The 55785-nt window shown below is 70.8% G+C and carries 53 protein-coding genes (1 of these 53 only partly in view); 16 read left to right on the forward strand and 37 right to left on the reverse strand.

Features of this window, described 5'->3' with window-relative positions; translation table 11 throughout:
• The 4 genes from ABWO84_RS12100 to ABWO84_RS12115 all read right to left on the reverse strand — a co-directional run.
• On the reverse strand, window positions 1-878 hold an 878-nt coding region (locus ABWO84_RS12100; RefSeq protein WP_353114846.1), incomplete at its 3' end, for a carbohydrate ABC transporter permease.
• Window positions 879-881: 3 nt separating this feature from the next.
• Window positions 882-2177: an extracellular solute-binding protein gene (locus ABWO84_RS12105; protein WP_353114848.1), complete on the reverse strand. Its 1296-nt coding sequence runs from the start codon at window positions 2175-2177 to the stop codon at window positions 882-884.
• A gap of 22 nt (window positions 2178-2199) precedes the next feature.
• A complete protein-coding gene (locus ABWO84_RS12110; RefSeq protein ID WP_353114850.1) occupies window positions 2200-3216 on the reverse strand; it encodes a Gfo/Idh/MocA family protein in 1017 nt (338 codons plus the stop codon).
• A complete protein-coding gene (locus ABWO84_RS12115) occupies window positions 3213-4244 on the reverse strand; it encodes a Gfo/Idh/MocA family protein (protein WP_353114852.1) in 1032 nt (343 codons plus the stop codon). Before ABWO84_RS12115 ends, ABWO84_RS12110 begins: the two co-directional genes overlap by 4 nt.
• Window positions 4245-4371: 127 nt before the next feature.
• Here ABWO84_RS12115 and ABWO84_RS12120 point away from each other — a divergent pair, with 127 nt between their 5' ends.
• Genes ABWO84_RS12120 through ABWO84_RS12130 form a run of 3 tightly spaced genes read left to right on the forward strand, consistent with a single transcriptional unit; the run spans window position 4372 to window position 10390 of the window.
• Window positions 4372-6729 carry an alpha-L-rhamnosidase-related protein gene (locus ABWO84_RS12120; protein ID WP_353114854.1) on the forward strand — a complete coding sequence of 786 codons (2358 nt, stop codon included), beginning with the start codon at window positions 4372-4374 and terminating at the stop codon, window positions 6727-6729.
• 44 nt (window positions 6730-6773) lie between these two features.
• Window positions 6774-9392, forward strand: coding sequence for a family 78 glycoside hydrolase catalytic domain (locus ABWO84_RS12125; protein WP_353114856.1), 2619 nt, complete (start codon window positions 6774-6776; stop codon window positions 9390-9392).
• Complete coding sequence (locus ABWO84_RS12130) at window positions 9389-10390, forward strand: LacI family DNA-binding transcriptional regulator (RefSeq protein ID WP_353114858.1); 1002 nt, start codon at window positions 9389-9391, stop codon at window positions 10388-10390. The genes ABWO84_RS12125 and ABWO84_RS12130 overlap by 4 nt, the downstream gene beginning before the upstream one ends.
• A 178-nt stretch (window positions 10391-10568) precedes the next feature.
• Here ABWO84_RS12130 and ABWO84_RS12135 read toward each other — a convergent pair whose 3' ends face one another.
• Together ABWO84_RS12135 and ABWO84_RS12140 are read right to left on the reverse strand one after the other, a co-directional pair.
• The gene (locus ABWO84_RS12135; protein ID WP_353114860.1) at window positions 10569-10898 is read right to left on the reverse strand and encodes a nuclear transport factor 2 family protein; all 330 of its coding nucleotides are present in this window, start codon (window positions 10896-10898) and stop codon (window positions 10569-10571) included.
• 23 nt (window positions 10899-10921) lie between these two features.
• On the reverse strand, window positions 10922-11677 hold the full coding sequence (locus ABWO84_RS12140) for an SDR family oxidoreductase (RefSeq protein WP_353114862.1): 756 nt from the start codon (window positions 11675-11677) through the stop codon (window positions 10922-10924).
• A 67-nt stretch (window positions 11678-11744) separates the two neighbouring features.
• Here ABWO84_RS12140 and ABWO84_RS12145 point away from each other — a divergent pair, with 67 nt between their 5' ends.
• Window positions 11745-12431: a TetR/AcrR family transcriptional regulator gene (locus tag ABWO84_RS12145; RefSeq protein WP_353114864.1), complete on the forward strand. Its 687-nt coding sequence runs from the start codon at window positions 11745-11747 to the stop codon at window positions 12429-12431.
• 15 nt (window positions 12432-12446) lie between these two features.
• Window positions 12447-13667, forward strand: coding sequence for a S8 family serine peptidase (locus tag ABWO84_RS12150; protein WP_353114866.1), 1221 nt, complete (start codon window positions 12447-12449; stop codon window positions 13665-13667).
• A 120-nt stretch (window positions 13668-13787) separates the two neighbouring features.
• Here ABWO84_RS12150 and ABWO84_RS12155 read toward each other — a convergent pair whose 3' ends face one another.
• The 6 genes from ABWO84_RS12155 to ABWO84_RS12180 form a co-directional block, all read right to left on the reverse strand.
• Window positions 13788-14699, reverse strand: coding sequence for a glycine betaine ABC transporter substrate-binding protein (locus tag ABWO84_RS12155; RefSeq protein WP_353114868.1), 912 nt, complete (start codon window positions 14697-14699; stop codon window positions 13788-13790).
• A 68-nt stretch (window positions 14700-14767) separates the two neighbouring features.
• On the reverse strand, window positions 14768-15715 hold the full coding sequence (locus ABWO84_RS12160) for an ABC transporter permease (protein ID WP_353114870.1): 948 nt from the start codon (window positions 15713-15715) through the stop codon (window positions 14768-14770).
• Entirely contained in the window at window positions 15715-17010 is a 1296-nt protein-coding gene (locus ABWO84_RS12165) for a quaternary amine ABC transporter ATP-binding protein (RefSeq protein WP_353114872.1), read from the reverse strand. Before ABWO84_RS12165 ends, ABWO84_RS12160 begins: the two co-directional genes overlap by 1 nt.
• Window positions 17011-17284: 274 nt before the next feature.
• Window positions 17285-18403 carry a class I SAM-dependent methyltransferase gene (locus tag ABWO84_RS12170; RefSeq protein ID WP_353114874.1) on the reverse strand — a complete coding sequence of 373 codons (1119 nt, stop codon included), beginning with the start codon at window positions 18401-18403 and terminating at the stop codon, window positions 17285-17287.
• A gap of 295 nt (window positions 18404-18698) precedes the next feature.
• The gene (locus ABWO84_RS12175) at window positions 18699-19835 is read right to left on the reverse strand and encodes a glycoside hydrolase family protein (protein WP_353114875.1); all 1137 of its coding nucleotides are present in this window, start codon (window positions 19833-19835) and stop codon (window positions 18699-18701) included.
• Window positions 19832-20977 (reverse strand): nucleoside hydrolase, encoded by a 1146-nt coding sequence (locus tag ABWO84_RS12180; protein WP_353114877.1) that lies wholly within the window; start codon window positions 20975-20977, stop codon window positions 19832-19834. The genes ABWO84_RS12175 and ABWO84_RS12180 overlap by 4 nt, the downstream gene beginning before the upstream one ends.
• Window positions 20978-21023: 46 nt before the next feature.
• Here ABWO84_RS12180 and ABWO84_RS12185 point away from each other — a divergent pair, with 46 nt between their 5' ends.
• Window positions 21024-22049: a LacI family DNA-binding transcriptional regulator gene (locus tag ABWO84_RS12185; RefSeq protein WP_353114879.1), complete on the forward strand. Its 1026-nt coding sequence runs from the start codon at window positions 21024-21026 to the stop codon at window positions 22047-22049.
• 330 nt (window positions 22050-22379) lie between these two features.
• Here ABWO84_RS12185 and ABWO84_RS12190 read toward each other — a convergent pair whose 3' ends face one another.
• The 5 genes from ABWO84_RS12190 to ABWO84_RS12210 are packed head-to-tail and all read right to left on the reverse strand — an operon-like array spanning window position 22380 to window position 27266.
• Entirely contained in the window at window positions 22380-23279 is a 900-nt protein-coding gene (locus tag ABWO84_RS12190) for a ribokinase (RefSeq protein WP_353114881.1), read from the reverse strand.
• Window positions 23276-24112: a carbohydrate ABC transporter permease gene (locus ABWO84_RS12195; RefSeq protein WP_353114883.1), complete on the reverse strand. Its 837-nt coding sequence runs from the start codon at window positions 24110-24112 to the stop codon at window positions 23276-23278. Before ABWO84_RS12195 ends, ABWO84_RS12190 begins: the two co-directional genes overlap by 4 nt.
• A complete protein-coding gene (locus ABWO84_RS12200; protein WP_353114885.1) occupies window positions 24109-25053 on the reverse strand; it encodes a carbohydrate ABC transporter permease in 945 nt (314 codons plus the stop codon). Before ABWO84_RS12200 ends, ABWO84_RS12195 begins: the two co-directional genes overlap by 4 nt.
• 1 nt (window position 25054) lies before the next feature.
• Window positions 25055-26359: a sugar ABC transporter substrate-binding protein gene (locus ABWO84_RS12205; RefSeq protein ID WP_353114887.1), complete on the reverse strand. Its 1305-nt coding sequence runs from the start codon at window positions 26357-26359 to the stop codon at window positions 25055-25057.
• A 40-nt stretch (window positions 26360-26399) separates the two neighbouring features.
• Window positions 26400-27266, reverse strand: a complete 867-nt coding sequence (locus ABWO84_RS12210) for a nucleoside hydrolase (RefSeq protein WP_353114889.1) — start codon at window positions 27264-27266, stop codon at window positions 26400-26402.
• Between the two features lie 158 nt (window positions 27267-27424).
• Between ABWO84_RS12210 and ABWO84_RS12215 the strand changes: the two genes are divergently transcribed.
• Entirely contained in the window at window positions 27425-29524 is a 2100-nt protein-coding gene (locus ABWO84_RS12215; protein ID WP_353114891.1) for a DUF5107 domain-containing protein, read from the forward strand.
• Window positions 29525-29683: 159 nt separating this feature from the next.
• Here ABWO84_RS12215 and ABWO84_RS12220 read toward each other — a convergent pair whose 3' ends face one another.
• Window positions 29684-30262, reverse strand: a complete 579-nt coding sequence (locus ABWO84_RS12220; RefSeq protein ID WP_353114893.1) for a winged helix-turn-helix domain-containing protein — start codon at window positions 30260-30262, stop codon at window positions 29684-29686.
• A 73-nt stretch (window positions 30263-30335) separates the two neighbouring features.
• Between ABWO84_RS12220 and ABWO84_RS12225 the strand changes: the two genes are divergently transcribed.
• Window positions 30336-31646 (forward strand): MFS transporter, encoded by a 1311-nt coding sequence (locus ABWO84_RS12225; protein ID WP_353114895.1) that lies wholly within the window; start codon window positions 30336-30338, stop codon window positions 31644-31646.
• 119 nt (window positions 31647-31765) lie between these two features.
• Here ABWO84_RS12225 and ABWO84_RS12230 read toward each other — a convergent pair whose 3' ends face one another.
• Window positions 31766-32230 carry a hypothetical protein gene (locus ABWO84_RS12230; RefSeq protein WP_353114897.1) on the reverse strand — a complete coding sequence of 155 codons (465 nt, stop codon included), beginning with the start codon at window positions 32228-32230 and terminating at the stop codon, window positions 31766-31768.
• 284 nt (window positions 32231-32514) lie between these two features.
• Window positions 32515-32829 carry an ArsR/SmtB family transcription factor gene (locus ABWO84_RS12235; protein ID WP_353114899.1) on the reverse strand — a complete coding sequence of 105 codons (315 nt, stop codon included), beginning with the start codon at window positions 32827-32829 and terminating at the stop codon, window positions 32515-32517.
• 16 nt (window positions 32830-32845) lie between these two features.
• Between ABWO84_RS12235 and ABWO84_RS12240 the strand changes: the two genes are divergently transcribed.
• Window positions 32846-33325: an SRPBCC domain-containing protein gene (locus tag ABWO84_RS12240; protein ID WP_353114901.1), complete on the forward strand. Its 480-nt coding sequence runs from the start codon at window positions 32846-32848 to the stop codon at window positions 33323-33325.
• Here ABWO84_RS12240 and ABWO84_RS12245 read toward each other — a convergent pair.
• Window positions 33316-34347 (reverse strand): D-alanine--D-alanine ligase family protein, encoded by a 1032-nt coding sequence (locus ABWO84_RS12245; RefSeq protein WP_353114903.1) that lies wholly within the window; start codon window positions 34345-34347, stop codon window positions 33316-33318. The genes ABWO84_RS12240 and ABWO84_RS12245 overlap by 10 nt on opposite strands.
• Window positions 34344-35597 (reverse strand): alanine racemase, encoded by a 1254-nt coding sequence (gene alr, locus ABWO84_RS12250; protein ID WP_353114905.1) that lies wholly within the window; start codon window positions 35595-35597, stop codon window positions 34344-34346. The genes ABWO84_RS12245 and alr overlap by 4 nt, the downstream gene beginning before the upstream one ends.
• A gap of 134 nt (window positions 35598-35731) precedes the next feature.
• Between alr and ABWO84_RS12255 the strand changes: the two genes are divergently transcribed.
• The 4 genes from ABWO84_RS12255 to ABWO84_RS12270 are packed head-to-tail and all read left to right on the forward strand — an operon-like array spanning window position 35732 to window position 38561.
• Window positions 35732-36118 carry a GntR family transcriptional regulator gene (locus ABWO84_RS12255; RefSeq protein WP_353114907.1) on the forward strand — a complete coding sequence of 129 codons (387 nt, stop codon included), beginning with the start codon at window positions 35732-35734 and terminating at the stop codon, window positions 36116-36118.
• A complete protein-coding gene (locus ABWO84_RS12260) occupies window positions 36115-37008 on the forward strand; it encodes an ABC transporter ATP-binding protein (RefSeq protein WP_353114909.1) in 894 nt (297 codons plus the stop codon). The genes ABWO84_RS12255 and ABWO84_RS12260 overlap by 4 nt, the downstream gene beginning before the upstream one ends.
• Entirely contained in the window at window positions 37008-37694 is a 687-nt protein-coding gene (locus ABWO84_RS12265; protein WP_353114911.1) for a hypothetical protein, read from the forward strand. Before ABWO84_RS12260 ends, ABWO84_RS12265 begins: the two co-directional genes overlap by 1 nt.
• Window positions 37695-37754: 60 nt before the next feature.
• Window positions 37755-38561: a MerR family transcriptional regulator gene (locus ABWO84_RS12270; protein WP_353114913.1), complete on the forward strand. Its 807-nt coding sequence runs from the start codon at window positions 37755-37757 to the stop codon at window positions 38559-38561.
• A 139-nt stretch (window positions 38562-38700) separates the two neighbouring features.
• On the opposite strand, the gene ABWO84_RS12275 is transcribed toward ABWO84_RS12270, so the two are convergent.
• Window positions 38701-39924 carry an NAD(P)/FAD-dependent oxidoreductase gene (locus ABWO84_RS12275; RefSeq protein ID WP_353114915.1) on the reverse strand — a complete coding sequence of 408 codons (1224 nt, stop codon included), beginning with the start codon at window positions 39922-39924 and terminating at the stop codon, window positions 38701-38703.
• A gap of 145 nt (window positions 39925-40069) precedes the next feature.
• On the opposite strand from ABWO84_RS12275, the gene ABWO84_RS12280 reads away from it, so the two are divergent.
• Window positions 40070-40567: an Lrp/AsnC family transcriptional regulator gene (locus ABWO84_RS12280; RefSeq protein ID WP_353114917.1), complete on the forward strand. Its 498-nt coding sequence runs from the start codon at window positions 40070-40072 to the stop codon at window positions 40565-40567.
• A 152-nt stretch (window positions 40568-40719) separates the two neighbouring features.
• On the opposite strand, the gene ABWO84_RS12285 is transcribed toward ABWO84_RS12280, so the two are convergent.
• The 6 genes from ABWO84_RS12285 to ABWO84_RS12310 all read right to left on the reverse strand — a co-directional run bounded on the left by ABWO84_RS12285 (window position 40720) and on the right by ABWO84_RS12310 (window position 46595).
• Window positions 40720-41511: a DeoR/GlpR family DNA-binding transcription regulator gene (locus ABWO84_RS12285; protein WP_353114919.1), complete on the reverse strand. Its 792-nt coding sequence runs from the start codon at window positions 41509-41511 to the stop codon at window positions 40720-40722.
• The gene (locus tag ABWO84_RS12290) at window positions 41508-42356 is read right to left on the reverse strand and encodes a class II fructose-bisphosphate aldolase (RefSeq protein WP_353114921.1); all 849 of its coding nucleotides are present in this window, start codon (window positions 42354-42356) and stop codon (window positions 41508-41510) included. The genes ABWO84_RS12285 and ABWO84_RS12290 overlap by 4 nt, the downstream gene beginning before the upstream one ends.
• Window positions 42356-43363, reverse strand: a complete 1008-nt coding sequence (locus ABWO84_RS12295) for a 1-phosphofructokinase family hexose kinase (RefSeq protein ID WP_502915415.1) — start codon at window positions 43361-43363, stop codon at window positions 42356-42358. The genes ABWO84_RS12290 and ABWO84_RS12295 overlap by 1 nt, the downstream gene beginning before the upstream one ends.
• Window positions 43360-44361 carry an ROK family protein gene (locus ABWO84_RS12300; protein WP_353114925.1) on the reverse strand — a complete coding sequence of 334 codons (1002 nt, stop codon included), beginning with the start codon at window positions 44359-44361 and terminating at the stop codon, window positions 43360-43362. The genes ABWO84_RS12295 and ABWO84_RS12300 overlap by 4 nt, the downstream gene beginning before the upstream one ends.
• Before the next feature lie 2 nt (window positions 44362-44363).
• Complete coding sequence (locus ABWO84_RS12305) at window positions 44364-45263, reverse strand: SIS domain-containing protein (protein ID WP_353114927.1); 900 nt, start codon at window positions 45261-45263, stop codon at window positions 44364-44366.
• A 192-nt stretch (window positions 45264-45455) separates the two neighbouring features.
• Window positions 45456-46595, reverse strand: coding sequence for an ROK family protein (locus ABWO84_RS12310; protein WP_353114929.1), 1140 nt, complete (start codon window positions 46593-46595; stop codon window positions 45456-45458).
• Window positions 46596-46739: 144 nt separating this feature from the next.
• Between ABWO84_RS12310 and ABWO84_RS12315 the strand changes: the two genes are divergently transcribed.
• Window positions 46740-47801 (forward strand): ROK family protein, encoded by a 1062-nt coding sequence (locus ABWO84_RS12315; RefSeq protein ID WP_353114931.1) that lies wholly within the window; start codon window positions 46740-46742, stop codon window positions 47799-47801.
• A 7-nt stretch (window positions 47802-47808) separates the two neighbouring features.
• On the opposite strand, the gene ABWO84_RS12320 is transcribed toward ABWO84_RS12315, so the two are convergent.
• Window positions 47809-48108, reverse strand: a complete 300-nt coding sequence (locus ABWO84_RS12320) for a chorismate mutase (protein WP_353114933.1) — start codon at window positions 48106-48108, stop codon at window positions 47809-47811.
• Window positions 48109-48227: 119 nt separating this feature from the next.
• Between ABWO84_RS12320 and ABWO84_RS12325 the strand changes: the two genes are divergently transcribed.
• Window positions 48228-49412, forward strand: a complete 1185-nt coding sequence (locus ABWO84_RS12325; protein WP_353114935.1) for an AI-2E family transporter — start codon at window positions 48228-48230, stop codon at window positions 49410-49412.
• A gap of 69 nt (window positions 49413-49481) precedes the next feature.
• Here the strand turns inward: ABWO84_RS12325 and ABWO84_RS12330 are convergent, their stop codons facing one another.
• The 7 genes from ABWO84_RS12330 to ABWO84_RS12360 all read right to left on the reverse strand — a co-directional run.
• Complete coding sequence (locus tag ABWO84_RS12330) at window positions 49482-50396, reverse strand: ABC transporter substrate-binding protein (protein ID WP_353114937.1); 915 nt, start codon at window positions 50394-50396, stop codon at window positions 49482-49484.
• Between the two features lie 53 nt (window positions 50397-50449).
• On the reverse strand, window positions 50450-51169 hold the full coding sequence (locus ABWO84_RS12335; protein WP_353114939.1) for an ABC transporter permease: 720 nt from the start codon (window positions 51167-51169) through the stop codon (window positions 50450-50452).
• Entirely contained in the window at window positions 51166-51843 is a 678-nt protein-coding gene (locus ABWO84_RS12340) for an ABC transporter permease (RefSeq protein WP_353114941.1), read from the reverse strand. Before ABWO84_RS12340 ends, ABWO84_RS12335 begins: the two co-directional genes overlap by 4 nt.
• 1 nt (window position 51844) lies before the next feature.
• Window positions 51845-52696 carry an ABC transporter ATP-binding protein gene (locus ABWO84_RS12345; RefSeq protein ID WP_353114943.1) on the reverse strand — a complete coding sequence of 284 codons (852 nt, stop codon included), beginning with the start codon at window positions 52694-52696 and terminating at the stop codon, window positions 51845-51847.
• A 157-nt stretch (window positions 52697-52853) separates the two neighbouring features.
• Window positions 52854-53333, reverse strand: a complete 480-nt coding sequence (locus ABWO84_RS12350) for a hypothetical protein (RefSeq protein WP_353114945.1) — start codon at window positions 53331-53333, stop codon at window positions 52854-52856.
• Window positions 53334-53352: 19 nt separating this feature from the next.
• Complete coding sequence (locus ABWO84_RS12355) at window positions 53353-54774, reverse strand: dihydrolipoyl dehydrogenase family protein (protein ID WP_353114947.1); 1422 nt, start codon at window positions 54772-54774, stop codon at window positions 53353-53355.
• A gap of 196 nt (window positions 54775-54970) precedes the next feature.
• Window positions 54971-55785 carry the 3' portion of a lactonase family protein gene (locus ABWO84_RS12360; RefSeq protein ID WP_353114949.1) on the reverse strand. Its footprint extends 289 nt past the window's final position, so the window shows 815 of its 1104 coding nt (coding positions 290-1104); its start codon lies off the right edge, out of view; its stop codon occupies window positions 54971-54973.

Genomic DNA, 55785 nt, shown 5'->3' on the forward strand with positions numbered 1-55785 from the left:
TAGCCGACGTCGAGCTTCTGGAACGCCGTCTCATACGCGTAGAGGGCGAGGGAACGCGTGGAGTACAGCGGGCCGCCCTGCGTCATGATCAGCGTGACATCCAGGTTCGCGGACGCGAAGTTCAGCAGCTGCATGACGCTGACGAGCACCGTGGTGGGCATGACGCTCGGCCAGGTGATGCTCCACAGCTGCCGCCATGCGCTGGCGCCGTCGAGGGCCGCCGCACTGTAGAGGTCGTCGGGGATCCGCTGCACGGCGGCGAGGTAGAGCAGGATCACGACCGGGAGGGCGAGCCAGATCATCATCACGCTCAGCGCGGGCACGGACCAGGTCGAGTCGGACAGCCAGGAGGGCGGGGCGATGCCCACCGTGCGCAGCAGAGCGCTCAACGGACCCTGCCGCGGAGAATAGAGGGTCGCCCAGAGCACACCGGAGACGGCGACGGAGACGACGATCGGCACGAAGTAGAGAAACCTCAGTGCGCCCATCCCGGGGAGGTTCGCGCTCACGAGCACCGCGAGTGCGAACCCGAGCACGATCGTCGGCACGATCCCGAAGGCGAGGAACTTCAGCGTGACGAAGAGCGCCGGCAGGACGGCCACGTCACTGCCGAGACGCAGATAGTTCTCCAGTCCGACGAAACGCGGGGCCCCGAAGAAGTCCCAGGAGAAGAGGCTCAGCGCGGCACCCGTGAGTGTCGGCAGCAGGATGAAGACGCCGAACATCACCAGGCTCGGGGTGACGAGGACCGCTGCGGCGCGGGCGTCCTGGTCCGCCGTCGCGGAGCGCCGCCTCCTGCGCCCGGGACGGGGGGCCGGGCCGGCCGGCCGCTGCGGGGAGCTCGGGCCCCCCGCAGCGGATCTGACGATCGTGGTCACGCCTCAGCCTTTCGCAGCGAGGCGCTTGTCGAGCTCGGCCTCCACCGCGCCGTAGGCCTCTTCGACGCTCTTGCCGTTGAGGACGACCTCCTGGAGGGCGTTGTTGAGGAGCTCGTTCATCGAGGTGGACATTGCGACGGGAAGCGTCGGGGCGAGGATGGCGTCCCTGGCCGAGGACTCCGTCGTCGCGATCAGGTGCGCGGGAAGGGGATGATCGTCGTCACGCCACGCCCCGTTCTCGATTCCGTCGACGGTCGGGGGGACGACCCCGTTCTTCTGCGCCGGGACCATTCCGCCGTCCGTCTTGTAGAACCAGCTGAGGAACGCCCACGCGGCGTCCTGCCTCTGCGACTTCTTCGTCACGGAGAGCCCGTAGGATCCGCCGCCGATGACCGGGATGCCGTTCTGGGACGGGACGGACGACACGTCCCAGTTCTTCAGGCTCTCCCGGTAGGTGTTGACCCCCGGCCGGGCCTGGATGACCATCGCCGCCTGCCCTCCGTCGAAGTAGTTGGTGAGGGTGTTCGACACCTCGTACGGGGTGCCGAAGCCCTCGGTGTAGGGAGCGAGGAGCGTCTTCCACGCGTCGAGGGCCTTCCCCGAACCGATGCCGGTCTTCCCGGTGTCCTTGTCGTAGACCTCGGCGCCGTACGCCTGGAGCATCGGGAAGTAGACGAAGCCGGTGCTCCCCTGCCCGGCGGGGCTCTGCAGCCCGTAGTACTGGCCCTTGCCCTTCTCGGTGATCTCCGCGGCCACCCGGTACATGTCGTCCCAGGTCCAGTCGGCGCTCGGCAGCTCGGTCACCCCGGTGGCCGCGAACACGTCCTTGTTGTAGAAGAGCATGCTCGTGTCGGCACTGACCGGAAGACCCGTGACCTCGTCGTCCACGGCGTACTGCTCGAGGAACTGGGGCAGGAAGGTCTTCGACGTGAGGTCCCCCTTCTCCAGTCGTCCGCTGAGGTCGGCGAGCAGATCCTTGCTCGCGAGCGTCGCATTCAACGAGTCGTAGTTGAAGACGATGTCGGGGAGGTCGTTGCTGAGGTTCTTGGTCACCAGCGACTGGACGATGTCGCTCCCCTCCGCGAGGTCGACGACCTTGACCGGGACGGCGGGATCGGTGGCGTTGTACGCGTCGGCGTATGCCGTGAACTGGTCGACGAGCGACGCGGTCATGCCGAGCACGACGGGACCGCCCTCCTTCCCTTGCGAGGCGGGAGCGCAGCCGGCCAGGCCGCCGGTGACGACGACGATCGTCGCCACGGCCGCGATGCCGGCGACTTTCCGTGTGGGTTTCATCATGTGTCCTGCTTTCGTGTTCGGGTCATTCGGGGGAGGATGCGGTCTCCGCGCTCTGAAGGCTCAGCGCGCGATAGGCCGATTCGACGATGGAGAGGCTCCTGATCGCCGAGGCGCCGTCGGAGGCGGGAGCACGCCCCGTGGCGATCGCCGAGAGGAATTCGTCGAGCATCAGCGCGTCGAGGTCGGGGCCGCCGCCGTACCAGCGCCCGACTCCGCTCCCGGCGGCGAGCCCCTCGGCGAGGCGGGGGAAGGCGTCGAGCTCCACGATCCCCTTCTCACCCACCACGGTGAGGGCGAGGCCACCCCAGGTGGGATGCGACCGAGGGTGGCTCCACCCGCACTCGATCGACGCGATCGGCCCGCCCTCGTATCGCACGGTGACCACGCCGGCCGTCTCCACGTCGACGAGTTCCGGGTAGAGGACGTTGTTCACGGCGGCGTGGACGTCCGCGGCGGCACGGCCGTCGAGAAGCACATCGAGGAGGTCGGCGATGTGCACGGTGTGATCGATCAGCGAACCGCCGCCCGAACGCTCCTTCTCACCGAACCAGGCTCGTTCCCCCACGGGGATCTTGCCGTTGTTCGTCCCGTAGACATGGAGGATCCTGCCCAGTCCACCGGCGTCGACCAGGCGCTTCAGCTCCTGGAACATCGGCGAGAACCGCACCGGATATGCGATCATCAGCTGCACTCCGGCCTGTGCGCAGGCGGCGACCATGGCGCGCCCGTCTTCGACGGTCGTGGCGATCGGCTTCTCGCAGAGGACGTGGAACCCCTGCCCGGCCGCCCACTCGACATAGCGTCGATGGTCGGCGTTCTCGCTCGCCACCACCACGGCGTCGGGCGCCCAGGCCGACACCTCGCGCAGGCTCTGCACGAAGGCCACGCCCACCCGCGCGGCGAGTGCGGCGCCCCGGTCGGGGTCGGATCCCCCGTCCGGATCACAGGACAACAGCTCCACATCCGCCCGTCGGGCCAGCGCACGCAGGTACCCCTCGGCGTGGACGTGGGCGAAGGAGATCACTGCGACGCGGATCATGCGCCTTCCTCCTGAACCGCGACGCCCGAGAGCACGATCTCTCGCCCGTCGAGAGCGGATCGTGCGCACGCCTCGGCGACACGAACCGCTTCGGCGCCGTCCGCCGCGGTCACCCGGGGCGCCGGGCCTCCGGCGAATGCCGTGGCGAACTCGTCGATCTCCCGGTGGAACGGCGTCTCGGCGCTGTCGCCGAGCGGAATGCCGCGTGCTTCGCCGCCGCCGGCGACCGCACCGCGCACGACGAGGCCGGAGCTCTCGGCGGAGTCGTGTCGGATCGTCCCGCCGGTCCCGGTCACCTCGTACGTGGTGCGGAAGGGGGTGCCTGTCGGGCCCCACACCCCGATCACGGTGGAGATCGCGCCCGATCGGTGCTCCAACGTCGCAACCGCGCTCGCCGTGCCGTCCCGATCGGACGATGTGCTCTGACGGGCGTGCACCCGGACGACCTCACCGAAGAGGCTCACCGCCTGGTCGATGTCGTGGATCATCTGGTCGATGATGATCCCGCCGGATCGGGCGGGATCGTGAAACCATGCGGCCCAGTCCGGAGCGGCGCCCGTTCGGGTGAACCGCGCACAGGCGATCCGTCCCAGATCATCATCCGCAACTGCGCGGGCGAGCGCCTCGTACGCAGGGAAGTAGCGGACGACGTGTCCCGGGAAGAGCCTGCGGCCCGCCGCGTGTGCGCGGTGGACGAGCATGTCGGCATCCGCGGCGGTGAGCGCCAGCGGTTTCTCGCAGAGCACGTCGCATCCGGCGTCGATCGCGGAAAGAACGAGGTCTGCGTGCGTGTCGCTGGGAGTGCAGACGTCGATCACATCCGCTCCGGTCACGAGGTCCCGCCACGACTCTGCGACGGTCACCGCGGCCCCGTGTGCGGCGGCGACCGCCTCCGCCGTGCCGTCGGTCGAGTACAGGCGGACGGAGACGCCCAGGGAGAGCCAGGCCGGCAGATGCGCTGCCGCGATCCCGCCGGTGCCGGCCATTCCCACGCGTAGCGCGGACACCGCCGCACGGTGACTCGTCATTGATCCTCCTGGGGGCGTCGACGCCTGACGGGCTTTCACGGCGACGCGTCTTGCGCCGTCCGTTGTCGTTGGCGATACTTACATGAAACCTTTCAAAGCACAAGTGACGGATGCCGAGGAGCCGCCCATGACCGCGAAGTGGATCTCGCACCGCGACGCTCTCACCGAGCCCGATGCCTACTTCCTCGCGCGCCGCGGCGTGCGACTGCTCCGCGTGCCACGGGGCCTCTCCCTCGCGATCACCGCCGAGTCGCGATACCAGCTCTGGGTCAACGGCGAGGAGATCGGCGCGGGACCGTCCCGCGGAAGCGTGGCGGCGGCGTATGTCGACGAGATCGACATCAGCCGAAGCCTCCGGGTCGGGGAGAACTGGATCGCCGTGGCGGTGCACTCGCCGGGCCGGCCCACCTTCACCGCCGCGTCGCCGTTCGCCGCGCTGCACATCGAGACACGCGGATGGGAGGGCGCCGAGGAGCTCATGGGCGTCTTCGACACCGACGAGCGCTGGGAGTGCCACCCCGCGCCCGAGTGGCGGAGGAGGAGCGGTGAATACACCTTCCAGATCGGGTGGATGGAGCATCGCGACCTGCGCCTGACGCTCCCCGGCTGGGCCACGGGGGCATCGGACGACCGATGGGAGGACGCGACGGTGCTGCCCGACGCGCAGATCGCCAAGCAGCTGCGGGAACGGGACACCCCGCCGCTCACCGAGCGTCGCATCGATCCGGAGGAGGTCGTGCATCTCGCGGACGTCCGCCCCGCCGACGATCCGGAGCCGGCACCCGCGGAAGACGGGCCGGGACCCCACCCCATCGCCCGCCTGCTCGCGTCGGAGAGGCATCTGCCCGTCCGACGACCGCTCGACACCTCACCGCGGGACCGACTGGTGATCCCCGCCGGCGACGTCGACCCGGTGCTCCTCCTCCGGTTTCCCCAGGAGGTCAACGGAGGCCTCGCCGTGGAGTTCGAGGCCCCCGCCGGCACCATCATGGACATCGTCTACGACGAGACACTCGTCGACGGGCGAGCGGCCGCCGTCGTGCACGGATACAGCTTCGTCGACCGCGTCATCGCCTCGGGCCGCCGAGAGAGAATCACCCCCGGACTGCACGTGCGCGGCTTCCGGCTGGTCCAGCTCGTGATCCGCAGGGCGGGAGCCGCCGTGACGCTCCACTCCGCGCACGCCGTGGACCGCCGCCACCCCCTCGCCGACGTGGCGTCTTTCGCCGCCTCGGACACCGAGCTCGTGAAGATCTGGGACGGCTGCGTCCAGACGCTCAGCGCCTGCGCGGTGGACACCTTCGTCGACTGCCCGTGGCGGGAGAACGCGCTCTACCTCAACGACCTCCTCGTCGAGAGCCGCGTGGCCCTGCAGCTCTCCGGCGATGGAAGCCTGACGGCGCACTGCCTGAGGATGGCCGCCGACCAGATCTCCGAGGACGGCCTGATCCCCGCCCCGGTTCCGTACGGCCTCGAACCCGGACGGGATCTGGCGTCCTCCGCCCGGCACATGTCCTTCCCCTCGGCGAACCTGTTCCTCCCGCTGATCGTGCGCGACCACCTCCTCCACACGGGCGACTTCGCCCTCGCCGCGGAGATGCTCCCGATCATCGAGAGGATCCTGCGCGCCTGTGATCGGTTCCTGGACGACGACGGACTCGTCGCGCCCCCGCCCGACATCTGGAACTTCGTCGACTGGTCGTTCGAGCTCTCCGATGCCTCGCTCGACGGCCGCGCCACCGCCTCCCTGTCCTGGCTGCGAGTCCTCGCCCTGCAGGCCACGGCGGACCTCCAGGGCTGGTTGAGCGATGACGACGACGCCGGGGACGAGCGTCGGCGCCAGGCGTCGTCCGCGGCTCAGCGCATCGACGACGCGCTCCTCGACGCGCACACGGGGAGATACCGGGAGTGGAGGGCAGCGGGAGCCCCGCAGTCGGCTCTGGCCCAGGCCCTCGCTCTCCTCGCGCATCCCGCCACCTCCTCCGGAGCCCGGCGAGCCGACCTCGCAGACCCCTCGCTCCTCGTCCCGGAGCTGTTCCTCCACCACTTCCTGCTCGAGGCGATGGCCCCCTCGCCGGAGGTCGTCGACGTTCTGCGCGCGCGCTGGGCGCCCATCCTCTCAGCCGGTCCGGGAACCATCTGGGAGAGCGGCGTCTACACGCCGGGTCGCGAGTCTTTCGACGGCGCCGGGAGCCTGTGCCACGGTTTCGCGACCAGTCCCGTCAGCGTGCTGCAGCGTCACGTGCTGGGGATCCGCCCGCTGGCCCCCGGATTCGAACGCGTGCTCCTCCACCCCGTCGCCGGCGATCTCCGCTGGGCGGAAGGCGTCGTCCCCACTCCTCTCGGCCCGCTCCGCATCGGGTGGAAGGCCTCGCGCACGGACCTCGAAGTCACCGTCGACCTCCCGGAGGGCATCAGCGCGGAGCTCGTATCGGGCGAGCTCCTGCCATCGGGACGACACCACGTGACGCTGCCGCTCAGCTGACCCGCCGCATCCCGTCCCCTCCCGACCCCATCGCAAAGGACACCGTGAACACTCTCGTACGAAGCCTCCGCCTCGGCCACGCCGAGAACACCCTCGGCGGAGGTGAGCCGTCGCCGCCCCTCACCTGGACCGTGACCACGGACGACCCGGAGTGGCGCCAGGAGGAGGTGGAGATCGTCGCGACGGGTGCCGACGAAGTGCAGCGCATCCGTCTCCGCACGACGGCCCAGGTCCGCGTGCCCTGGCCCTTCCGGCCACTCCGCTCCCGTGAGCGGGTGTCCGTGCGCGTCAGGGTCGGGCAGGACGGCGCATGGTCGACCTTCAGCGCGCCCTCCGCCTATGAGACCGGACTCCTCCGCGAGGAGGACTGGACGGCGAAGGCCATCACTCCGCACTCGCTCGGCCGCATCGGTGACCCCGCCCCCATCGTGTTCTCGTCGTTCCAGCTGCCCCGTCGCCCCACGATCGCCCGTCTGTACGTCACTGCGCTGGGCGTCTACGACGTCGCGATCAACGGCATCCCCGTGACCGACGAGGTGCTGGCTCCGGGCTGGACGCCGTACCGGGAGCGACTCGCCGTGCAGACCTACGACGTCACCGCGTTGATCCGGGAGGGGGAGAACGAGGTCCAGGCGGTCCTCGGCAACGGCTGGTACCGCGGTCAGCTGGTCTGGGAGGGCAACAGGGCGCTCTACGGCGATCGTCTCGGTCTCCTCGCCCAGCTCGAGATGACCGACGCCGCGGGGCTCCGCACCGTGGTCGGCACGGACCCTCTGCGCTGGCGCGCGACCGCGAGCGGCATCCTCGCCGATGATCTCTATGACGGTCAGTCGACCGACATGCGCGTGCCGGACACGATCGGCGAGCGACAGCGCGCCGAGTCGGAGGAGGTCGACGGCCTCGACCTCGACCTCGGGATCCTCGTCCCCCGTCGTGCGCCCGCCGTACGCGCGACCGAGGTGCGCAGGGCGCTCTCCGTCCACCGCACCGCCGAGGGCCGGACCATCGCAGACTTCGGGCAGAATCTCGTCGGATGGGTGCGCCTGGTCGTACGCGGCGGCACAGCGGGCGACCGGATCGCCGTCCGTCATGCCGAGGTGCTCGAGGACGGCGAGCTGTGCGTGCGCCCCCTGCGCAGTGCGCGCGCGACGGCGAGCTATCTGCTCTCCGGACGCCAGGAGGAGACCCTCGAACCCCGGTTCACCTTCTCCGGCTTCCGCTACGCGGAGATCGACGGCGTCGACGACGTGGACCCGGCCGATGTCTCCGCCGTCGTCATCGGAACGGACCTTCGACGAACCGGGTGGTTCGAGTGCTCCGATCCGCGGCTGAACCGCCTGCACGAGAACGTCGTGTGGAGCACGCGCGGCAACTTCCTCTCCATCCCCACCGACTGTCCGCAGCGCGACGAACGGCTGGGATGGACGGGGGACATCCAGGTCTTCGCCCCCACCGCGGCATTCCTCTTCGACGTCGACGGCTTCCTCGCCGACTGGCTGGAGAGCCTCGCGATCGAACAATACGACGACGGAAGCATGCCTTTCATCGTTCCGCACGTGCTCGGCCCGGACGACGTGAACGCCGCGGGGTGGGGAGACGCCGCCACGCTCGTGCCGTTCGCGCTCCACGAGCGCTACGCCGACGCGGATGTGCTCCGACGTCAGTACGACTCGATGCGCCGATGGGTCGACTGCGTCCAACGCCTGGCGGGCCCCTCGCTCCGGTGGGAGACCGGATTCCAGTTCGGGGACTGGCTCGATCCGTCTTCGCCCGCGGACGACGCCGCGGCGGCGCAAGCCGATCCCGCCGTGGTCGCGACGGCGTACTTCTACCGCTCGACGCGGCTCCTCGCCCGCACCGCGGGGATACTCGGTCACCACGACCAGGAGCAGCACTACGACCTGCTCGCCGACCGGATACGGTGCGCGTTCCTCGAGGCCTACGTCACGCCGCTCGGGCGAGTGATGAGCGATTGCCAGACCGTCTACGCGCTGGCCCTGCAGTTCGACCTCCTCACCGACTCCGCGCAACGGGCCGGCGCGGGGGCGCGGCTCGCGGAGCTCGTCGCGGAGGCGGGGCACCGCGTCAGCACCGGCTTCCTGGGCACGCCGCATGTGCTGGATGCGCTCACCGAGACTGGGCACGCCGACGTGGCCTTTCGGATGCTGACCGCCACGGAGTCCCCCTCGTGGCTGTTCCCCGTGACGATGGGGGCGACCACGATCTGGGAGCGCTGGGACTCGCTACTTCCCGACGGGAGCGTCAACCCGGGTGAGATGACGTCGTTCAACCACTACGCCTATGGCGCGGTCGCCGACTGGATCCATCGAAGGATCGGCGGGGTCACCGCCCTCGACCCCGGATTCTCGAGGTTCCGGATCGGCCCGTTTGTCCGGGGAGAGCTGACCCACGCCTCGACCCGGCTCGAGTGCCCGTACGGCGAGATCTCGGTGTCCTGGCGCCGCGATCGGGACCGTCTCGAGCTCGAGGCGACGGTGCCCGTGGGGACGATCGCCGAAGTGCATCTGCCTGATTCCAGAGAACCCGTCGTCGTCGGGCACGGCGTCCATCGGTTCTCGGCGCAGGTACGACGGATCGAGGCCGATGAATCTATGATGAGAGCCGATCTGCAGACGGTGCCGTCGGGGGAGGGACAGCTGTGAGCAGGGCAGTGGGCATCCGCCAGGTCGCCGAGCACGCCGGCGTCTCGATCGGAACCGTCTCGAATGCGATCAACCGCCCCGAGATGGTCTCGGCGAAGATGCTCGCGCTCGTGCAGGCGACGATGGACGAGCTCGGCTTCGTCCGCAACGATCTCGCACGCCAGGTGCGAATGGGAGGCGGCACGACGCTCGGCATGATCGTGCTGAACGTCGAGAACCCCTTCTTCGCCGCCCTCAGCAACGCCTGCGAGGCCGCTGCGGAGCAGAACGGGTTCTCCGTCGTGCTCGGCAGCAGCAGCCAGGTCCCAGAGCGCGAGGATCGCTACCTCGACCTCTTCGAGGGCCAGCGCGTCGAGGGGCTCCTGGTCGCTCCCGTGGACGGGGTGACCGACCGCATGCGCAAGCTGCACAGGCACGGGATGCCGTTCGTTCTCTTCGATCCCGATGCCGCCGTTCCCGGCTTCTGCACGGTCGCGATGGACGGAGAGGCAGGCGCGCGCCTCGCCGTCTCCCACCTGCTGGAGTCGGGCCGGAACCGGTTGGCGTTCGTCGGCGGACCGCTCCACCAGGTGAGGGACCGGTGGCGGGGAGCCGTGGAGGAGGTCGGCCGGCACCCGGGCAGCACGATCCGGCGCATCGACACGATCGATCAGAACGTCCAGGACGGTCTCGCCGTCGGCGAGGCGATCCTTCGGGAGCCCCCGGAGCGTCGGCCGGACGGGATCTTCGCGGCGACGGACCTCATCGCCATCGGCATCATGCAGGCGCTCCTGTCGGCTCCCGGTGTCCGCGTGCCCGAGGACGTCGCGCTGATCGGCTACGACGACATCAGCCAGGCCTCCACAGCGATCGTCCCTCTGACGACGATCCGTCAGCCGACCGCCGAGCTCGCACGTGCCGCACTCTCGCTCGTCCTCACCGAGCGCGAGGAAGGCGTCGACCACGAGCATCAGCACGCCCTGCTCGCACCTGCTCTCGTCCGTCGCCGGAGCGCGTGAGCACGCCTCCGCCCTCCCGGGAACCCGGCCTCCACCCGCCGGCCCGGTGCGCCGCCGCCGAGACACCCGGATCCCCGCGCATGCAGAGCACCGGGTCGACGCGAGCCCACCGGGCCGAAACAAGCCCCCCGGGTCGACGCGAGCCCACCGGGCCCGACGCGAAGCCGCGGAGAGGTCCTCACCCCTCGCGGATGGTCATCCTCTCGATGGCGTCCCCCGCGACCCGGAACACGAAGCGCGAGCGGCCGTTCGCGAACGAGGACCGCCAGTCCCCGATCACGGTCACCTCGCCCGGCGCCGTCGACACCTCCTCGACGGTGAGCACGCCGCGTGCGCCGAGGAACTCGCGATCGCTCCACGTCTTGATCGCCTCGCGCCCGTCGTAGATCGAGCCCCAGTCGTCCACGACGGGATTCGCGGCGAAGGTGTCGAAGAGCGCGTCCTCGTCGTGCCGGTTGACGGCCTCGATGAAGGATGCCACCGGCTCCGGGATCGTCTGGTCTGTCATGTCCGTCCTCCTGTTCCGCGCGGTCAGCGCGTGGTGTATCCGCCGTTGGCGAAGATGGTCTGACCGGTGATCCACCAGCCGTCGGTGGCGAGGAAGCGCACGATCGGCGCGATGTCCTCGATCTGCGTGAGCTGGTTCCCCATCGCCTGCGACTTGTGGAACGCCACCCGCTCGGGCGTCTCCTGTCCATAGAAGAACGGCGTGTCCATCGGCCCGGGGGCGATCGCGGTGACCGAGATGCCGCGCGGGGCGAACTCCTTGGCCGCGGCCCGGGTGAAGTGCTCCACCGGGCTCTTCCCTCCCGCGTACGTGGAGTATCCGTCGGTGAACGCGCCGAGCAGCGAGGTGACGATCGTGATCGCCTTGCCGCCGTCGGCGAGATGCTGCCCGGCCTCCTTCAGGAAGAAGTAGGCGGCCTTCGCGTTGATGTCGAACATCGCGTCGTACTCGTCCTCGGTGGTCTCGACGATGGGCTTGCGGAGCACCTTGCCGACCGTGTTCACGGCGACGTCGATCGGACCGAGCCCGTCCGCGGCGTCGGCGAAGAGGCGGGTGACGTTCTCCGGCTGCGTGAGGTCGCCGGAGAGCAGCACCCCCTTCGCGCCCGCGGCCTGCACCGCGGCGAGGGTCTCCTCGGCCTCGGCCCTGCTCGACGCGGAGTTGTAGTGGATCGCGACGTTCGCGCCGGCCTCGGCCGCCTGCCGTGCGATGAGTCCGCCGAGGTTCTTGCCGCCTCCGGCGATGAGGACGTTCTTCCCGCTGAGTGTGTGGATCGTCATGAGCGATTCCCCCTATGTATCGTTGGTATGTATATGTATATCATTGATACAGCGATACGGTAACAGGGTGATCGAGCATTCGCCCGCGGATACCCGGACGCGGCTCATCGACGCTGCGGCCGACCTCATCGCGGCCGCGCCCGGCGAGGACTTCTCGCTGCGAGCCGTCTGCGATGCGGTCGGCGTGAAGCTGCCCACGCTCTACCACTTCTTCGGCAGCAAGCAAGGCCTCATCGACGCGGTCGTCGAGCGCGGATTCGACATGTACCTCGAGGCCAAGGGCGCACAGGAGCCGAACGGCGACCCGATCCACGACATCCGCGCCGGGTGGGACGCCCATGTAGCGTTCGGCATCGCCCATCCGGGGTTCTACACGCTGATGTACGGCAAGGTGCGTCCCGGATACAGCCCGGACGCGCAGGAACGGCCGAGCGAGCTGCTCCGCGGGCTCACCGCCCAGGCAGCCGCACAGGGGCGCCTGGCGGTGGATCCGGTTCAGGCCGCTGCGCACATCCTCGTGGCGAACATCGGCGTGACGCTCCGCCAGATCATCCTCGCCGAGCGCGACGACGCCCTGTCCGCCGCCGTGCGCGAAGGGGTGATCTCCGCGATCACGGGCACCGCCCCCGCCGAGACCCGCTCGGCGGTCAATGCGGTGATCGAGCTGGCGTCGTCGCACCCCGAGACGCTCGGCGTCGCCGAGACCGCTCTGCTCATCGGCTGGCTGCAACGCCTGCGCGATGAGGAGCGCTGACAGTACCCTTCCGGTATGAGAGCGAAACTCCAGAGCGTGGTTGTCCTCGGCCTGATGCTCGCCGCCGGCACCCTCGCGATCACCCCCGCCGCCACCGCCGCCTCCCCCGGCTGGCCCGATTCGACCGCCGCCGCCTTCAACCTCGGCGGCACGGTCAACGGCCAGTACGTCGACTCCTCCGGAGGGGTCTTCACGGGCAACGGCCAGATCGTCGTCGACGTCGACGGCGCCTTCACCGCCGGCAATCCGGCGTTCGTCACCGCCACCGGCGCCTCGAAGATCGCCGGAGAGGCGTGCATCGGACAGGAGAAGGGGACGACACCGTTCCCCACCCTGTGCGACACGACCACCGTCGTCACGTCGTCCGCGCCGGGCAACGATCCGATGTACTTCAGCATGCTCGCCGGGTCGTCGCAGCCGTCGAACGCGCCGACGAACTCCTGCGTCGACGGCGGCGACTTCTGCCACAACTTCCACGGCACCGCGACCGCGGGCGCGATCGTCGGCCAGCCCGGTGTGCGCTACGAGGGGACGGATGCGCTGCGCACCGCAGGTGCCGCCGTCGGAGCGCGCGTGTTCCAGATCAAGATCGGCGGCGGCGACTCGACGACGGGGCGGATCGGCTGGCCGCACGAATCCGTCGTCGACGCCCTCTACTGGATCAACAAGGTGCTCTCGGAGACCAGCGGCTACAAGGGCAAGATCGCCGCGGTGAACCTCTCCGTGTCGGGAGGCACGCTCTCCGAGAGCGCGCTCTGCGGTGCCGACGGCATGAAGGTCGACGCTGCGGCCGCGCTGCTGAAGGCCAAGGGGATCGCCGTCGTGATGGCCGCCGGGAACGACGGCATCCACGGACGGGGCACGTGGAACTGCGGGCCGAACATCGTCCGCGTCGGCGCCACGAACATCGCCACGCCGCACACCCTCACGAGCTACACCAACCGCGGGTCGAGCGTCGTGCTGCACGCCCCGGTCGGCGATGCGAACCGCGCACAGGAGAACATCCTCCTGCTCCCCTGGAAGTCGTCCGGCACGTTCTACGTCTCAGGCACGTCGTTCGCCTCCCCGCAGGTCGCAGGGGCGTATGCCGTGCTCCGTCAGAAGTTCGGATACACGCCGACCGTCGACCAGCTCACCGCGCTGCTGCAGAGCACCGGCACCCCTGTCACCGGGACGAACGCCGCCGCCAACGCGGTCGACGTCAACATCAAGGCCGCCCTCAACGGGACCCCCTGATTCCGGGGAGGGCGATCCGGGCCTGGGGCTCCACCACCGGGAACCCGGGCGGAGCCCCCTCACCCCGGAGACACAACGGCGCCCGGCCCCGCAGAGGGGACCGGGCGCCGTGCCGCCGGATCAGTCGGCGATCTCGGTCTTGAACGCGTCGGGGTTGTCCTTCAGCCAGGCGGTGACCGCCTCGGCCTCCTTGCCCTTGCCGAACTTGTTCACCACGTTGTCCTCGAGCGACCCGTACTGGGCGTCGTCGAGCTTGATGCCGGCGATCAGGTCGGCGGCCTCCGGATACTTGTCCGAGAAGCCCTTCGTGGCGAGGAAGTGCAGCTTCTCGGGCTTGCCCATCGCGCCCTTCGGGTCCTTGAGGTCCTTCACGGGGTACGCGTCGTTGGCCCAGAACGGACGCCAGAGCGTCACGACGATGTCCTGCTTCTTGTCGGTCGCCTTGCCCAGCTCGGTGAGCATCGCGGCGGTCGACGAGGTGACCAGCTCGTACTCGTCGCCCAGGCCGTACTCGGGGATCATCGAGTCCTGGGTCTGCTTGGTCAGGCCCGCACCGGGCTCGATGCCGATGATCTTCCCGCCGAAGCGGTCGGCGTTGCCCTTGAGGTCCTCGATCGAGTCGATGTCGGTGTACTCGGGAACGGCGATCGTGAGCTTGGCGTTGTCGTAGTAGGCGCCGAGGTCCTCGATCTTGGAGCCGTATTTGTCCATGTAGGACTTGTGCGTCAGCTCCGGCCAGGCCGAGGGGTAGATGTCGACGTCGCCCTTGGAGAGTCCGGTGTACAGCGGACCCGCCTCGGTGAGGGTCTTCATCTCGACCTTGTAGCCCACCTTCTCCAGCTGGTCCTTCAGCAGGTAGGCGGTGCTCAGTCCGTCGGTCCAGGAGGGCAGGAACCCGAGGGTGATCGTGCCCTTGCCGTCGGAGCCCTTGTCACCACCGGGCTTTCCGGTGTCTCCGCTGGCGCAGCCGGCGAGGGCGATGGATGCCGCGGCGGCGAGCGCCACGATCCCGGTGAGGTGTCGCTTCTTCATGATGTTCCTTTCGTCACGCATGTGCTCGTTCGTTCTGTATGGATCTCGGTGAGGGAGGGGATTGCGGGTCAGCGGGCCGCAGCGGCGAGGGCGTCCTCCTCGGCGGATGCGGCGGATGCGGCGGCCTGGTCGGCGGCCTGACGGCGCCGGGCGGTGCGGCGGCGTCCGATGAGGCCGAGCAGGGAGTACTCCGAGGGCGACGCGAGGGCGGCGGTCACGCGATCGAGGAAGACCGCGATGAGCACGATGCCCAGGCCCGCCTCGACGCCCTGGCCGATGTCGACGGTCGAGATCGCCTCGACCACGAGCTTCCCCAGGCCGTCGGCGCCGGCCATGCCGGCGATGACCGCCATCGAGAGGGCCAGCATGATGACCTGGTTGACGCCGGCCATGATGGTCGGCAGCGCGAGGGGCAGCTGGATGCCGCGCAGGATCTGCCCCGGCGTGGCGCCGAACGCGTGCCCCGCCTCGACGGTCTCCCCGTCGACGCCGCGGATGCCGAGCTCGGTGAGACGGACGCCCGGGGGCAGGGCGAAGATCACCGTGGCGACCATGCCGGGCACCACGCCGATGCCGAAGAACAGGATCGCGGGGATCAGGTACACGAAGGCGGGCATGGTCTGCATGAAGTCGAGCACCGGCTTCAGCACCGCACGGACGGTGTCGTTGCGGGCCGACCAGATGCCGAGCGGCACGGCGATGAGGATCGCGACGATCGTGGCGACGAGCACCAGCGCGAGCGTCTGCATCGCCGGCGTCCACAGGTCGAGCGAGACGATCACCAGCAGCGACACCGCGGTGCCGACGGCCAGCAGCGGCGAGCGCAGCAGCCAGGCGACGAGCGCGAGGACGACGATCGTGACCGGGAACGGCACGTCGAGGAGCAGACCGGTGAGCCCGTCGACGAGCGCGCCGATGACCGTCGAGATGAAGTCGAACAGCCACTCGAGGTTGTTCAGCAGCCAGTTGACACCGGTCTCGACCCATTCGCCGAGGGGAAGACGGAAGCCGTCCATCAGCGCACCTCCTCCTTGGTCTCGGTTCCGGGCAGCGGCGGATGCTGCTCCAGCACGGCGTCGATCTCGGCGGTCGGCATCGGGATCACCGGCAGGGTGATCTCCTCCGTCGCCCCGGGCCCGGGCCCGAGGGCCGCGAGCAGGGTGACGCGGGGGATCACGCCGAGCAGGCGGTCCTCGGCATCCGTCACCGCGAGCGGCAGCGGCGACTCGACGGCGGGCACGAACAGGTTCATCAGCACCTCGTCGACGTCCACGCTCTGCGGCACGGGCTTGAGCACCGACGTGAGGTCGGCCTCGCCCTTGCGGACGAGCTTCACGGCGTCGCGGTCGGTGACGATCCCGAGCAGCTTCCGATCGCGGCCCGTCACGTACACGGCCGACATGTAGGCGTCGCGCATCTGGCGCAGCGCGGTGCGCGGTCCGGCGGTCGCGGCGACGACCGGGCGCGGACGCTCCATGACGTTGCCCGCGGTGAGCACCCGGGCGCGGTCGACGTCCTGCACGAACTGCTCGACGTAGTCGTTGGCGGGGTCGGTGAGGATGTCCTCGGGGGTGCCGATCTGCACGATGCGGCCGTCGCGCATCACCGCGATGCGGTCGCCGAGGAACATGGCCTCGTTGAGGTCGTGGGTGATGAACACGATGGTCTTCTGCAGCTTGGCCTGCAGATCGACCAGCTGCTCCTGCATCTCGCGGCGGATGAGCGGGTCGAGGGCGCTGAACGCCTCGTCCATCAGCAGGATGTCGGTGTCGGCCGCGAGCGCGCGGGCGATGCCGACGCGCTGCTGCATCCCGCCGGAGAGCTCCGAAGGCAGCTTGTCGCCCCAGCCGGAGAGCCCGACCAGGTCGAGGATCTCCTCCGCCCGGGCGAGGCGCTCGGTCCTGCCGACGCCGCGCAGCTCCAGGGGATAGGCGATGTTCGCGGCCACCGTGCGGTGCGGCAGCAGCGCGAAGTGCTGGAACACCATCGAGATCCGGTCGCGACGGATCTCGCGCAGGCGCGATCCCGGCACCGCGGTGATGTCCTCCTCGCCGATGACGATCTCGCCGTCTGTCGCGTCGTGCAGCCCGTTGAGCATGCGGATGATGGTGGACTTGCCGGAGCCGGAGAGCCCCATGATGACGAAGATCTCACCGCGGTTGACAGTGAAGCTCGCGTCGATGACGGCGGCGGTCCCGGCATCCGCGACATCGGTCCTCGTCTCGCCGGATTTCAGACGGGCGACGGCCTGCTTCGGACTCTTTCCGAAGACCTTGAACAGATGGCGCGCTTCGAGAGCGGTTTCGGACACGTTTCCCCCGCGGCTCACCTCGGGTGGATGAGCCCACTTCGGTTACGCCCGGGTGGTGATCACAGGGCCGTTCGACTTCGATGTGCTGGCGGCACGGGCGCCGGATTCGGATCCGGGCAGAGATCACCGACCTTACGCCCGCATCTCACACCAGTAAGCACAAAATTCGAAGAAAGACACGGTCGCGGACTGGTCTTCAGGCCTTCCGACCTTCGATCCACGCTAACGAATTGGCTGATCGGGGGCAAATCCGGCTCAGCGAACCCTGCTCTGATCAGCGCTTCTCAGACCGGGTGAGGGTGAACTTCGGAGTGCGGGCGACCTGCACGGTGCGCCCGACCACGCGCTCCAGGACGCGGCGATGATCCAGGTGCGAGTTGAACACCGTCCACACCTCCCCGCCGGGCCGCAGCGCCCGCGCCGCCCCCTCGATCAGCCGCGCGCCGGCGTTCTCGTCGACGGCTGCACCGAGATGGAACGGCGGGTTCAGCAGGACCAGATCGGCGGATGCCGCGGGCAGCTCGGACCCGGCGTCGTCGAGCGTCACGGTCACGCGTCCGCCGAGCCCGTTCGCGGCCGTCGTCGTCCGCGCGGAGCGCACGGCCGCAGCCGAACGGTCGGTCGCGACGACCCGCGAGGCCGGATGCCTCAGCGCATATGCGGCGGCGAGCGCACCCGTGCCGCAGCCCAGGTCCACGACCTCGGCGGCCGGAGGGACGTTCCCGTCGCGGATCGCGTCGAGCAGCACACGGGTGCCGATGTCGATGCGGTCGCCGGCGAAGGCGCCGCCGTGCGCCGCGAGGACGATGCCGTGATCCGGGTGCGCGGTCGAGACCGGGAACGGCGGCTCCCCCGCGGGCCGTCGTGGGGTGGAGGCGATGATCAGCCGCGACTTGCGACGAGCGAGCTGGGGCTGCACCGTGCCGAAGAAGCGGGTGAGCACCTCGTTCTGCGCGAGGGTCATGTGCTTCACCCTCCCCCCGGCGATGAGCACCGCATCCGGAGAGGCCCAGCGCGCCACCGCATCGGCGATCTCCTCCAGCTCGGCGAGGGCGCGCGGCAGCTGCAGCAGCACGAGGCGGGCGCCGGCGAGCAGCGGCTCATCGAGCTCGGTGGGGCGGAAGCCGTCGAGCCCGAGCGCCGCCGCGTTGCGGGCGAGCGCCCGCCGGCCGGTGACGAGGTCCTGATGCACTCGCACGCCGCGCATCCCGGCATCCGTCAGCGCCAGGGTGAGGGCGCCGTAGCCGTCGCCGATCACCGCGATGCGGTCGCCGTCGACTCCCCGGGCGAGGGCCGCGGCGATGAGCAGCTCGTCGGTGGCGTCCCACGCCTGCAGGTTCGGGGCTTCGACGTCGGGGGAGCGCCGCAGCAGGTCGTAGGCGAAGTCCGTCACGCGCCCACTGTAGTCGCGGGGCCGCGCGCACCCGGTGCCTTCCCGCCGAGACGGCCGGATCCCCGCGCACGGCCCGCACAGGGACGACGCGAACGCACCGGGAACACCGCCCGCGCGTTCGGGCTCACTCCCCGCGGGGCTCCTCCACGGCATTCTGGCCGCTTCGCCGAGCCGGTACTATCCCGCCGAGACAGCCGGACCCCGACGCCTGGAGCACACCGGCTCGACGGCAACACACCGGCTCGACGGATGCGCAGGACCGGCCCGACGGGCGGCCATCCAGACGACCCGGGCCTCAGCGCTCCCCCGACACCGACCAGAGCCGATAGGAGTACAGCGAGTCGCAGGTGGCCTGCGACCAGTCCTGATCGTCGACCGTCGGCAGACTCGAGCACGAGCTCGTGAACACCACCTCCGGCCGGTCGGGATCGACCAGCTCGCCCGACCAGGTGCGCACCATCCCCGCATTGTGGTTGCGGCTGAACCCGGTGAGCCGACGGTCGACGTCGCCGAGCGGCGTCCACACGCCCTGGCCGCGGACGAAGTCCTTCAGCGCGATCGCGTCGACCTGGACGGACGCGCCGATCCACCACGGATTGTCCTTCGGGTACGGATGCTGCTCGCGCACCAGCACGATCTGCTTCCGCGATGCGTCCAGCGCGATGTCGAAGCCGTTCAGGTAGTCGCCCGCGCCGTCCGATCCGGTGAGCCCGGGGATCGGCAGCCGCACCTCGGCGGTGACCTTCGGCCTCTCCGCGGACGACAGGTCGACGGTGACCGCATACGCCCGCGTGGACGAGTCCCCGCGCGTGTAGGCGAGCAGCACCCGCCCGGAGTTCGCGGCGAGAGAGATCGCCGTCGGCTGGCCGGCGCCCCAGGCGAGCGGGTCTTCGGCGGCGACGATGGGCGCGGGGAGCCTGGTCCACGGCCCCTCCGGATCCTTCGCGAACGCGACCCCGATCTGATTGTGCGCCGAGGCGTCGACATCGTTGCCGAGGTAGAACATCGCGTAGGAGTAGCGGGTCCCCTGCAGATCGAACCGCCCCTTCACCACGCTCGGGTCGCAGGTGTGGAAGCTGTCCCAGGCGCCGGCCGCTCCCGGCTGCAGCACCGAACGGCTCTCGACGACGGTGCCGGCGACCCGCTTGGTGAGGTAGATGTGATCACGGATCACCCGGTGCTCGTCGTTGTGACAGGTCCAGATCCACTCGGTGTCGCCGTCGCGCACCACGGAGGGCGCGTAGGCGTAGAAGCCCTCGGCCGGCTGGTAGACCGCGGAGATCGATGCCGGATCCCAAGCGATCGGATCGGCCGACGCGGACGGGCGGCCCTGTGCCGCGGAGGCGGGCGTACAGGCCGTGATGATGCCGAGGCCGACGGCCAGTGCGCCGATCATCGTGGTCAGGGCGCGGCTGCGCCGGAGGATGGTCATGGTCGGGCTCCTTCGCTCGAGGGGGACAGCGGCCCCGCGGGGACGCGGGATTCGGGATCGTGCAGCGCGCCGGCGGTGGACCCCTGCCACCCCGGGGGCGTGAACGAGCGGTACAGGTGCGGCAGCGCCTCCTGCAGCGCCCGCTCATAGGCGAGGGGGTCGTCGCGGCGGAACACGTGGGCGGGTCCGTCGCCCGTCTCGAAGGTGTAGAGACCGGAGGGATGACTCGCCGCCGTCGCGGGGACGAGCTCATTGCGGAACACGACGTCGTCCGCGCGCCGCTCGTTCCGGGCGATGATCCGGTGCGTCCCGTCGCCGCGGCGCACCAGCAGGGAGTCCGAGACGATCATCCAGGCGGCCGTCTCCCACACCGCGTGGCGCCGGGCGTAGACGGCCTCGGCGATCTCTGCGGGCGGTTCCTCGTCGAGCGCCCGCAGGAAGTCGATCCTGCTCTGCCCGCCCAGACCGTACAGCAGGTAGCGGCGCAGTGCGGGGTGCATGCCCTCGATCCACCGCAGGTCTTCCAGCCACCAGCTGGTGTTGTGCTCGTCCGGCGTGTAGCAGTCCACCGCCGAGGCGCACGGGTACAGACCGAGCGGGAGACCGGAGTCGACCACCCTCCGCGTGGCGATCGGGTCGAGGTAGACGTTCCACTCGAGGTAGTCGAGGGTGGTCGAGCCCGCGCTGAGGTGCACCATCGCGGTCTTCTCGCGCAGGAGCGCCGGGTCGCGGTTGAAGGCGACGGCGATCGGGCGTGCCGATCCGAACGACATGATGTGCACAGGCTCGTCCGCCGCCCGCAGGGTCTCGAGGATCAGCTCGGGGCCGCGCTGCTGGAAGGCGGGGACATCGCGCATCTGATCGTCGAGCGCGCGCATCCGGGCGAAGGGCGAGACGCCGAACGGCACGGAGGTCCCGAACAGCGCGTTGAGCTGCGTCACGGGGATCACGCCGGGGTCGCGCGGGCCGGGGTAGCCGAGCACGCCCTCGCGCACCGATTCGCGCTTCTCGATCGAGACGTCGAGCACGACGGCGCGCAGATCGACGCGGTCGAGGGCGAACGGCAGGATCAGGTCGAAGTTGTCACCCGGATCCTCCGGCGGGAGATAGAGGTCGGTTACGGTGATGACAGGAACGCTCATAAGATGGGAATCTACTCGAATAGATTTCGGGAGGGAAGGGGGTCGGATGGCCGCTCACGCCCCGGAGGGGGATCCTCCGCGCGCCGCGACGCGCACCGATGTCGCGCGCGCCGCCGGAGTCAGCACGGCGGTGGTCAGCTATGTCGTCAACAACGGTCCGCGCGCCGTCGCCCCGGCCACCCGCGCGCGCGTGCTCGCGGCCATGGAAGAGCTCGACTACCGGCCCAACGCCCTCGCCCGCGCCCTGCGGATGCGCAGCGCCCAGGCCGTCGGACTGATCGTCCCGGACGTCAGCAACCTCTACTTCGGAGCCCTGGCGCGTGAGCTGTCCAACCGCGCGTTCGACCAGGGCTACGCCGTGCTGCTCGGCGACGCCGACAACGACGTCGACCGCGAGCGCGCCCAGGTGGACTCCCTGGTCGGCCGCCAGATCGACGGGCTCCTCATCGTGAGCCTGGGCGACGAGCTCCCGGCCAGCGCCGAGAACGTCCCGACCGTGTTCCTCGACCAGCGAGACCGCCCCGGCCGCCGGTCCGTCGTGGCCGACGACCTCGACGGTGCCGCTCAGGCCGTCTCGCACCTCATCGGGCACGGCCGCCGGCGCATCGCCCTCGTGAACGGCCCCGCCGGCTCGCCCGAAGCGGTGCAGCGCGAGCGCGGCTGGCGCGAGACCCTCGACGCCGCGGGGCTGCCGCACGACGAGTCGCTCATCGTGCGCACCGAGTTCTCCCGCGCGGGCGGGCTCGACGCCGCGCTCCGGCTGCTGTCGCAGGACGAGCGGCCGGACGCCGTGTTCGTCGCCTCCGACGTGCAGGCGCTCGGCGTGCTCGCCGCCGCACGCCGTCTCCGGCTCAAGGTGCCGGACGACCTCGCAGTGATCTCCTTCGACGGCACGGAGGAGGCCGCGTTCAGCGACCCGCCTCTCACCACCGTCGAGGTGCCGATCGACCGGATCGCCGAGACCGCCCTGCGCGCCGTGCTCAGCCCCGAGCCCGCCGACGCGCCGACCTTCGTGCCCGTGCGGCTCGTGATCCGCGAGACGTGCGGCTGCCCCGAGCCGACCGGGGGCTGACCGGGAGGCTCTTTTCTCGGCCGGAGGTGCACGCATCGACCCGGCGTGTTCGCGCCGGCCCGGTGCGTGTCGCGCGCAGCGTTCCATCCGTGTCGACGGGACACCACTGGCTCGGTGGTCCCGCTGCGCGCGGGCGGCCATGCCAGCACGCCGCGGCCGATGTGCAGGCACCCGATCCGGCGCGTCCGCGTTATCCCGATACGCTCACGCCGGCCCGGTACGCTCACGCCGGCCCGGCATGCTCCGCGCGTCGGGATCCAGCCGTCTCGGCGGGAGAGCACCGGGACGACGACAGCACGGCCGCCGACCCCCTCCCGCACCTGCGCACCCTCAGCGTCCCGCCAGCCAGGCCTCCAGCTCGGCGGCATCCGGATAGGACGCCTGCGTGCCCGCACGGGTCGCCGCGAAGGCGCCCACGGTCACCGCGAAGCGCACGGCCTCGACGACGGAGTCCTCCGCCGCGATCCGTGACGCCAAGGCCCCGAGGAACGCGTCGCCGCATCCGCTGGTGTCGACCGCCTTCACCGGCACGGCCGGCACCCGCACCACCTCGTCGCCCTGCACGACGAGCGCCCCGCGCGCCCCGCGCGTGACCACGAGCACACCGGATCCCAGCCGGTCGCGGTCCTGCCGGAGAGCGTCGTCCGTCCCCTCCGCGTCGCCGCCAAGACCCGCGAGCTCGTGCTCGTTCACCACCAGCACGTCCACCATCGCGAGCAGCCCCTCGGGCACATCGCGGAACGGCGAGGGGTTGAGCACGAGAACGGCTCCCGCCGCCGAAGACGCCTCCGCGGCCGCCTGCACCACGGGGTCGCTCATCTCGAAGCAGGTGACCACCACGTCGGGCGCGCCGAACGAGGTCCGCACCTGCTCCGGCGTCACATCGAGGTTCACCCCGGAGTCGACGATGATGACGTTCTCCGCTTCCTCGTCCACGAGGATCGTCGCGTGCCCGGTGCGTCCGGGGAGCGTGCCGACCCGGGTCACGTCCACGCCCGCGGCCGTCGCCGCCTCGCGCAGCGTGTGCCCGGCGGCGTCGTCGGCGACCGCGCCGATGAGGCCCACGTCGCCGCCGAGCCGTGCCGCGGCGGCGGCCTGGTTCGCGCCCTTGCCGCCCGGCGACTCCAGGGAGTCGGTGGCGTGCACGGTCTCCCCCGGCTGCGGCAGGCGGTGCACCACGAGGGTGCGGTCGAGGTTCAGCGATCCGACGACCGCGATCCGCCCGCTCATCCCTTCAGTCCCGTCGTCGAGAGCGATTCGGTGTACTGCTTCTGGAAGAACAGCAGCAGGATCATCGGGATGATGCTCAGCACGAAGGATCCCGCGAGGATCTGGCCGAGGTCGACCGTGAACTGGGTGCTCAGGTTGGCCAGCACGATCGGCGCGAGCTGGCGCTCGGGCGACGTGCCGATCAGCAGCGGCCAGAGATAGGCCTGCCACTGGGAGAGGAACAGCATCATGCCGGCTCCGATCAGGGCGGGTTTCGAGAGGGGGAGGATGATCCGCCACAGCGTACCGAACCTTCCCAGGCCGTCGACCTCCGCGGCGTCGATGAGCTCGGAGGGGATGCCCATGAAGAACTGGCGCATCACGAAGATCGCGAAGCCGTTCGCGAGGGCGGGCAGGATGAGGCCCGCATAGGAGTCGGAGAGCCCCCAGCCCTGGAACAGCGAGGACAGCGGGATCGCGATCGCGTCGAACGGGATCATCGCCACCACGATGATGAAGCTGAACACCAGGCCGCGGCCGACGAACTGCATCGTCGCGAGGGCGTAGGCGGCGGGGATCGCGATCGCCAGGCCGATCACGATCGTGAGGCCCGCGACGAGGAAGCTGTTGAACAGTCCGAGCAGGAAGGCCCCGGACCCCAGTGCGCTGTAGTTGCTGAAGTCGCCGCCGGCCGGGATGAACGCCAGCCAGGACAGCGGCGTCATGTTCTCGACGTAGGTGTTGCCGGGGCGCATCGATGAGGCGAACACCCACCAGAGCGGCAGGAACACCGAGACCGCGACCAGAGCCGCCGCGATCGTGAGCACGACCGTGGCGCGACGCGAGCGCCTCATGAGCGGTCCTCCCGCAGCATCCGGAACTGGATCATCACGATCACCGAGAGGATCGCCATGAGCACCACGACCTCGGCCTGGCCGACGCCGAGGTCGCCGAGCAGGTAGGCGCGGTTGTAGATGTCGTACATGATGAGGTTCGTCGATCCGTTCGGCCCGCCCTTGGTGAGAATCTGCACGGGTGCGAAGAGCAGGAACGAGCCCACCGTGCAGGCGATCAGCACGAATGCCATCGGCCGCTTCAGCAGCGGGAGCGTGATCGAGAACAGTCGGCGCCACCAGCCGGCGCCGTCGAGCGCGGCCGCCTCGTAGAGCGAACCAGGGATGTCCTTCAGGCCCGCGATGATGAAGATCATCCAGTAGCCGAGCGCTCCCCAGGTGACCATGATCCCGATCGAGAACGCGGCCTGGTTGGCCGACGTGAGGAAGGGCTGCGCGGGAAGGCCGACCGCCTTCAGGATGCCGTTGACCAGACCGTCGGGCTGCAGCGCGGTGCTCCAGATCAGCGCCACCACCGCGCCGGGCACCGCGGCGGGCACGAAGATCATCGATCGCCACAAGCCCACGAAAGGGATGTTCTGCACCAGCAGCAGGGCGAGCGCGGTGGAGAGGACCACCACCACCGGGTTGAGGACGAGGTTGAAGACCAGGGTCACCACGAGCACCGAGTAGAAGTTCGCATCGGTGAAGAGGTAGGCGTAGTTGGCCAGGCCGTCGAACGTCGTCTCGCCGGTGGCGAGCGAGACGTGCTGGAAGCTGAGCCCGATCGCGCTGACGAGAGGCATCACCCGCATCGTGATGAGGGTGATGAGCGCGGGGGCGAGCATCGCGAGGGCGATGAGGGTGTTGCGGGCGAGCTTCGATCGGCGTCGCCTGCCGGAGAGGTGGTCCGCGGCGACGGGGTGCCCCGTCGCCGCAGACCGCTGTGAGGTGTCGGTCATGTCACTTCAGTCGCGAGATCTGCTCGGCGATGTCCTTGTCGGCCTGCTTCGCGCGGTCCATCGGATCGGAGCCGTTGCGGATGTCGGAGAACATCTGCCCGGCGCCCGGTTCGAACACGCTGTACCCGAGCACGGCCGGACGGTGCACGGCGTTGTTCTCGAGCTGGTACTGCAGGATCTCGCCGAACCTCGCGGTCGCCTCCCCGCCGACGGCGCTCATCTTCTCGGCGTAGGCCGCATACGCCTCCTTGTTGGTCGGGGTGATGCCGGCGACCTCCGCCGACTTCGCGTTGCCCTCGGGGTCGATCGTCAGATATTCGAGGAACTTCTTCGCCGCATCCTGCTTCTTCGACTTCGCCGACACCGCGACCGCCCAGGAATCGGTGGACGTGGCCTTCTCGCCGCCCTCGAAGTACGGAGCGGGGGCGACGCCGTAGGCGACCTTCCCCGCCTCGGCGACGCTAACGCCCCAGGGCCCGGAGACGATGAACCCGGCCTTGCCGGTCTGGAAGAGCGCGCCGTTCTTGTCGTTGGTGATGCCTCGCGGCGACAGGCCCGACTCGAACAGCCCGTGGTACCAGCTCAGCGCCTTCTGCCATCCGGGGTTGTCGAAGTCGACCTTCCCGTCAGCGTCGATCCCGTCGCCGCCCCCGGCGGAGCGGCCGACCATCTGCAGCTGGTAGTACGAGTCCCACTGGTCGAAGAGGAACGGGTACTCGGCAGCTCCGGCGTCCTTGATCTTCTGCGCCGCCGCGGTGAGCTGCTCGTAGGTCCAGGGCTTCGTCGGGTCGGAGGAGGGCGGCTCGATGCCCGCCTTCTTCAGCACGTCGGCGTTGTAGTAGAGGAACTGCGACGTGGTCCAGGTCTCGAGGGCGTAGAGCTTGCCCTTGTATTCACGGGACGTGACCATGTCCTCGCTGACGGCCGCCTTGGTCGCCGCGTCCTTCAGGTCGGAGATGTCGGCGAGGAAGCCTCGGGTCGCCCAGTCGGCCACCGCACCGCCCGCGTCGACCACCATGAGGTCGATGTCGCCGCCGCCACCGGCCATCCGCTGGTTGATGGTGCTGGTGTACTGCGCGTACGGGATGTTCAGCTGCTTGACGGTGATGTCGGGGTTGGCCTTCTGGAACCCCTCGATCGCCTTCGCCCAGGTCTCCGCGGGGTCGGCGTTCGCGAAGGTCAGCGTGACCTTGCCGTCCCCTCCGGATTCGTCGGGCGACGACGCGGCGCCGCAGCCCGCGAGCGCGGTGATTCCGACGGCGACCACGGCGGCGATGCCGCCCAGTCGCAGTGCTGTGCGAGTCATGTGATGTCTCCTCTTTGAGTGTGTTGCGGGGTCGGGTTTCTCAGGGCAGCCGCGTCGCGGCGAGGATCCGGTCGAGGATCTCGGCACCGACGGCCTCGACGTCCATGTCGGCGACGATCGCGTGCGGTCCGTCGCCGGGGGCGAAGCGGGTGACCCCGGCATCGGGGCCGTCGGCGTCGACCGTGATGGTGCCGGCCTCGACGCGGAACAGGTCGGGACGGGCGAGGGTGAGCACCGCGATCGGGTCGTGGGGCACGTTGTAGTCCTGCTCGGCGAACTGCCAGAAGCGTCGCATCTCGGCACCGATCATCCCGCCGAGCGGCCCGGATGAGGTGATGCGGTCGAGCTCGGCGTGGCTGAGGCGGATGCGCTCGGTCTGGTCGAGCCCGACGGCCAGCACCGGCACTCCGGAGGCGAAGAGGGCCGCCGCGGCGGCGATGTCGCAGCGGATGTTGTGTTCGACGACGCCGGTACGGAACTCCCCGCCCATGATGACGACGCGGCGGATCGCGCCGCCGGGGGCTTCGACCGCGGCAGCCATGCTGGTGAGCGGTCCGATCGCGGCGACCGTCTCGGCCGCGGCGAGCTCGTCCACGCCGCTACGGGCGGCGGTGAACGTCTGTGCGGCGAGGTCGGGGATCGTCTCACCCTCGTGGCCGGCCCACCAGACCGCGCGGCCGGATCGGGTCTCCGCCTCGCCGAGTGCGATGGGCGGCGGCGTGAGCCCGACGGTCGCGAAGACCTTGGCGACGATCCGCGCCCGCAGCGCGACGTCGCCGTAGACGGTCGCGACCGCCTGCAGATCGAGCTCCGGGCTGCCGAGGATCATGGCGAGCGCCAGCAGATCGTCGACGTCGGTGCCGATGTCGGTGTCGAGCGCGAAGCCGGTGGGGTGCGGAGCGGTCATGGGGTCCTGTCTCGATTCCTGCGGGCGCTCCGTGATCGGGGCGTGCTCGTGACTCTACACGAGTAGATACGGTTGGGCAACGCCACCGGGATCCGGCCCCCGGCGCGCCGCGCTCCGCCTCTTCCGCGACGTCAGGCGATCCCGCGATACTTGACCCCATGACTGCATCGCTGTCGATCGTCGACCACGTCCTCCCCTCCGCCGCCGTCGGCGCAGCGAACCCGCTCCCCGCCGTCGCGACCATGCCGCAGGCCCCCTATGAGGCGTCCGCTGAAGGACTGCCGGAGGACATCGCGCGGGGCCTGCGCTACGGACAGGTGACGTCGATCCACCCCTACCTGCTGCAGGACTCCTACGACCGCGACAGGACCGACGCGCCGATGCGTCTCGCGGTGCTGGAGAACGGGCACATCCGCGCCGAGTTCGCGCTGGGCCTCGGGGGCCGGCTCATCGCGCTCGTCGACAAGACCACCGGACGCGACCTCCTCTACCGCAACGCGATCTTCCAGCCCGCGAACCTCGCGCTGCGAGACGCCTGGTTCTCCGGCGGCGCCGAGTGGAACATCGGGATGCGCGGCCATTGGCCCCTCACCTGCGACCCGCTCTACGCCGCGGTCGTCACCGCACCCGACGGCGAGCCGGTGCTGCGGATGTGGGAGTACGAGCGCGTGCGCGGCCTGATCGTGCAGATCGACGCGACGCTGGGTGCCGGAGCGCCGGCCCTGCACGTCCGCGTGCGGGTGCGCAATCCGCGCGCGGCCGAGACCGGGATGTACTGGTGGACGAACATCGCCGTCGCCCAGAACGCCGGCAGCCGCGTGTACGCCCCGGCACGGCACGCCTACCGCACCGGATACGACGGATCGCTCCAGAGGGTCGGGCTCGACGACTTCGACAACCGTCCGGCGCACGCGCCCGAGGCCGCCGACTACTTCTTCGACACCGTCGGGCACGCCGCCGACCTCGGCGTGGACGTGCGCCCCTGGATCGCCGCGCTCGGCGCCGACGGCGCCGGCTTCGCCCACCTGTCGAACGCGCCGCTCACCGGCCGGAAGCTGTTCGTCTGGGGCGACACCACCGGCGGACGACGCTGGTGCGAGTGGCTGGGCGGCCCGTACTTCGAGATCCAGGCGGGGCTCACCACCACCCAGTACGAGCACGTCCCGATGCCCGGAGGGGCGACCTGGGAATGGACGGAGACCTTCCTCCCGCTGCAGGTCGACGACCACCGCCGCTCCGCCGGCTGGGCGGAGGCGACCGATGCGGTCGGTGCGCACGTCCTCGCCGCGGCGGAGGCGCTCGACCCCGCGGGGATCGCCCGGCTCGACGTCGTCGCCGACGCCGCACCGGGGGAGCCGCTGTCGGAGGGTGCGCCCTGGGGTGCGCTCGAACAGGAGCTCGCCGCGTGGGCGGGTGAGACGTTCGAGACGCTTCCCGGTGTGCGCTTCTCCCGGGAGGGCGCGGAGGGCGCCTACTGGGCGGGGCTGCTCGACGCGGTCACCGGTGCGGCGGACAGCGGCGTCGCCGCCGGGGCCGCTGCCGGCGCCTTCGGGGCGGCAGCGGGCTCAGGGGCCGGGGGTGCGGGCTCGGACCCCTCGGAGGAACCCGCCACGGGCATGGCCGGATCCGCGGAACCCTCGGAGCCTGCGGAACGACCGGGAACGGGCGGAGTCCCGGCGGCCGGGAGCGCCGACGCCCCCGCATCCCATGTCGCCGGGGCCTCCTGGGAGCGCCTGCTCGCACGGGCGCCGCAGACCTGGCTCACGGCGTATCACCGGGCGGTGATCGCACACGCATCCGGCGGGCTCGCGCGAGCCCGGGAGCTGTACGCGGCGGCGGACGAGCAGCAGGAGACCGCCTGGGCCGCGCGCGGCGCCGGGCAGGCGGCGCTCGCACAGGGGGACGAAGCCGAGGGCATCGCCGCGCTCGGGCGTGCGCACCGCCTCGCCCCGCAGAGCACGCCGATCGCCCTGGAGCTCGGTGACGCCCTGTTGCGGGCCGGGCGGCTGCGCCGGCTGCGGAGCCTGCTCGCCGAGCTTCCCGCCGAGGTGCGGGCGCTCGGACGGTTCCGCGTGCTGGCCGTGCGGGCCGCGCTGGCCGAGGGCGACCGCGAGGCCGCGGGACGACTGCTCGAGGACACCTTCGAGGTCCCCGATCTGCGCGAGGGGGAGCTGAGCATGTCGGCGCTCTGGCGCGAGGCCTTCGACGACCGCCCCGTGCCTCCGCACTACGACTTCTCGATGACCCCCGAGGCCTGACCCCGCCGCGCCCTCGCGTTCCGGGTTCGGCGCGCCGCTGCTCCGGGGCGTCGCGCGCCGGGTCCGGCATCCCTTCCCCGCAGACCGGCGGGAGGCGGCAGCGGGCGCGGGCCACGAAGGAGCAGGCCAGCGGCGTAAGCCCTCCGCTGACCGGAGGGGTCAGATCGTGTCGTCGGCGGCGACGATGTCGAGCTGCCAGGTGCGCACGTCCGGGGCATCGCGATCGTGCGCCTTCTCGGCATCGAGGATCAGCTGATGCAGGGTCTCGTTCAGCTCGCGGTACTCCTCCGGCGTGAGACGCAGACTGTGCCGCGAGAACGTGGCATGATCCTCGGCCGCGCGCCCGGCGATGTACTCGGCCGACCACGTCGCCACCCGCCGGACGAGCTCGATGTGGTCCTCGGCGAGCGCGACGAGCACGGCGTTGCCGAGCGTCTCATCGGCGACCGGATGCTCGGGGGACCCAACCGTGAACGCGCCGCGCACCGGCGTCCACACGCGATCGCGACGGTCGCGCGCCTTCTCGGGCGCTTCGACGATCAGTCCGGCATCGGCCATCACCCGGAGGTGGAAGCTGACCTTGTTCGCGGGCTCTCCGATCACATCGGCCACATCGGCGGCCCGCACGAACTCGTGCGTCGCGAACACCTGGAGGATCCGCCGCCGCAACGGGTTGGCGAACGCCTTCAGCATCGCCGTCGTCATCGCCCTGTCGCCGCGGTCCTCCTGCTCGCTCATGCCCCGAAGTATACTCAGATAAAATTGCGCGACTTTACTTGCGCAATTTTGACTGCGGGATTATCGTGTCCCCATGACCTCCCTCTGGCGCAACCACCGCTACGTCGCCTGGCTCATCGGCGACACCGGCAAGGGTCTCGCGTTCACGCTCTTCGGGTTCGCCGTGCCGCTCCTCGCGCTCATCGTGACGAACGACCCGGCGCAGGCGGGCATCATCGGGGCGGTCGGGATGGCCGTGCGCCTCGTCCTCACGCTGTACGGCGGAGTGCTCGCCGACCGTCATCCCCGGGTGCGGCTGATGATCCTGGGCTCGGTGTTCGGCGCGGTCATCGCGGCGGGTTTCACCCTGCTCGCGCTCACCGGCGCGCTCTCGTTCACCACGCTCCTCGTCGTCGAGGTGCTGCTGGCCATCGGCGCCGGCCTGTTCAACTCCGCCGGCGAGAGCGCCCTGAAAGAGGTCGTCACCGACGACACGATGGGCCGCGCACAGGCCGCGAACCAGGCGCGCGACGCCGCCCTGCAGCTGGCCGGCGGCCCCCTCGGCGGGGCTCTGCTCGTGGTCGGCGGCTGGCTGGTGGGCGCCGTGATGGCCGCCTGCCATCTGGTCGCGGCGGTGGCGGCGGCCCTGATCCCGCGGATGAGCGGACCCGCGGCGCCGGAGCCCGCAACCGCCCCGGCATCCGGCTCGCTCCCGGAGGGCGGCACACGGAAGCCGAACGCGTTCCGCGAGATCCGGGAGGGGTTCACCTGGCTGTTCTCACGCGCCGATCTCCGCGGCTCTCTCGTGATCCTCACGATCATCAATCTCGGCATCAACGTCGCGATGACGACGGTGATCTACTCGCTCCAGCAGGGCGGATACTCGACTGCGGTGATCGGCCTCATCAGCACGGGCCTCGGCGCGGCGACGCTCGTCGGCGCCCTGACCGCCTCCGCCCTCGTTGCCCGGATCGGCGCCGGGAAGCTGCTCATCACCGGACTCGTGCTGCTCGCCGTAGGATCCGCAGCGGTCGCCCTCGTGCACGAACCGCTCTGGATCATCGCCGTGATGATCGTGCCCGGGCTGATGCTCGCACCGATCAACGCGGCGCTGGGCGGGTACTTCATGGTCGCCACCCCGAGCGCGATGATGGGGCGGGCCAGCAGCGCATCGAACGTGCTCGGTATGGGCGCGATGCCGCTCGCCCCGCTGGTCGCTGGCTTCGGGCTCACCCTGATCGGTCGAGAGGGGACCATCCTGATCGGAGCGGGTCTGTGCGCGATCGCCGCACTGCTCGCACTCGCGAACCGGGGGCTGAGGTCACTGCCGGCCGAGGCCGGCTGGGCGGCGCACGCCCGCCGGTTCGAGCCCACCCCGACGGCCGCATCCGTCCCGACGCCCTGATCCGGCACCCCCGGAGATCCGCGAGCCGCCGCCTCGCCGGGACAGCCGCTTCGACTCCACGAAGCTCACGGGCCGCTTCCCCGACCGCACGGTGACGACCGACCGCGCAGGGCTGCCCCTCATCGGCCGAGGGTGGTGATCCCGAGCACGACGACGGCGAGCGCCAACGCAGCCCAGACGAACGCCCAGTACTGCAGAGGGAGCCAGAACATGCTGTGCCTGTTCATGAGGCCCTTCGCCTGCTCCTGCTCGTGCTGGAACAGGGCGTCCGCCATCTGACGCGCCTCCGCCTCCGACCGCGGCTGCGGCTGCCCGGGCCCGAGGGAGAACCCGCCGGTCGCGACCAGTTCGTCCAGCTGCGCCCGGCGCTGCTCGGACCACGTGTCGATCTTCCGCTGCGGCGCGGTGCGGTTCAGCGCCACTCCGGTGAACCAGGTCGCGACCGCGGCGAGGATCAGGCCGATCGCCATGCTGAACGGCAGCGCCTGCTTCGAGACGACCGTCGACATCAGCCCTCCGAAGAGCATCATCGCTACGGCCGCGTAGACGAACGCGAGAACGCCCCAGCCTCTCCAGATGATCATCAGCAGATCCCCCACTTTCCTTCCTGCGGGACGCCGCGGCGCGGCGATGGTCCCGGGCTTCGATCGAGATCCGCGACCCTGAGGAAATCGGGGGCTGACCCGGGTGCGCGTCCCTGGAGCCTAGCGGATGCGGCGCCCCGCACCCCGCGCCCTCCCTCTCCCCCTCGCCCCTGCCCCCCTCTCCGTCTATTCGTCACGGAGTGCGTTTTCCCGGCCCGGATTCCGGCACTTTGCGACGAATAGACGGGTCGGAACCGGAGACCCCAGGCCCGGGGCCCCGGAGGTCAGCGGTCGAGGTCGTCGAGGAGCTGCACGGCGGCACGCGCGTAGTCGCCGATCCAGCGGTCGTGGATCCTCTTGATCGGCAGGGGCGCGAGGGTGAGCCGCCGCTCCCGGCCGCGCTTCTCGCCGATCACCAGCTCCGCGCGCTCGAGCACCCGCAGATGCTGCAGCACGGTCGTGCGATCGAGCTCGGGGAAACGGGCGCACAGCTCGCCCGTGGTGCAGGGGGACTCGCGCAGGCGATCCAGCATCCTCCTCCGCACGGGAGCGGCGAGCGCCTTGAAGACGAGATCGTCCCTTCCCTCCTCAATCGACATGTTGTAATCTTACAACATGTCTGAGAACGAAACCCCTCTGAGCACCCTCTCGTTCAGCGTGTCGGGCCGCGTCGGACGCCCCCGCGCCGAGGTCTACGAAGCGGTCGCCGATCCCGCGCAGTTGTCCCGCTACTTCACGACCGGCGGTGCCCGCGGACGCCTCGAGGCCGGTGCCGACGTCTCCTGGGACTTCGCCGACTTCCCCGGACGCTTTCCGGTGACCGTCGTCGAAGCCGTCCCCCACGAGAGCATCGTGATCGAGTGGGATGCCGCCCCGGGCTCGAACGAGTCGGGCCGCACCCGCACGACCTTCGCCTTCTCGTCGATCGACGACGACACCCGCACGCTCGTCACCATCACCGAGGAGTCGTGGAACGCGACGGGCGCAGGCGCGAAGAGCGCCTTCGGCAATTGCGAGGGCTGGACCGGGATGCTCGCGGCGATGAAGGTCTGGGTCGAGCACGGCATCAACCTTCGCGAGGGCTTCTACGCCTGAGCCCTCCGGCCGCGCAGGGCTCCCTGCACCAGACGGTGCACGAGCTCCTCGTAGTCGACGCCCGCCGCCGCGAACATCCGGGGGACCTGCGACGCCGGAGTGAGTCCCGGCATCGTGTTGATCTCGTTGAACACCGGCCCGTCGGCGGTGAGGAAGAAGTCGATCCGCGCGACCCCCCGGCAGCCGAACGCGTCGAACACCGCGAGAGCCGCCCGTTCCAGGGCCATCGCCTCGTCGGCGCGCAGTTCCGCCGGCACGGTGAAGCGTGCGGAGCCGTCGTACTTCGTCGCGGTGTCGAACAGGCCCGACGCATGGATCTCCAGCGCCGGTGCCGCCCAGCGCGTGCCGTCCGCCTCGCGCAGCACGGCGACGTCGATCTCGCGACCGCGGACGAGCGGCTCGACCAGTGCCCTGCCCCCGCTCGCGTCCACCGCGCAGGCGCCGGCGAGAGCCGCGCCGAGGTCGTCGAGGCCGCGCACGAGCGAGACACCGTGACTCGATCCGGACGCGACCGGCTTGACGACCGCCTCGCCGTCGAGCTCGATCGAGTCCCCGTCGGACATCGTCACGACGCGTCCGGCGGCCGTGCGCACGCCGACATCCCGGGCGATGAGCTTGGAGAAGTGCTTGTCCATGCCGATGGCGCCCGCGACGTGCCCCGAGCCGACGACCGGCACCCCCGCGAGCGCGCACAGTGCGGCGAGCGCCCCGTCCTCGCCCAGGGGACCGTGCACCGCCGGGAAGACCGCGTCGGCCTCGGTGAGCACCTCCGTCGCGACGGCGAGCCCCTGCGCCCTCCGCCGCCGCATCCCCGATCCTGTCGAGGCGCCGAACTCGGGGCCCTCCCCCGTTCCGCGGCCCGCCGGTTCCCCGGCCGTCCACTCGCCGTCGCGCCCGATCGTGAGCCGCTCGACGGCATAGCCTCGGCGGGTCAACGCCGCGGCCACGCCCTCCGCCGATGCGAGCGACACGTCGTGCTCGACGTTGCTCCCCCCTCCGATCACCGCGATCCGTGCGGTCATGCGGTCTCCCGCCGCACTCGCGGGCCGACCCCGGTGACGATCTCGTGCGGGATCGTGCCCGCCCAGCGCGCCCAGTCGCGCACGGTGGGCGCCGCCGCCCCGGTCGGGCCCCACACGGTCGCGATCGCCCCGCGGGCGAACCTCCGATCACGCGTGTCGACGACCACCTGGTCCATCGAGACCCGGCCGACGACCCGGAACCTCTCCCCGTCGATCGCGACGGACGCGTCGGGAGCGATCGCCCGCGGGATGCCGTCGGCGTATCCGACGCCCAGCACCGCGAGGTTGGTCGCATCGGGCGTGACGTGAACGCCCCCGTAGCCGATCGCCGTGCCCGCGGGCACTCGGGAGCTGTGCACGACCGGCGCGGTGAGGCGGGAGGCCTCCCGCAACGGCGTGGTGCCGGAGGGGTCGATGCCGACCAGGCCCGCTCCGATCCGCACGAGCTGCCGGTGCGAGGCGGGATCGGTGAGGGTCGCCGCCGTCGCGGCGATGTGCGAGAGCGGCACGGAGAGCCCGGCCGCGCGGGCGAGCCCCTCCGCCTCATCGAGCAGGCGGAGCCCCGCAGCGTTGCGCACGGGATCACCGAGGTCGGCATCGGGGAGGTGTCCCATCAGCCCGGCCACGACGATGTCGCCGGCGCGCGCATGCCGGGCGGCGAGCGCCATGAGGGCGGGCCAGTCGCCACGCGCCGCGCCGCCCCGTGCCATCCCGGTGTCGACGTTGAGGTGCACGTGGATCGGACGACCTCCGGCGCGGCGGGGCATCCGCAGGGTCTCGGCGATCACCTCGAGCAGTTCGTCGGGGGACGACACGGCGATGTCGATGCGTCCGCGTGCGGCGCCCGCCACATCGATCCCGGACGGGTGCAGCCAGGCGAGGATCGGTGCGCCGATGCCCGGGCCCTCGGCGGGCGAGCGCAGCTCGAGCCCCTCCGCGACATCGGTCACGCCGAGCCAGGAGGCCCCTGCGGCGAGCGCGGCGCGCGCCACGTCGACCATGCCGTGGCCGAACGCGTCGGCCTTGACCACCGCCATGACCTGGGCGGAGGTGCGGCCGGCGATCGTGCGTACATTGGCGGCGACCGCGTCGAGATCGATCACGAGCGTCGGCCTCTCGAACCCCGCCCGTCCCCGTTCCGGTCGTCGTTCTCGCCGGTCGAGCCCCCCGGCGGCGGCGTGGACGGCGACCGGGACGGGGGCGGCCGGGATCGATGAGACGTGTCGTGCGGGCGCGGTCTTCACGGTCATGCATCCAGTGCATCGCAACGGATGTTGCCCGCCCGTATCCGGTTTTCGATATGCGGACGATATGTTCTTGACATATCCCGGGGTTATGTGGTTACTTAGTCGAGTAAGTAACCAATACACCACGAGGAGCGTCTGTGATCGACGACGGCCGAGCACTGTTCCTGCAGATCGCCGAGGCGATCGAGGACTCCATCGTCGACGGATCCCTCGCCGAGGAGGCGCAGGCGCCGTCGACCAACGAGCTCGCCGCGTTCTATCGCATCAATCCGGCAACCGCTGCGAAGGGAGTGGCCATGCTCACCGAGAAGGGCGTGCTCTACAAGAAGCGCGGCATCGGCATGTTCGTCACGGAGGGCGCGAGGACGATCCTGCTCTCCGAGCGCCGCTCCGCCTTCGCCGACCGCTACATCGACCCGCTGCTCGCCGAGGCCCGCACCCTCGGCCTCGGCCCCGAAGACCTCGCCGATCTGCTGCGCGAACGCGCCGCGGACGGCCCCCGCACGGAAGGGACAACGGCATGACCGCCGTCATCGAGGCGCGCAGCCTCACCAAGCAGTACCGCGACAAGAAGGCGCTCGACGGCGTCTCCCTCACGATCGAGTCGAACACCATCTACGGCCTGCTCGGGCGCAACGGCGCCGGGAAGACCACGCTCATGTCGATCATGACCGCGCAGAACTTCGCCACCTCGGGAGAGGTCCGGGTGTTCGGCGAGGAGCCCTATGAGAACGCTCGCGTGCTCTCACGGCTGTGCTTCGTGCGCGAAGGGCAGAAGTACCCCGACGACGCCACCCCCACCCATGCGCTGAAAGCGGCCCGCCTGTTCTTCTCGAACTGGGACCAGGAGCTCGCCGACCGGTTGGTCGCGGACTTCCAGCTGCCGATGAGGCAGAAGATCAAGAAGCTCTCCCGCGGGCAGCTCTCCGCCGTCGGCGTGATCATCGGCATCGCGTCCCGCGCGGAGATCACGTTCTTCGACGAGCCGTACCTCGGCCTCGACGCCGTCGCCCGGCAGATCTTCTACGACCGGCTGCTGGAGGACTACGCGGAGCATCCGCGCACGATCATCCTCTCGTCGCACCTGATCGACGAGGTCGCCAACCTCCTCGAGAAGGTGATCGTGATCGACAACGGACGCATCCTCCTGGATGAGGACACCGACGCCGTCCGCGACCGCGCCTCGACCGTCGTCGGCGACGCGGCCGCCGTGGACGCCTGGGCCTCCGGCCGGGAGGTCCTGCACCGGGAGGCGCTCGGACGCGTGGCATCCGTCACCGTTCTCGGCGCCCTCGCCCCCGAGGACCGGACGGCCCTGACGTCCGCGGGGCTCGACCTCGCGCCGGTCTCGCTGCAGCAGCTCATCGTGCGCCTCACCCAGGCGGGCGCCGCAGAATTCGAGGAGGTCCGCTGATGTCCCGCATCGCGAACGTGGTGCGCCTGCACCTCATCAACCGGCAGACGTTCATCTGGATGCCGCTCATCATCCTGTTCGGCGCGCTGGCGCTCTCGATCCTCGTCTTCGCCCTGATTCCGTACCCCGGCCCGAAGTACGGCGGCGCCGGGCAGGCGCCCCTCTGGTACTTCTTCGCGATCGGGATCTTCTCGCTCAACCTCACCTTCCCGTTCTCTCAGGCGATGAGCGTCACCCGCCGGGAGTTCTTCCTCGGCACGATGCTCACCGCGGCGGCGGGCGCCGTCGTGCTCGCCCTGCTCTTCCTGCTCGGCGGCTGGATCGAGGACCTCACCCACGGCTGGGGCCTCAACGGCTACTTCTTCCGCCTCGCCTGGGTCTGGGAGGCCGGGCCGCTCGTCGCCGCGCTCACGTACTTCGGACTGGCGCTGCTGCTGTTCAGCCTCGGCTTCATCGGGGCGACGATCTACCGGCGCTGGGGCCCGATGGCGTTCACCGTGGTGTGCTCCCTGCTGGGGTTCGCCCTCGTCGGCCTGGTCTTCCTGCTCACGCGGCTCGACCTCTGGGGCGCTGTCGGCGACTTCCTCGCCGGCGCGGGCGTCACCTCCCTGGCGCTGATGAGCCTCGGAGTGATCGTCGTCCTCTCGGCGATCTCGTACCTCGGGTTGCGGCGCGCGACCCCCTGACACGCCCGGGCGGCTCCGCGCGCTTGACCCTCACACCGTGGAAGACGGGAGAACGGATACATGCTGTCCATCGGAGCGTTCGCGCAGATCGGCCAAGTCACCCACCGCATGCTGCGGCATTGGGACTCGGCCGGTCTGCTCGTGCCCGCGCACGTGGACGAGTTCAGCGGCTACCGCTCCTACGATCCGTCGCAGCTCGACAGGCTGCACCGGATCGTCGCGCTGCGCCAGCTCGGCTTCGGGCTGGACGACGTGTCCTCGATCCTCGAGGAGGGCGTCGACGTGTCCCGGCTCACCGGACTGCTGCGCGAGCGGCGGGCCGAGGTCGAGCGCGAGCACCGGATCGCGGCCGCGAGACTCGTCGACGTCGAGCGGAGGCTCCGGCTCATCGAAGAGGAGAACCACATGTCCCGTATCGAAGTCATCGAGAAGCCGCTGCGCGCCGTGCGCCTCGCCGCCAGGACCGCGATCGCCGCGGACCAGCCCGAGATCGGAACCCTCGTCGGCCCGCTGTTCGACGCCGTCTCCGAGGTGCTCGACCGGCGCGGGGAGGCGCTGACCACGCCGATCGCGCAGTACGAGTCCCGCGACGACGGGATGCATCTGACCGTCGGCTACGCGTACGCCGGGCCTCCCCTCGAGGGGATCGAGATCGTCGAGCTCCCCGCCGTGGAGACCGCGGTGTGCGGCGTGCACCTGGGCGGGATGGACGGGATCGGGAGCAGTTGGATGTCGCTCCACGAGGAGATCCTGGGCCGGGGCATGGCGCCGTCGGGGCCGTGCCGGGAGCTCTATGTGCGCGCGGTGTCGGACGACCAGCGCGACTGGGTGACGGAGCTGCAGCAGCCCGTGGCTCCCGCTTCCTGATCCCCTCCGGGGAGCGCCGTGCTCCCGGTCCGTCTATTCGTCACAGAGTGCGCTTTCCAGGCTCGGATTCCGGTACTTTGCGACGAATAGACGGGACCGCGGAAGGGGCCCCGGGACCGCGGGACCTCAGGCCGCGGGCTCAGCGCAGCGGGTCGAAGGGGCGGATCGCGGGGTCGACGCGGCCCGTGGTGATCTGCTCGGCGAGCAGCTTGCCGGTCGCGGGCCCGAGCACGATCCCCCACATCCCGTGGCCGCCGGCGACGTAGACGTTCGGCGCGCGGGTCGCCCCCACCAGCGGCAGTCCGTCCGGGGTGACCGGACGCGAACCGACCCACTCGTCCTGCCGGTCGTCGAGGTCGACCCCCGTGAACAGCTCACGCGCCTGGGCGATGATCGCCTGGATGCGACGCGGCTGGAACGGCTCGTCCGGTCCGCGGAACTCCATGGTCCCTGCGATCCGGAACCGTCCCTGATACGGCGTGCAGGCGATGCGCTGGAACGGCAGGTACACCGGATGCTCCTGGGGCACGGCCGTCCCGACCGTGAACGAGTATCCGCGTCCCGCCTGCACCCGCGTGCGCACGCCGAGGGAGCGCGCGAGCTTCGGCATCCAGGCGCCGGTCGCGATGACGACCGAATCGGCCTCCACACGCTCTCCGTTCGACAGGGCCACGACCGGCCTGCGGGTGGAGGCGACATCGGTGACCTCCAGGCCGGTGATCAGCTCGCCGCCGCGCTCGGCCACCGCCGCGGCGAGGGCCTCGACGAAGGGCGCGGGCTCGAGGAACCTCTGGTTCTCCAGCCGGTAGGCGACCTTCACCGCGTCGGACAGCACCGGGGCGAGCCCGCTCGGGTCGTCCAGCCGCTCGAAGGGTACCTCCTGGCCGTGACGGATGACGCCCTCCACCTCGTGCAGGAACCCCTTCGAGTGGGCCTCCTCACGGAAGCCGATCACGAACGGCCCTTCGCGGGTCCAGGCGTCGACGCCGCCGTCGGTCAGCTCGTCGAAGCACTCCAGCGCGATCCTGTCGATCGGCGTGAGGTCGGCCATGGTCTTGTCCCACGCCCGGTTCGTGCCGTGCGCGGCGAACTGCGCGAGGAACGACCAGAGGCCGGCATCCACCCGGAAGGGCACATGCAGCGCGGCATCGGGATCGAGCAGCGCCTTCGGCCCGTAGGTCCACAGCGACGGGTCGGCGAGCGGGATGGTCTTGCCCGGGGTCAGCCAGCCCGCGTTGCCCCACGACGACCCCGCAGCGACGCCGACCCGATCGATGACCGTGACCTCGACACCGCGCTCCTGCAGATGCCAGGCGGTCGCCAGACCGACCATGCCCGCACCGATGACGATCGACCGCGCCATTGCGTCCTCCTGAGTAGCCCGGGCGCACTTCCGCCCTCACCTGAGATTATGCAGATCCCGAGGAGATGGATGATCGACGCAGAAGATTCTGCGCCAGAATGAATGAGAACAGTCGCAATATTCGATGAGGGACGAGGAAACACCCATGCCGGCATCCGTTTCTTCGGCGGTGTCCGAGGCCGCGGCGCAGTCGGGTCTCGACGCTGTCGATCTGACCCTGCTCGACGAGTTGAGCCGCAACGGCCGCATCTCCAACACCGACCTCGCGGCCCGCGCGGGCGTCGCCGAGTCGACCTGCTTGAAGAGGGTCCGCGCACTGCAGACGCGCGGGGTGATCGTCGGCTTCCACGCGGAGATCTCGCCCGCCGCGATGGGCCTGCACCTCGAGGCGCTCATCACGATCCGGCTGCACTCCCATGCGCGTGGCGACCTCCGGCGTTTCCAGGCCTATCTGGAGGATCTCTCGGCGACCCAGCGGGTGTACTTCCTCGCCGGTGACCGCGACTTCATGGTGCACGTCGCGGTGCCGGATGCCGCAGCGCTGCGCGAGCTCGTCTCGGACACGCTCAGCCTGCGCCCCGAGGTGGCCTCCACGTCGACCAGTCTGATCTTCGCGCAGGCCGCCGGACGCCGCGGTCTGTAGCGCCGCATCTGCGTCCGGGTCCGGGCCCGGGCCCCACGCCGCGCACCCCTCCGCGTCTATTCGTCGCAAAGTCCCGGAATTCGACCCGCATAACGGCACTTTGCGACGAATAGACGGGACCGCAGAGGCCAAGACCGGATGGGGCGGCTTCGCTACGCCCCGGCCCCGTCGGAAGCGAGCAGCACCTCGTACCCGGCGTCGCGCAGTGCGCGCAGAGACGCGGCGGGGAGGCGGTCGTCGGTCACCACGGAGGGGAAGAGCTCCGCGCCCCCGACCGACGAGAACGCCGAGGTGCCGATCTTCGAGGAGTCGGTGACGATGAACGCGCGCGCAGCGCGCTCCGCCATCATCCGGTTGACGGCGCCCTCCGCCTCGTCGTGCGTGGACGCCCCGGCCTCGGCGGTGAGCCCGTTCACGCCGATGAACGCGACGTCGAGCTGCACGCCCCGCAGGAGCTGCTCGACGAACGGCCCGACCAGCTCGTAACTGCGTGCATGGATCGCACCGCCGGTGACGACGACCTTGAACTCCGGGCGCATGGCCAGCTGCGCCGCGATGTTCACCGCATTGGTGACGATGGTCAGCCCTGCGTCCGTGAGGTCGTCACGGGCCGCGAGCGCTGCGGCGATCGCTGTGGTGGTCGTGCCGCCGGAGAGCCCGACCACCTGCCCGGGCTCGACGAGCGCAGAGGCGCGGGCCGCGATCAGCTCCTTCTCGTGGGTGCGGAGGTGGCTCTTGTAGCGGATCGGCAGCTCATAGGCGACCGACTGCGCCACCGCGCCGCCGTGCGTGCGGGTCAGCAGCCGACGGGCGGCGAGGCTGTCGAGGTCGCGGCGGGTGGTCGCCGCCGAGGCGCCGAAGCGCTCCACGAGCTCCTCGACGGTCACTTCCCCCTGCGCACCGAGGATCTCGACGATCGCGGTGAGACGGGCGGCGCGGTTCACGCGTCGTCCGCCTCGAGGGCGAAGAGGCGCAGCATCCGCGCCGCCTCGTCGGCGACCGCGGCCCGCCCCGGGGCGATGTACTTGCGCGAGTCGACGAGGTCCTCATCGGCGGAGAGCCGCTCGCGCACCGCCCGGGTGAAGAAGCCGTTGAGGTGGGTGGAGACGTTGATCTTCGTCATCCCCGCGCGCACGGCCTGCGTGATCACGTCGTCGGGCACTCCGGACGACCCGTGCAGCACGAGCGGCACGTCGAGCGCGGCGCGCAGGCGGGTGATCAGGCCGATGTCGAGGGATGCGGAACGGTCGAGCATCGCGTGCGAGGAGCCCACGGCCACCGCCAGAGCATCGACGCCGGTCGCCTCGACGAAGGCCGCCGCCTCGGCGGGATCCGTGCGGACGCCCGGCGCGTGGGCGCCGTCCTTGCCGCCGACCTCGCCCAGCTCGCCCTCGACGTATACGCCGGCCGCATGCGCGCGCTCGACGACGGATGCGGTGAGCGCGACGTTCTCGTCGTAGTCGAGCTTCCCTCCGTCGAACATCACCGATCCGAAGCCCAGCTCGATCGCCTCGTCGACGAGCTCGGGGCGCTCGGCGTGATCGAGGTGCACGGCGACGGGCGTCGCGGCGCGACGGGCGACGGAGAGCGTCGCGAGGGCGATGGGCTCGAGGCCGCCGTGGTAGTCGGCGCAGTTCTGCGAGATCTGCAGGATCACGGGCAGGTCGGCCTGCGCGGACGCCGCGACGAGCGCCTCGGCGGTCTCGAGGTGGATCACGTTGAAGGCTCCGATGCCGTCGCCGCGGGCGGCGGCGACCGACACGAGAGCACGTGCGGAGACGAGGGTCATCAGCGTTCCTTCCGGGTGAGGATCACGGAGCGTTCGATTTCGGGCCAGGACGGATGGATGTCTCCGGCGAGCGGCATGAGCACCGCGGCGGCGGACCAGGCGACGGCGCGGCGCAGGAGCGTCTCGGGGTCGCCGATGCCGGATGCGAGGAGGACGGCGACCGCGGCGACCGCGGCGTCGCCGGCACCCGTGGGGTTGCCGGCGAGGGCTTCCGGCAGGCGCGCCGCGAGCACCCCCGCACCTTCGAGCCCGAGCCCGGACGCGGAACCGGACGCAGACGCAGGAGACCCGGTCCCAGAGACGGAGGGCGCCGGCGCGGGGAGCGCGAGCATCCCCTCCGCACCGCGGGAGAGCAGCACCAGCGAGGCGCCACGGCGGATCAGCTCGCGCGCGCCGGCCTCGGGGTCGGAGACGCCGGTCGCCTCCGCGAGTTCGGCGGCGTTGGGCTTGAGCACCTCGGCACCGGCGTCGGCGGCGGCGAGCAGCGCCGGTCCCGACGTGTCGACGATCACGACCGCTCCCGCCTCCCGGCCGAGCGCGATCAGCGACGGCAGCAGCTCGTCGGGGGCTCCGGGCGGCAGGCTGCCCGAGATCACGAGCACCCGCTCCCCCTCGCCCTCCGCGGCCAGCCGCCGGGACACCGCCGACGCCAGGGCGTCCCAGTCCGCGGCAGCGGGGGCGACGCCGCGCTCGTTGACGATCGTCGTGTCGCCGAGGTGCTCGTCCACGAGGGCGATGCTGCGGCGGGTCGGAGCCGCCACCGGCACGAGCTCTGCGGGCACTCCGGAGGCCGCGAGCTCGGCGGCGAACTCCTCCCCGCCGGGGCCTCCGACCGTCGCGACCGCCACGACCTCCGCCCCCGCGGCATGCGCGACGCGGGCCACGTTGAGCCCCTTGCCCCCGGCCCGCGCGACACCGGCATCCGCCCGGTGCGTGCCGCCGGGCACGATGCGGTCGACGTGCCAGGTGAGGTCGAGGGCGGGGTTCGGTGTCACCGTGACGATCATCCGCCGACCACCTGCCGGGCGCGCAGCGCCGATCCGAGGATGCCTGCGTTGCCGGAGAGCTCGGCGGGCACGAGCACCGGGAGGCGATGGAAGCTCAGGCGGTCGGCGAGACGACGGCGCAGCTCGTCGAAGAGCGCCCCGCCGGCGCGCGAGAGACCGCCCCCGATCACCACCGCCTCCGGTGCGACGACCGCGGTGAGCTGGGCGATCGACATCGTGAGGGCGTCGAGCGCCTCGTTCCAGACGCGGTCGGCGACCGGGTCCCCCGCGGCCGCGCGGGCGATGACCTCCTTGGCGCCGTCGACCCGCTCCCCGGTCTCCTCGGTGTACCTCCGGGCGATCGCCCCGGCCGAGGCGATGGCCTCCAGGCATCCGCGCGCACCGCACGGACAGGGCCATTCGCCGAGCGGGGAGTGCCCGATCTCGCCGGCGTATCCGCCCGCCGTGTAGGGCTGCCCGTCGACGAGGAGGGTTCCGGCGATGCCGGTGCCGATGATGATCGCGACGGAGTTGGCGTAGTCCCGCGCCCCGCCGAGGACGTGTTCGGCCCAGCTCGCCGTGCCCACGTCGTGGTGGAACGACACCGGCAGCCCGAAGCGCTCCTCGGCGAGCGCGCGCAGCGGGGCGTTCCGCCAGCCGAGGTTGCTCGAGAACACGGCGATCCCTGCCTCGGCGTCGACGATGCCCGGCACCACGAATCCGACGGCGCGGGGCACGACCTCAGGATGCTGCGCCCGCAGCTCGTCGCCGAGCTCGCCGATGCGCGCGACGAGCCTCGCGGGCATGTCGTCGCCGGCGTCCGGGGTGGGCGTGCGGCGCAGGCCGAGCGCCGCACCCGTCTCATCGAAGAGCGCCGACTTGATGTCGGTGCCGCCCACGTCGAAGGCGAGCACGGGCGCTCCGGCGCCGATCGACGCCGCACGCGCGAGCTTCTCGCCCGACGCATCGCTCACGACGTCGGGGATCCTCCCTCGTCCCTGCGGCGCTGCGCTGCTCATGATCAGGCGTCGAGGATGACCGAACGGGTCAGGTTGCGGGGCTGGTCGGGGTCGAGGCCCTTCCCGACGGCGCGGTCGAGTGCCACCCGGTGCAGGCGGACGAGATCGGCCATCGGGTCGATCGGATGCTGCACGAACCGCGCACCGGTCGCGCGGACCTGCTCCTCGAGCCCCTCGGGAGCGGTCCCGAACTGCCAGGTGATGCGGCCGGGCGCGGCGATCGCGATCGGGCCGTGGCGGTATTCCATCGCCGAGTACGACTCGGTCCACGACTGCGACGACTCGCGCATCTTCAGCGCGGCCTCATGGGCGAGGCCGATGGTCCACCCCAGTCCGAGGAAGCTGTACTGCTCCGCGTCGCCGAGGCCCTCCGCGTCCGCGCCGTCGAGCACGGCCCGCGCGTCGGACACCGCGCCGTCGAGATCCTCGCCGACGGATGCCCGGAAGAGCGCGAGCGCCGTCGTGGCGAAGCGGGTCTGCACCACCGACTGCTCGTCGGCGAAGGGCAGGGCGATCACGGTGTCGGCGAGGTCGACGAGCGGCGACGTGTCGTCGCCGACGACGGCGACGACCGGGGTGGAGCCCTTGACGCGCTCGGTGAGCTCGAGCACCTCGGTGGTCGTCCCGGAGCGGGTGAGGGCGACGATCGCGTCGTAGCCACGGTCGGTCGGCGCCTCCGAGGCGGTGAACGCATCGGTCTCGCCGTGGCCCGCGGCCTCCCGCAGAGCCGCATAGGACTGCGCCATGAACCAGCTCGTCCCGCAGCCCACCACGGCGATGCGCGCGCCCTTCGCCGGGAGCAGCCCCTGCTCGGCGCGCATGCCGGCGGCCCGCGCCCAGGTCTCCGGCTGCGAGTTCAGCTCTGCGCGCATGTGCGCTCCGGCGGACGGGGTCTCGGTCATGGCTGCTCCTCGGGGGCTGAACGGCATCGATAAACTGCAAGATTATGACGCATATAAGCGTTAATCGATCACTTTAGCGCATCGAAGGCGGGAAGACAGCCCCGGCGCAGGACCAGCCCCGAATGCCACCCTGAAGTTCACCCCGATTCTCACCCTGCTCTGCACCCACGCGCCGACCGCACGCCCGTGCGGTCAGGCGAAGCGTTCGGCGTTCCAGCGCACGCCGAGCGCCGAGATCAGCGCGAGCTGCGCGGCGCCGACATGGGCGCCGATGCCGGGGGTCGCCGCGCGCAGCGACGCCGCGACCGTTCCGCGGGGAGCGTGGCGGGTCTCCGCGCGCACCCGCTCCAGGAAGTCCTCACCCAGTCCGGCGGCTGCGCCGCCGATGACGATCTCGTCCGGATCGAGCATCGCGCCGAGAAGCTGGACGACGCGCCCCAGCGCGACCGCGCCGTGTGCGAGACGTCCGGGGTCGGCGCGCGCGACGAGCCCGGCGAACGCGTCGGGATCCATTCCCTCGCGGAAGTCCTCGCCCAGCATCGCCGGAGCGGACGCGGCCGACTCCAGGCAGCCCCGTTGCCCGCAACGGCACGCGACGGCCTCATCGCCGAACACCACCTGCACGTGCCCGATCTCGCCGACGCGCGCGGGCGCACCGGGGGTGAGCTCGCCGTCGACGGTGATGGCCGCGCCGATGCCGTCGCCGATGTGCAGGAACAACCTCCGGATGGCATCCGAGCGGTGCGCGATCTGCTCGGCCACCGCCTCGGCGTCGACGTCGTTCACCAGCAGCACCGGAACCTGCAACGCGGCCTCGAGCTGCTCGGCGAGCGGATGATCCTTCCAGCCCAGCAGCACGCTCTCCAGCACGATCCGCCCGTCGGTCGCCCCCGGCAGCTGCACGCTCGCGGCGAGAAGCCGGGGCCCGAAGCGCTCCGACACCCGCTCCACGAGGTCGCGAATGGCGGCATCGCGGCCCGCCGGGGTGTAGGCGATGCCCTCCCGGTGCGCCGCCGTTCCGTCGAGTGCGACCAGTGCCGCATCCGCGTCCGCTCGGCGCAGCACGAGCACCAGCAACAGGTGATGGGCGGGGTCGACGTCGAGCGTCGTCGCCCTCTTGCCCCCCGTGCTCGCAGCCCTCGCGCCGTCGACCACGAGCCGGTTCTCGATGAGCTCGGCGACGAGGGACGATGCGGTGGCGGCGGTGAGACCGGTGGCGCGGGCGATGCCGGCGCGCGTCTCCTCGCCCTCGGCGTCGAGGATCAGCTGCAGCGCACGACGCAGGTTGGCGCGGCGCATGGCCGTCTGGCCGTCGACGTCTCCGTGCAGCATGCCCCGCCGCTCTCCCTCCGAAGGCCGGCCGAGGCCGATTGACACCGATCGCCTGCGAGCTTACGCTCGGACACGTTAGTTTATTGGGTGAACTAAGTGAGCGGGATCCTGGGGAGACCGCCCGAAATGCCGCGAAGGAGCACCATGAACGCCGTTCCGCTGCTCCCCACGCACGCGCAGTCGCAGCGCCGCCGCAACCGCGGCGCGGTGCTGCAGGCGCTCCTCGGCGAGGTGACGGCGAGCCGCGCCGACCTCGCGCGCCTCACCGGCCTGTCCCGCCCCACGATCTCCGAGGTGGTCGGCGACCTCATCACCGACGGCGTGATCCTCGAGACGGGGCAGAGCACCGGCACGCGACCGGGCAAGCCCGCCGTCATGCTCGAGGTCGACGGCGAGTCGGTGCAGACCATCGCGGTCGACCTCAGCGAGCCCGACTGGATCGTCGGCGCCGTCTGCGGTCCGGACGGCCGGGTGCTCGTGCGCCGCGAGACCGCGCGGAGCGGCGGCGACGATCTCCCGGGGGCGACGTCCACTCTGGTCGCCGAGCTCGCCCGCGTGGCGGGCACGACTCCGCTGGGGGTGGGCATCGGGGTGCCCATGGGGATGACGACCGGCGACCTGTCGGCTCTGGAGGGCGCGGTACGCGCGCAGCCGTCGGTCGTCTCCCTCCCCGTGCACGTCGTGGCCGACGCCGAGCTCGCGGCCCGGGCCGAGGCGCGCGTCGCGCCGGCCGATCAGGAATTCCTCCTGGTGCGACTGGGAGACGGCATCAGCACCGCGATCGTCACGGGATACCTCGGCGATTCGGGGGCGCGCACGGCCCGCGAGCTCGCCCACGTCGACGTCGGCGGCGACGCCGGCCGCGCGTGCCGTTGCGGGCAGCGCGGTTGCGTGCACGCATGGATCGCCGAGTTCGGGGCGCGGATCGCCGGTGCCTCCGACGAGACCTCACGCGCCGCGCTGCGGGTTCAGGCGGGCACGGTGCTGGGGAAGCCGCTCGCGGCCATCGTCTCGGCCCTCGATCTGCCCCACGTCGTGCTGAGCGGATCGTCCGATCTCATCGACGAGGGCTTCTGCTCGGCCGCGGAGACCGCCCTCGCGGCCGCACGGCTCACGCACGCCCACGTCGAGGTGCGCCGCAGCGAGGCCGAGGACGCGGTGCTGCGCGGCGCCGTCGCGCAGGTGCTCGCCGCCGAGCTGATCTGAGGGCGGGTCAGCGACCTTCGGCGGCCTCGGTGTGGTGCCGGATCACCTCGGCGACGACGAAGTTGAACCACTTCTCGGCGAACTCGGGATCGAGGTGCGCCTCTTCGGCGAGCGCCCTCAGCCGCGCGACCTGCTGCTCCTCCCGAGCCGGGTCGGAGGCGGGCATCTCGTGCTCGGCCTTCAGCCTCCCCACCTGCTGCGTGCAGCGGAACCGTTCGGCGAGCATGAACACCAGGGCCGCGTCGATGTTGTCGATACTCGCGCGCAGGCGCAGCAGGTCGGCGCGGGCGGCTTCTGCGTCGGACATGTTCCTCCTCGGTGGATGACAGCTACGACGATAGCCGTGCCGGGCGGCCGCAGGCCCTCTCCTCGCCGACGCCCTGTGATGCAGCCGGAGAAAACAGCCGCAGACCCTAGGCTGTCCCCATGAGCAGCGACGAGAACGTCGAGTCCACCGACGCCGAGACCACGCCCCCCGAGACCACGGCGGCCGCGACGCCCTCCTCGCCGCCCCCGACCTCGTCCGTCAAGGTGCTGGAACCCGCGACCCCGACCCGTTCCTTCTGGACGCGCATCGACCAGCCGTACCTCTTCGGACTGCTCGTCACGCTCGGCGGACTGACGGCCTTCATCGTCGGGATGATGATCTCCAACCTCGCGACGGTGATCATCTACGTGGCCTTCGCCGCATTCGCCGCCCTCGGACTCGACCCCGCCGTACGGTTCCTCGAGCGCCGCGGTCTGAAGAGGGTCTGGAGCGTCCTGGCGGTGATCGTCGGACTGCTCGTGGTGATGGGGCTCGCCCTGTGGCTGATCGTGCCGACCATCGTCGAGCAGGTCTCGCTGTTCGTGAAGTCCGTGCCTCAGCTCGTCAAGGACTTCATGTCCAGCTCGCTGTACCACGGCCTCGAATCGCAGTTCGGCGACCAGTTCGAGAAGCTCGTCAAGGACGTCACCGGCTTCCTCACCGATCCGGGAACCGCGGTGAGCATCGGAGGCGGCGCGCTGCAGATCGGCTCGTCGATCGCCTCGGGGATCAGCGGCTTCATCATCGTGCTGGTGCTCACGCTGTACTTCGTCGCCGGGCTCCCCACGATCAAGTCCTCGCTGCTGCGCCTGGCCCCCGCCCGCAACCGCGCCCGCGCCGCGGACATCACCGACCAGATCACCAACGCCGTGGGCGGTTACGTGATGGGCATGGTGACGCTCGCGTTCTTCAACGCCGTCGTCGCGCTCCTGCTCTTCCTGTTCATCGGGCTGCCGTTCCCGCCGCTGATGGCGACGGTCGCCTTCTTCATCACGATGATCCCGCTGATCGGACCGCTGCTCTTCCTGGCGATCGGCACGCTCATCGCGCTGTTCGCCAATCCGCTGGGCGCGCTGATCTTCGCACTCATCTATCTGATCTACATCCAGGTCGAGGCGTACGTGCTCACGCCGCGCGTGATGACCAAGGCGGTATCGGTGCCCGGATCGCTCGTCGTCATCGGCGCGACCGCCGGCGGCACGCTCCTGGGCCTGCTCGGCGCACTGGTCGCCGTGCCCGTCACCGCCTCGGTGCTGATCATCATCAAGCAGATCTGGATCCCCCGCCAGGATTCCCGGGTCTGAGGCCGGAAACGACAGAGCCCGGGCATCCACGATCGGATGCCCGGGCTCTGTCGTCGCTGCGGGGTCGGATCAGAGCAGGCCCTGAGCGGTCAGCCAGTCCTTGGCGATCGCCGGAGCCTCGCGCTTGTCCTTGGTGCTCTGCACGTTGAGCTTCACGAGCTCCTCGGTGGTGAGCTTCTTGCTGATCGCGTTGATCGTGTCGGCGATGTCGGCCGCGATCTTCTCGTTGGCGATCGGGACGACGTTGGACGAGAGGATGAGGTTCTTCGGGTCTTTCAGCGCGACGATGTCCTCGGTCTCGAACGCGGGGTCGGCCGAGTAGATGTCAGCCACCTGCACGGTGCCGGCGAGCAGCGCCTCGAGCGTGGTCTGCCCGGTGGCGGAGAACTTGAGGTCCACGCCGTAGGCCTTCTTCGCCGCCTCGGGCCCGTACGGCCGCTGCTCGAACTCGGGGGCGGCGCCGATCGTGGCATCCGAGACCTTCGACAGGTCGGCGATCGACACCAGACCATGCTCCTCGGCGTACTTCTTGGTCACCGTGTACGTGTCCTGGTCGGCGGCCTGAGCGAAGTCGAGGGCGGTGAGGCCCTTCGGCAGCACCTTCTTCAGCGCGGCGTAGACGTCGTCCGGGCTGTTCGCGTCGGACTTCCCGCCGAGGTACTCCATGAGATTGCCGGTGTATTCGGGGAACAGGGCGATCTTGCCCGACTCGATGTCCGGCATGTAGGCGTCGCGCTGTCCGATGTTGAACTTGCGGTCGACCTTGTGCCCGGCCTTCTCAAGGGCCTGGGCGTAGATCTCGGCGATGATCGTATTGGAGTAGTACGCCTGCGAGCCGATCACGATCGTGTCGGACGAGGAGGGCTCCTTCGACGAGTCGGGGTCGTCGAGCGGATTGCTGGAGCCGCAGCCGCTGAGGGCGACGGCGACCGCGACGGCGCCGGCGGCGGCGATCGCGGTGCGGGTGATGCGAGCGGTGAACATGCTGTGTGTCCTCTCTCCGGTGATCTGTGGGAAGCGAAAGTCTGGGATGGATCTCAGGCGGCCTGCAGCCGAGCGCGACGCCGTGGCGCCCGGGAGGTCGACCGCCCGTCGCGCAGCCCTCTCGGCACGGCGGCCTTCTGGGCGAGCGCGAGCAGCAGGTCGGCGATGAGCGCGAGCAGCGCGACGAGGATCGCGCCGGCGAGCACCTGGTCGAAGCGCCGCAGCGGGATGCCCTGGATGATCGGCCAGCCGAGGCCGCCGAGGTTCACCCAGGCGCCGATCGTCACGGTGGCGATGACCTGCAGCACGGCGGACCGCAGCCCGCCGATGAGCAGCGGGAGCCCGAGGGGCAGCTCGACCTTGACGAACACCTGCCAGGGCGTCATCCCCATCGCCTTGGCGGCGTCGACCACGCGGCGGTCGATCGCCTCGAGCCCGGAATAGGCGCCGGCGAGCAGCGGCGGGATCGCCAGCAGCACGAAGGTGATGACCGCGGCGAGCGGGGTCTGGATCACGCCGAGCAGCAGGATGAGCAGCACCAACAGGCCGAACGACGGCACCGCGCGGGCCGCCCCCGACACCGCGACGGCGACCTCGCGGCCCCGGCCGGTGTGCCCGATCAGCCAGCCGATCGGCACGGCGATCACGATCGCGATCAGCACCGACACCGCGGTGTAGAGCAGATGCTGCTCGAGGAGCACCGGCAGCGCGTACTGCCCCTTCAGCCGATCGGGGGAGAACAGCCAGGCGAACGCGTCGGCGAAGAGGTTCATGCGATCGCCGCCTTCCCGGCCCCGGTCGCGGCTTTCCGCGAGGAGGCGCGCTGCCAGGGCATCACCAGGCGGCCGGCGAGCACGAGCAGGGCGTCGATCACGAGCGCGAGGACCACCACGACCACCACCCCGGCCAGTACCTCCTCGATGATCCGGCGCTGCAGCCCGTCGGTGAAGAGGTAGCCGAGGTTGCTGACGCCGATGAGGATGCCCACGGTGGCGAGGGAGATGGTGCTCACGGCGGCGACGCGCAGTCCGGCGAGGATCACCGGACCCGCGAGCGGGAGCTCGACGGTCCAGAAGCGCCGTGCGGGGCCGTAGCCCATCGCGGCGGCGGCCTGCCGCACGTCGGGGTCGACCGAGTCGAGCCCGTCGGCGACCGAGCGCACCAGGATGGCGATGGAGTAGATCGTCAGGGCCGCGACGAGATTGCTCTCAATCGTCGCGGAGTAGCCGAAGAGACCGGGCAGCAGCACGAGCAGCGCGAGGGAGGGGATCGTGTAGAGCAGGCCGGTGAGCACGATCACGGGACCGCGCACCAGCCGGTAGCGCCAGGCGATCCGACCGAGCGGGATCGCGATGACGAATCCGATCACGAGCGCGATCAGGCTCTGGCGGAGGTGGACCACCGCCAGGTCGAGGATCATGCCGAGGTTGTCGATGATCCAGGTCACGTCAGGCCCCGGCATCCTCTGCACGGATCACGGCGGCGCCCTCCTCGGCGAGCATCCCCTGGGTACGGCCCTCGGCGTCGACCACCGCCGTGCCGGTCGCGGTGCGGCGGAGCGTGAGCGACCTCTTGCCGCGGTCGGCGCCGATGAAGGCCGCCACGAAGTCGTCGGCGGGGTTCTCGACGATCTCGTTCGGAGAGCCCTGCTGCACGATGCGGGCGCCGACGTCGAGGATCACGATCTGGTCGCCGAGCAGGAACGCCTCGTCGATGTCGTGCGTGACGAAGACGATCGTCTTCCCCAGTTCGCGCTGCAGACGCAGCATCTCCTGCTGCAGCTCGGTGCGCACGATCGGGTCGACCGCGCCGAACGGCTCGTCCATCAGCAGGATGTTGGGGTCGGCGGCGAGCCCCCTCGCGACGCCGACGCGCTGCTGCTGGCCGCCGGAGAGCTGGCTGGGGTACCGGTCGGCGAGCGATCGGTCGAGCCCCACCGTGTCGAGCATCTCGCGGGCGCGCTCATGGGCCTGCGCACGGCCGGTGCCACCGAGCCGCAGCACCGTCGCGATGTTGTCGATCACCGTGAAATGCGGCATGAGCCCGGAGTTCTGCATGACGTAGCCGATGCTGCGGCGCAGCGTGACGGGATCGCGATCGAGCACGCTCTCGCCGTCGATCTCGATCGCACCGCCGGAGGGCTCGACCATGCGGTTGATCATCCGCAGCAGAGTGGTCTTGCCACAGCCCGACGACCCCACCAGCACCGTGGTGCGGCGCGCCGGGATGACCAGGCTGAAGTCGTCGACGGCGTGCGTGCCGTCGGGGAAGGTCTTCGTGACTGACCGGAATTCGATCATCTCGGACGCTCGCAGGCGCGGCCTACGAGTCGCTCACCTCTTCGGCGATCCGTATGAGTACAGCGGTCATGCGCGTCCCTCCTCGGGTCTCTTCGAGCGTAGGGGACACCTCCGACATCCGGGCCGAATCTCCGGAGATTCCCCGATTCCCGCGCGGCTAGGTCCGATCGCGGAGCACCGTGACCGTCTCGCCGTCGAAGGAGATCCGCACGGTGGCACCGACGGGGAACAGCGTCCGCAGCTCCGCGGGACTGGACGTCGTCACGAGGATGTCGACGGTGGCGCTGAACGGCTCCGCCGCGCATCTCCCTTGGATCGACTCGCGGGGTCCGGCCACCACGCAGTGCCGCCGCTCGGACTCGTCCCGGAAGAACGTCCCGACCATGATCCCGAGGTAGTCCTCGTAGCGCGTCACCGGGCCGTCCTGGCCGGGAAACACATCGCCGTCAGGCCAGGCGGCTGCCGTCTTCGACAGGGTCGCGATCCTCCCGTCGTCCGCCGACCCCAGACGCCAGCCGACGCCGAGAGCAGCGACGAGAAGGACGACGACCGTCCCGCACACGAGCGCGAACGCGGCTCGCGGATTCCGCCGCGCGCGCGAGACGAGCATCGCGGCGAAGGCCCCCTTCTCCGTCATCCCGCCCCCGGCCCCCGGCTCAGGCCGAATCCCTGCCGTACGCCTCGAGCAGCCGCAGCCACACCTCGCTCATCGTCGGGTACGAGGGCACCGCGTGCCAGAGCCGCGTCAGCGGGACCTCGCCGACCACCGCGATGGTCGCCGCGTGGATCAGCTCGCCGACATCCGGTCCGGCGAGCGTGAGACCGACGACCGTGCCGCGCTGCTCGTCCACGATCATGCGCGCGTGGCCGCGATAGCCGTCCTCGTGCAGCCCCGCCCCGGCGACGGATCCGAACTCCACGTCCACGGCCCGCACATCGAGCCCCGCGTCCCTCGCCGCCTTCTCGGAGAGGCCGACCGCCGCGACCTCGGGCAGGGAGAAGACCACCTGCGGCACCGCGCGGTGATCGGCGGTCGCGACATGCCGCCCCCAGGGCTCGGTGTCGATCCGCTCTCCCCTCGCACGGGCGGCGATCACGTCTCCGGCGGCCCTGGCCTGATACTTGCCCTGATGGGTGAGCAGGGCCCGCGCGTTCACATCGCCCACGGCGTACAGCCAGTCCGTCCCGGGGACGAGCAGGGTGTCGTCGGTGCGGATCCAGTCCCCCGGCACGAGCCCGACGGTCTCCAGCCCGACGTCGGCGCTGCGAGGGCTGCGGCCGGTCGCGACGAGAACCTCCTGCGCGACGACGTCCCCGCCGTCGGTCTCCACCGTCACCGCGTCGCCGGCGCGCCGGACAGAGCGGATGCCCGTGCCGGTGCGCACATCGACGCCGAGCTCGCGCAGCCCGTCGCCGACGAGCTCTCCGGCGAACGGCTCCACGCCGCCGAGCAGCCCGCTGCGGGCGATGAGCGTCACCTCCGCGCCGAGACCCGCGTAGGCCGTCGCCATCTCCACGGCGACGACGCCCCCGCCGATCACGGCCAGCGAGGCGGGCACCTCCTGCGCGCTCGTCGCCTCCCTGCTGGTCCATGGGCGGGCGGCGCGGAGGCCCGGGATGTCGGGCACGACGGCATCCGTCCCGGTGCTGACCGCGACCGCGTGCCGTGCCGTGAGCACGCGCTCCGCGCCGTCCGGCGTCGTGACCGTCACCTGCTTCTCGCCGCTGAGGCGGCCGTGTCCGCGCACCAGGCCGATGCCGGCGCTGTCGAGCCAGCCGACCTGGCCGTCGTCTTTCCAGTCGCTGGTGAATCCGTTGCGTCGAGCGAGGACGGCGCGCACGTCGAGGTCGCCGGACACCGCCTGCGCCGCGCCGCCGATGTGCTGCGCGGCGTGCACGGCGCGGATCGGGCCGAGCAGCGCCTTGGACGGCATGCACGCCCAGTACGAGCATTCCCCGCCGACCAGCTCGCCCTCGACGATGACGGCGGTCAGGCCGCCCTGCACCGCCCGGTCGGCCACGTTCTCCCCCACCGGGCCTCCGCCCAGCACGATCAGGTCGTACTCCTCTGCGGACACGTGCGCCTCCTCATCTCGCGAATGCATGAAGCCGCGTCCAGCCTGACACGATTCCGTCCGCGCAGGGGCCGGCTCTCGCGTCTATTCGTCGCAAAGTCCCGCTATCCGGCTCCGATTCCGGGACTTTGCGACGAATAGACGGTGCGGGGGCACAGCGCGCGGGGACACGGCGGCCGCCCGGGGCAGCGCCGGGAGGTCAGCGCATCGGAAGGAGATGCGTGGGCGTGGGGGCCTGCGTCGTCCGGCGCACCTCGCGGGGAACGCCGCGCCCATCGAGGTCGAGCAGCGACACGGTGCCCGAGCGCTGCCCGGCCACCAGCAGCGCACCCTCGTGGACGAGGTGGTGCCGTGGCCAGTCCACGCCCGAGTCGGTCACTGCGAGCGGCTCGACGGTCTCCCCGGCGCCGCGCACCCGCAGCGCTGCGACCGTGTTGCTGCCGCGCAGCGCGGTGTACAGGGTCTCGCCGTCCCGCGACCGCGTGAGCTCCGCGGGGAAGTCGAGGCCGACCTGCGCGATCGGCGAGGCGAGCGTCGCCGACACCACCGCCCAGATGCCGTCGGCGGACGGGGCCAGGGTGAACACCTCGCACGAGTACTCCGTGACCACGTGCAGATGGCCGCTGGGGTGCAGCACCAGGTGTCGCGGCCCGGTGCCGCGCGGGAGCACGACCTCGTGATCGAGCGAGAGCCCCTGCCCCGCGGGCCGCCAGAAGCGCACGAGGTCGAAGCCGAGATCGGTCGTCGCGATCCGCCCGTCGGGCAGGAACACGGCGGCATGGGCGTGCGATGCCCGCGGCTCCTCGCCGAGGGGCGTGGGATAGGGGTCGGCCGCCGCGACGCCGACTCCCGCCGGCGCGGCGTCCTGCTCCTCTTCGCCGAACAGAGCGGCGCGCAGCGCGGCCGCGGCATCCGCTCTCGCCGGCACGAGGGAACCGTCGGATGCGAGGCCGAAGCGCACCACGCGGCCGTCGCCGTAGCAGCTCGCGATCAGCGCGTGCCCGTCGGGCGCGA

It is taken from the genome of Microbacterium sp., assembly GCF_040394595.1.
GTDB lineage: Bacteria > Actinomycetota > Actinomycetes > Actinomycetales > Microbacteriaceae > Microbacterium.

Excerpts from the sequence above, each read along its gene's own strand:
- ABWO84_RS12315 (WP_353114931.1), top strand. The coding sequence starts at position 46,740 with ATGAACGCCGTTCCGCTGCTCCCCACGCACGCGCAGTCGCAGCGCCGC.
- ABWO84_RS12240 (WP_353114901.1), top strand. The coding sequence starts at position 32,846 with ATGTCTGAGAACGAAACCCCTCTGAGCACCCTCTCGTTCAGCGTGTCG.
- ABWO84_RS12345 (WP_353114943.1), bottom strand. The coding sequence starts at position 52,696 with ATGATCGAATTCCGGTCAGTCACGAAGACCTTCCCCGACGGCACGCAC.
- ABWO84_RS12140 (WP_353114862.1), bottom strand. The coding sequence starts at position 11,677 with ATGACGATCCACACACTCAGCGGGAAGAACGTCCTCATCGCCGGAGGC.
- ABWO84_RS12210 (WP_353114889.1), bottom strand. The coding sequence starts at position 27,266 with ATGACCGCTCCGCACCCCACCGGCTTCGCGCTCGACACCGACATCGGC.
- ABWO84_RS12275 (WP_353114915.1), bottom strand. The coding sequence starts at position 39,924 with ATGGCGCGGTCGATCGTCATCGGTGCGGGCATGGTCGGTCTGGCGACC.
- alr (WP_353114905.1), bottom strand. The coding sequence starts at position 35,597 with ATGACCGTGAAGACCGCGCCCGCACGACACGTCTCATCGATCCCGGCC.
- ABWO84_RS12155 (WP_353114868.1), bottom strand. The coding sequence starts at position 14,699 with ATGAAGAAGCGACACCTCACCGGGATCGTGGCGCTCGCCGCCGCGGCA.
- ABWO84_RS12310 (WP_353114929.1), bottom strand. The coding sequence starts at position 46,595 with ATGCTGCACGGAGACGTCGACGGCCAGACGGCCATGCGCCGCGCCAAC.
- ABWO84_RS12200 (WP_353114885.1), bottom strand. The coding sequence starts at position 25,053 with ATGACCGACACCTCACAGCGGTCTGCGGCGACGGGGCACCCCGTCGCC.
- ABWO84_RS12220 (WP_353114893.1), bottom strand. The coding sequence starts at position 30,262 with ATGAGCGAGCAGGAGGACCGCGGCGACAGGGCGATGACGACGGCGATG.
- ABWO84_RS12295 (WP_502915415.1), bottom strand. The coding sequence starts at position 43,363 with ATGATCGTCACGGTGACACCGAACCCCGCCCTCGACCTCACCTGGCAC.
- ABWO84_RS12350 (WP_353114945.1), bottom strand. The coding sequence starts at position 53,333 with ATGACGGAGAAGGGGGCCTTCGCCGCGATGCTCGTCTCGCGCGCGCGG.
- ABWO84_RS12230 (WP_353114897.1), bottom strand. The coding sequence starts at position 32,230 with ATGATCATCTGGAGAGGCTGGGGCGTTCTCGCGTTCGTCTACGCGGCC.
- ABWO84_RS12135 (WP_353114860.1), bottom strand. The coding sequence starts at position 10,898 with ATGACAGACCAGACGATCCCGGAGCCGGTGGCATCCTTCATCGAGGCC.
- ABWO84_RS12235 (WP_353114899.1), bottom strand. The coding sequence starts at position 32,829 with ATGTCGATTGAGGAGGGAAGGGACGATCTCGTCTTCAAGGCGCTCGCC.
- ABWO84_RS12195 (WP_353114883.1), bottom strand. The coding sequence starts at position 24,112 with ATGAGGCGCTCGCGTCGCGCCACGGTCGTGCTCACGATCGCGGCGGCT.
- ABWO84_RS12115 (WP_353114852.1), bottom strand. The coding sequence starts at position 4,244 with ATGACGAGTCACCGTGCGGCGGTGTCCGCGCTACGCGTGGGAATGGCC.
- ABWO84_RS12110 (WP_353114850.1), bottom strand. The coding sequence starts at position 3,216 with ATGATCCGCGTCGCAGTGATCTCCTTCGCCCACGTCCACGCCGAGGGG.
- ABWO84_RS12265 (WP_353114911.1), top strand. The coding sequence starts at position 37,008 with ATGTCCCGCATCGCGAACGTGGTGCGCCTGCACCTCATCAACCGGCAG.
- ABWO84_RS12280 (WP_353114917.1), top strand. The coding sequence starts at position 40,070 with ATGCCGGCATCCGTTTCTTCGGCGGTGTCCGAGGCCGCGGCGCAGTCG.
- ABWO84_RS12320 (WP_353114933.1), bottom strand. The coding sequence starts at position 48,108 with ATGTCCGACGCAGAAGCCGCCCGCGCCGACCTGCTGCGCCTGCGCGCG.
- ABWO84_RS12150 (WP_353114866.1), top strand. The coding sequence starts at position 12,447 with ATGAGAGCGAAACTCCAGAGCGTGGTTGTCCTCGGCCTGATGCTCGCC.
- ABWO84_RS12190 (WP_353114881.1), bottom strand. The coding sequence starts at position 23,279 with ATGAGCGGGCGGATCGCGGTCGTCGGATCGCTGAACCTCGACCGCACC.
- ABWO84_RS12120 (WP_353114854.1), top strand. The coding sequence starts at position 4,372 with ATGACCGCGAAGTGGATCTCGCACCGCGACGCTCTCACCGAGCCCGAT.
- ABWO84_RS12205 (WP_353114887.1), bottom strand. The coding sequence starts at position 26,359 with ATGACTCGCACAGCACTGCGACTGGGCGGCATCGCCGCCGTGGTCGCC.
- ABWO84_RS12160 (WP_353114870.1), bottom strand. The coding sequence starts at position 15,715 with ATGGACGGCTTCCGTCTTCCCCTCGGCGAATGGGTCGAGACCGGTGTC.
- ABWO84_RS12225 (WP_353114895.1), top strand. The coding sequence starts at position 30,336 with ATGACCTCCCTCTGGCGCAACCACCGCTACGTCGCCTGGCTCATCGGC.
- ABWO84_RS12325 (WP_353114935.1), top strand. The coding sequence starts at position 48,228 with ATGAGCAGCGACGAGAACGTCGAGTCCACCGACGCCGAGACCACGCCC.
- ABWO84_RS12180 (WP_353114877.1), bottom strand. The coding sequence starts at position 20,977 with ATGAGCGTTCCTGTCATCACCGTAACCGACCTCTATCTCCCGCCGGAG.
- ABWO84_RS12270 (WP_353114913.1), top strand. The coding sequence starts at position 37,755 with ATGCTGTCCATCGGAGCGTTCGCGCAGATCGGCCAAGTCACCCACCGC.
- ABWO84_RS12290 (WP_353114921.1), bottom strand. The coding sequence starts at position 42,356 with ATGACCCTCGTCTCCGCACGTGCTCTCGTGTCGGTCGCCGCCGCCCGC.
- ABWO84_RS12260 (WP_353114909.1), top strand. The coding sequence starts at position 36,115 with ATGACCGCCGTCATCGAGGCGCGCAGCCTCACCAAGCAGTACCGCGAC.
- ABWO84_RS12215 (WP_353114891.1), top strand. The coding sequence starts at position 27,425 with ATGACTGCATCGCTGTCGATCGTCGACCACGTCCTCCCCTCCGCCGCC.
- ABWO84_RS12300 (WP_353114925.1), bottom strand. The coding sequence starts at position 44,361 with ATGAGCAGCGCAGCGCCGCAGGGACGAGGGAGGATCCCCGACGTCGTG.
- ABWO84_RS12175 (WP_353114875.1), bottom strand. The coding sequence starts at position 19,835 with ATGACCATCCTCCGGCGCAGCCGCGCCCTGACCACGATGATCGGCGCA.
- ABWO84_RS12185 (WP_353114879.1), top strand. The coding sequence starts at position 21,024 with ATGGCCGCTCACGCCCCGGAGGGGGATCCTCCGCGCGCCGCGACGCGC.
- ABWO84_RS12305 (WP_353114927.1), bottom strand. The coding sequence starts at position 45,263 with ATGACCGAGACCCCGTCCGCCGGAGCGCACATGCGCGCAGAGCTGAAC.
- ABWO84_RS12105 (WP_353114848.1), bottom strand. The coding sequence starts at position 2,177 with ATGATGAAACCCACACGGAAAGTCGCCGGCATCGCGGCCGTGGCGACG.
- ABWO84_RS12335 (WP_353114939.1), bottom strand. The coding sequence starts at position 51,169 with ATGAACCTCTTCGCCGACGCGTTCGCCTGGCTGTTCTCCCCCGATCGG.
- ABWO84_RS12245 (WP_353114903.1), bottom strand. The coding sequence starts at position 34,347 with ATGACCGCACGGATCGCGGTGATCGGAGGGGGGAGCAACGTCGAGCAC.
- ABWO84_RS12330 (WP_353114937.1), bottom strand. The coding sequence starts at position 50,396 with ATGTTCACCGCTCGCATCACCCGCACCGCGATCGCCGCCGCCGGCGCC.